The 57,671-nt window shown below is 45.3% G+C and carries 48 protein-coding genes and 5 pseudogenes (1 of these 53 running past the window's edge); 34 read left to right on the top strand and 19 right to left on the bottom strand.

The window, feature by feature from the left end; all coding sequences use genetic code 11:
* Positions 1 to 122 precede the first annotated feature (122 nt).
* From H5300_RS06440 to H5300_RS06450, 3 genes and pseudogenes are all read right to left on the bottom strand, one after another.
* Positions 123 to 266, bottom strand: a pseudogene (locus H5300_RS06440) (transcriptional regulator); the annotation flags it as partial.
* A 175-nt stretch (positions 267 to 441) separates the two neighbouring features.
* The gene (gene tnpA / locus H5300_RS27855; protein ID WP_259397604.1) at positions 442 to 726 is read right to left on the bottom strand and encodes an IS66 family insertion sequence element accessory protein TnpA; all 285 of its coding nucleotides are present in this window, start codon (positions 724 to 726) and stop codon (positions 442 to 444) included.
* 193 nt (positions 727 to 919) lie between these two features.
* Positions 920 to 2,127 (bottom strand): annotated as a pseudogene (locus H5300_RS06450) (ATP-binding protein).
* 396 nt (positions 2,128 to 2,523) lie between these two features.
* Between H5300_RS06450 and H5300_RS06455 the strand changes: the two are divergent.
* Together H5300_RS06455 and H5300_RS06460 are read left to right on the top strand one after the other, a co-directional pair.
* Positions 2,524 to 2,649, top strand: a pseudogene (locus H5300_RS06455) (L-threonine 3-dehydrogenase); the annotation flags it as partial.
* 116 nt (positions 2,650 to 2,765) lie between these two features.
* Positions 2,766 to 2,906: pseudogene (locus H5300_RS06460) on the top strand (L-threonine 3-dehydrogenase); the annotation flags it as partial.
* Between the two features lie 119 nt (positions 2,907 to 3,025).
* Here H5300_RS06460 and H5300_RS06465 read toward each other — a convergent pair.
* The 10 genes and pseudogenes from H5300_RS06465 to H5300_RS06510 form a co-directional block, all read right to left on the bottom strand.
* Positions 3,026 to 3,217 (bottom strand): annotated as a pseudogene (locus H5300_RS06465) (tyrosine-type recombinase/integrase); the annotation flags it as partial.
* Between the two features lie 880 nt (positions 3,218 to 4,097).
* Positions 4,098 to 5,039 carry a proline dehydrogenase family protein gene (locus H5300_RS06470; RefSeq protein WP_182795655.1) on the bottom strand — a complete coding sequence of 314 codons (942 nt, stop codon included), beginning with the start codon at positions 5,037 to 5,039 and terminating at the stop codon, positions 4,098 to 4,100.
* Between the two features lie 10 nt (positions 5,040 to 5,049).
* The gene (locus tag H5300_RS06475) at positions 5,050 to 8,262 is read right to left on the bottom strand and encodes an amino acid adenylation domain-containing protein (protein ID WP_182795656.1); all 3,213 of its coding nucleotides are present in this window, start codon (positions 8,260 to 8,262) and stop codon (positions 5,050 to 5,052) included.
* 1 nt (position 8,263) lies between these two features.
* Positions 8,264 to 9,229: an acyl-CoA/acyl-ACP dehydrogenase gene (locus H5300_RS06480; protein WP_182795657.1), complete on the bottom strand. Its 966-nt coding sequence runs from the start codon at positions 9,227 to 9,229 to the stop codon at positions 8,264 to 8,266.
* Entirely contained in the window at positions 9,226 to 10,359 is a 1,134-nt protein-coding gene (locus tag H5300_RS06485) for an acyl-CoA dehydrogenase family protein (protein ID WP_182795658.1), read from the bottom strand. Before H5300_RS06485 ends, H5300_RS06480 begins: the two co-directional genes overlap by 4 nt.
* Before the next feature lie 50 nt (positions 10,360 to 10,409).
* Positions 10,410 to 11,675 carry an ATP-grasp domain-containing protein gene (locus tag H5300_RS06490; protein WP_182795659.1) on the bottom strand — a complete coding sequence of 422 codons (1,266 nt, stop codon included), beginning with the start codon at positions 11,673 to 11,675 and terminating at the stop codon, positions 10,410 to 10,412.
* A gap of 12 nt (positions 11,676 to 11,687) precedes the next feature.
* Positions 11,688 to 12,887: an MFS transporter gene (locus tag H5300_RS06495; protein ID WP_182795660.1), complete on the bottom strand. Its 1,200-nt coding sequence runs from the start codon at positions 12,885 to 12,887 to the stop codon at positions 11,688 to 11,690.
* Positions 12,884 to 13,960, bottom strand: a complete 1,077-nt coding sequence (locus H5300_RS06500; RefSeq protein WP_182795661.1) for a low specificity L-threonine aldolase — start codon at positions 13,958 to 13,960, stop codon at positions 12,884 to 12,886. The genes H5300_RS06495 and H5300_RS06500 overlap by 4 nt, the downstream gene beginning before the upstream one ends.
* A 331-nt stretch (positions 13,961 to 14,291) precedes the next feature.
* Positions 14,292 to 15,176: a hypothetical protein gene (locus H5300_RS06505; protein WP_182795662.1), complete on the bottom strand. Its 885-nt coding sequence runs from the start codon at positions 15,174 to 15,176 to the stop codon at positions 14,292 to 14,294.
* A gap of 467 nt (positions 15,177 to 15,643) precedes the next feature.
* Positions 15,644 to 16,600, bottom strand: coding sequence for a hypothetical protein (locus tag H5300_RS06510; protein WP_182795663.1), 957 nt, complete (start codon positions 16,598 to 16,600; stop codon positions 15,644 to 15,646).
* Positions 16,601 to 17,385: 785 nt separating this feature from the next.
* Between H5300_RS06510 and H5300_RS06515 the strand changes: the two genes are divergently transcribed.
* The 30 genes from H5300_RS06515 to H5300_RS06660 all read left to right on the top strand — a co-directional run bounded on the left by H5300_RS06515 (position 17,386) and on the right by H5300_RS06660 (position 48,581).
* Positions 17,386 to 17,565, top strand: a complete 180-nt coding sequence (locus H5300_RS06515; protein WP_136984473.1) for a TraY domain-containing protein — start codon at positions 17,386 to 17,388, stop codon at positions 17,563 to 17,565.
* Between the two features lie 343 nt (positions 17,566 to 17,908).
* Positions 17,909 to 18,274, top strand: coding sequence for a hypothetical protein (locus H5300_RS06520; RefSeq protein WP_108167668.1), 366 nt, complete (start codon positions 17,909 to 17,911; stop codon positions 18,272 to 18,274).
* 78 nt (positions 18,275 to 18,352) lie between these two features.
* On the top strand, positions 18,353 to 18,640 hold the full coding sequence (traA, locus tag H5300_RS06525; protein WP_048661539.1) for a type IV conjugative transfer system pilin TraA: 288 nt from the start codon (positions 18,353 to 18,355) through the stop codon (positions 18,638 to 18,640).
* Positions 18,641 to 18,649: 9 nt separating this feature from the next.
* On the top strand, positions 18,650 to 18,952 hold the full coding sequence (gene traL / locus H5300_RS06530; RefSeq protein ID WP_048660447.1) for a type IV conjugative transfer system protein TraL: 303 nt from the start codon (positions 18,650 to 18,652) through the stop codon (positions 18,950 to 18,952).
* 14 nt (positions 18,953 to 18,966) lie between these two features.
* Positions 18,967 to 19,542 carry a type IV conjugative transfer system protein TraE gene (traE, locus tag H5300_RS06535; protein WP_182795664.1) on the top strand — a complete coding sequence of 192 codons (576 nt, stop codon included), beginning with the start codon at positions 18,967 to 18,969 and terminating at the stop codon, positions 19,540 to 19,542.
* A complete protein-coding gene (gene traK, locus H5300_RS06540) occupies positions 19,529 to 20,314 on the top strand; it encodes a type-F conjugative transfer system secretin TraK (RefSeq protein ID WP_182795665.1) in 786 nt (261 codons plus the stop codon). Before traE ends, traK begins: the two co-directional genes overlap by 14 nt.
* Positions 20,304 to 21,842, top strand: a complete 1,539-nt coding sequence (locus H5300_RS06545; protein WP_182795666.1) for a TraB/VirB10 family protein — start codon at positions 20,304 to 20,306, stop codon at positions 21,840 to 21,842. Before traK ends, H5300_RS06545 begins: the two co-directional genes overlap by 11 nt.
* Before the next feature lie 2 nt (positions 21,843 to 21,844).
* Positions 21,845 to 22,240 carry a type IV conjugative transfer system lipoprotein TraV gene (gene traV, locus H5300_RS06550; protein WP_182795667.1) on the top strand — a complete coding sequence of 132 codons (396 nt, stop codon included), beginning with the start codon at positions 21,845 to 21,847 and terminating at the stop codon, positions 22,238 to 22,240.
* A 150-nt stretch (positions 22,241 to 22,390) separates the two neighbouring features.
* Positions 22,391 to 24,940 carry a type IV secretion system protein TraC gene (gene traC / locus H5300_RS06555; protein ID WP_182795668.1) on the top strand — a complete coding sequence of 850 codons (2,550 nt, stop codon included), beginning with the start codon at positions 22,391 to 22,393 and terminating at the stop codon, positions 24,938 to 24,940.
* Complete coding sequence (traW, locus tag H5300_RS06560) at positions 24,891 to 25,622, top strand: type-F conjugative transfer system protein TraW (protein WP_080967333.1); 732 nt, start codon at positions 24,891 to 24,893, stop codon at positions 25,620 to 25,622. Before traC ends, traW begins: the two co-directional genes overlap by 50 nt.
* Before the next feature lie 159 nt (positions 25,623 to 25,781).
* The gene (gene traU, locus H5300_RS06565; protein WP_182795669.1) at positions 25,782 to 26,792 is read left to right on the top strand and encodes a conjugal transfer pilus assembly protein TraU; all 1,011 of its coding nucleotides are present in this window, start codon (positions 25,782 to 25,784) and stop codon (positions 26,790 to 26,792) included.
* A 253-nt stretch (positions 26,793 to 27,045) separates the two neighbouring features.
* Positions 27,046 to 27,759 carry a type-F conjugative transfer system pilin assembly protein TrbC gene (gene trbC, locus H5300_RS06570; protein ID WP_182795670.1) on the top strand — a complete coding sequence of 238 codons (714 nt, stop codon included), beginning with the start codon at positions 27,046 to 27,048 and terminating at the stop codon, positions 27,757 to 27,759.
* 36 nt (positions 27,760 to 27,795) lie between these two features.
* Positions 27,796 to 29,523: a type-F conjugative transfer system mating-pair stabilization protein TraN gene (gene traN / locus H5300_RS06575; protein WP_182795671.1), complete on the top strand. Its 1,728-nt coding sequence runs from the start codon at positions 27,796 to 27,798 to the stop codon at positions 29,521 to 29,523.
* Positions 29,524 to 29,588: 65 nt separating this feature from the next.
* Positions 29,589 to 29,771, top strand: a complete 183-nt coding sequence (locus H5300_RS27860; protein ID WP_259397605.1) for a hypothetical protein — start codon at positions 29,589 to 29,591, stop codon at positions 29,769 to 29,771.
* A 153-nt stretch (positions 29,772 to 29,924) separates the two neighbouring features.
* Complete coding sequence (gene traF / locus H5300_RS06585) at positions 29,925 to 30,710, top strand: type-F conjugative transfer system pilin assembly protein TraF (protein WP_182795672.1); 786 nt, start codon at positions 29,925 to 29,927, stop codon at positions 30,708 to 30,710.
* Between the two features lie 150 nt (positions 30,711 to 30,860).
* Positions 30,861 to 31,274 (top strand): type-F conjugative transfer system pilin assembly thiol-disulfide isomerase TrbB, encoded by a 414-nt coding sequence (trbB, locus tag H5300_RS06590; RefSeq protein ID WP_182795673.1) that lies wholly within the window; start codon positions 30,861 to 30,863, stop codon positions 31,272 to 31,274.
* A complete protein-coding gene (locus H5300_RS06595) occupies positions 31,271 to 32,677 on the top strand; it encodes a conjugal transfer protein TraH (protein WP_182795674.1) in 1,407 nt (468 codons plus the stop codon). The genes trbB and H5300_RS06595 overlap by 4 nt, the downstream gene beginning before the upstream one ends.
* 3 nt (positions 32,678 to 32,680) lie before the next feature.
* A complete protein-coding gene (traG, locus tag H5300_RS06600) occupies positions 32,681 to 35,488 on the top strand; it encodes a conjugal transfer mating-pair stabilization protein TraG (protein WP_182795675.1) in 2,808 nt (935 codons plus the stop codon).
* A gap of 83 nt (positions 35,489 to 35,571) precedes the next feature.
* On the top strand, positions 35,572 to 36,105 hold the full coding sequence (locus H5300_RS06605; RefSeq protein WP_182795676.1) for a hypothetical protein: 534 nt from the start codon (positions 35,572 to 35,574) through the stop codon (positions 36,103 to 36,105).
* A 446-nt stretch (positions 36,106 to 36,551) separates the two neighbouring features.
* Entirely contained in the window at positions 36,552 to 36,983 is a 432-nt protein-coding gene (locus H5300_RS06610) for a regulatory protein RecX (RefSeq protein ID WP_182795677.1), read from the top strand.
* A 210-nt stretch (positions 36,984 to 37,193) separates the two neighbouring features.
* Entirely contained in the window at positions 37,194 to 37,436 is a 243-nt protein-coding gene (locus H5300_RS06615) for a helix-turn-helix domain-containing protein (protein ID WP_182795678.1), read from the top strand.
* Positions 37,437 to 37,718: 282 nt separating this feature from the next.
* Positions 37,719 to 38,312, top strand: a complete 594-nt coding sequence (locus H5300_RS06620; RefSeq protein WP_102484247.1) for a tyrosine-type recombinase/integrase — start codon at positions 37,719 to 37,721, stop codon at positions 38,310 to 38,312.
* A gap of 187 nt (positions 38,313 to 38,499) precedes the next feature.
* A complete protein-coding gene (locus H5300_RS06625; RefSeq protein ID WP_182795679.1) occupies positions 38,500 to 38,904 on the top strand; it encodes a DUF6088 family protein in 405 nt (134 codons plus the stop codon).
* A gap of 1 nt (position 38,905) precedes the next feature.
* On the top strand, positions 38,906 to 39,859 hold the full coding sequence (locus H5300_RS06630; RefSeq protein ID WP_182795680.1) for a nucleotidyl transferase AbiEii/AbiGii toxin family protein: 954 nt from the start codon (positions 38,906 to 38,908) through the stop codon (positions 39,857 to 39,859).
* 18 nt (positions 39,860 to 39,877) lie between these two features.
* Positions 39,878 to 41,410, top strand: coding sequence for a type I restriction-modification system subunit M (locus H5300_RS06635; protein ID WP_182795681.1), 1,533 nt, complete (start codon positions 39,878 to 39,880; stop codon positions 41,408 to 41,410).
* Positions 41,400 to 42,611 carry a restriction endonuclease subunit S gene (locus tag H5300_RS06640; protein WP_182795682.1) on the top strand — a complete coding sequence of 404 codons (1,212 nt, stop codon included), beginning with the start codon at positions 41,400 to 41,402 and terminating at the stop codon, positions 42,609 to 42,611. Before H5300_RS06635 ends, H5300_RS06640 begins: the two co-directional genes overlap by 11 nt.
* Before the next feature lie 78 nt (positions 42,612 to 42,689).
* Positions 42,690 to 43,547, top strand: a complete 858-nt coding sequence (locus H5300_RS06645; RefSeq protein ID WP_182795683.1) for a DUF6933 domain-containing protein — start codon at positions 42,690 to 42,692, stop codon at positions 43,545 to 43,547.
* Positions 43,548 to 43,588: 41 nt separating this feature from the next.
* Positions 43,589 to 46,867, top strand: a complete 3,279-nt coding sequence (locus H5300_RS06650) for a type I restriction endonuclease subunit R (protein WP_182795684.1) — start codon at positions 43,589 to 43,591, stop codon at positions 46,865 to 46,867.
* Entirely contained in the window at positions 46,867 to 47,643 is a 777-nt protein-coding gene (locus tag H5300_RS06655) for a M48 family metallopeptidase (RefSeq protein WP_182795685.1), read from the top strand. Before H5300_RS06650 ends, H5300_RS06655 begins: the two co-directional genes overlap by 1 nt.
* A gap of 11 nt (positions 47,644 to 47,654) precedes the next feature.
* Positions 47,655 to 48,581, top strand: coding sequence for a COG2958 family protein (locus H5300_RS06660; protein WP_182795686.1), 927 nt, complete (start codon positions 47,655 to 47,657; stop codon positions 48,579 to 48,581).
* Between the two features lie 121 nt (positions 48,582 to 48,702).
* On the opposite strand, the gene H5300_RS06665 is transcribed toward H5300_RS06660, so the two are convergent.
* From H5300_RS06665 to H5300_RS06680, 4 genes are all read right to left on the bottom strand, one after another.
* The gene (locus tag H5300_RS06665; protein WP_182795687.1) at positions 48,703 to 49,230 is read right to left on the bottom strand and encodes a PIN domain-containing protein; all 528 of its coding nucleotides are present in this window, start codon (positions 49,228 to 49,230) and stop codon (positions 48,703 to 48,705) included.
* Complete coding sequence (locus H5300_RS06670) at positions 49,230 to 49,682, bottom strand: helix-turn-helix domain-containing protein (protein WP_048667525.1); 453 nt, start codon at positions 49,680 to 49,682, stop codon at positions 49,230 to 49,232. The genes H5300_RS06665 and H5300_RS06670 overlap by 1 nt, the downstream gene beginning before the upstream one ends.
* 466 nt (positions 49,683 to 50,148) lie before the next feature.
* The gene (locus tag H5300_RS06675) at positions 50,149 to 50,661 is read right to left on the bottom strand and encodes a hypothetical protein (RefSeq protein WP_259397606.1); all 513 of its coding nucleotides are present in this window, start codon (positions 50,659 to 50,661) and stop codon (positions 50,149 to 50,151) included.
* A gap of 426 nt (positions 50,662 to 51,087) precedes the next feature.
* Positions 51,088 to 51,345, bottom strand: coding sequence for a helix-turn-helix domain-containing protein (locus tag H5300_RS06680; protein WP_016800114.1), 258 nt, complete (start codon positions 51,343 to 51,345; stop codon positions 51,088 to 51,090).
* A gap of 560 nt (positions 51,346 to 51,905) precedes the next feature.
* Here H5300_RS06680 and traD point away from each other — a divergent pair.
* A complete protein-coding gene (traD, locus tag H5300_RS06685) occupies positions 51,906 to 54,005 on the top strand; it encodes a type IV conjugative transfer system coupling protein TraD (RefSeq protein ID WP_182795688.1) in 2,100 nt (699 codons plus the stop codon).
* Positions 54,006 to 54,183: 178 nt separating this feature from the next.
* Here the strand turns inward: traD and H5300_RS06690 are convergent, their stop codons facing one another.
* Complete coding sequence (locus tag H5300_RS06690; RefSeq protein WP_182795689.1) at positions 54,184 to 54,627, bottom strand: type II toxin-antitoxin system YafO family toxin; 444 nt, start codon at positions 54,625 to 54,627, stop codon at positions 54,184 to 54,186.
* Between the two features lie 18 nt (positions 54,628 to 54,645).
* A complete protein-coding gene (locus H5300_RS06695) occupies positions 54,646 to 55,167 on the bottom strand; it encodes a hypothetical protein (RefSeq protein ID WP_182795690.1) in 522 nt (173 codons plus the stop codon).
* 780 nt (positions 55,168 to 55,947) lie between these two features.
* Here H5300_RS06695 and traI point away from each other — a divergent pair.
* A protein-coding gene (traI, locus tag H5300_RS06700) for a conjugative transfer relaxase/helicase TraI (protein WP_182795691.1) crosses the window boundary here: on the top strand, positions 55,948 to 57,671 show its beginning. The gene runs 4,054 nt beyond the window's last position; the window shows 1,724 of its 5,778 coding nt (coding positions 1-1,724); its start codon is at positions 55,948 to 55,950; its stop codon lies beyond the right edge, outside the window.

A 57,671-nucleotide genomic window follows, 5' to 3' on the forward strand; every position in this document is an offset into this window, starting at 1 on the left:
TTGTTTCCGCACTGGAAATTTGGATCATCAAGAAGTTTTGCTTGATGGGAGCCGTATGAGCTGAGAGGTTCACGTACGGTTCTGCGAGAGGCTATCGGGGAGGTTCCGGTGGCCTACTCACCTAAATTGGCTTTTGAAGCAAGATCATCAATACGCCAGCCTCTATCGGTGCGCTTTGAGCGAATGGCGGCTCCCAGCGTTTCCTTACTGAACTCGGTATTCAAATCAGGCATAGGTTGTGCCTTTACCATCTTACCTTTTTTCATAAGTGCCTTTTAATGTACTTTTGTTACAATTGGGGTCGCCCCAAAATATAAGTTCATTATAAATCACTTTTGAAGTGTCTGTATAAGAAATTATTTAAAAGTGTAATTTAAGTAACTTATGTTTAGTTTGCCAGTTGTTGCTGTGAAGCCGTCTTACATACCCAAATTTAAAGATTTACTCAAAAGGCTCGCCAAACATTTGTTCGTAGTCAGTTCGAAAGTTTCTATTCGGAAGATCATCAGAGTAAGCCCAAAAATTAACGATACTTCTTACCTTCTCCATTGTTATGTGGTCACTTTCAACCATAACTTTCATTAGTTTTCTGAGCTGTTGGCGTTTTGCGTAGAAAGTTGAAGGGTTGAGAGCATTTTGCTTACAAAACGCTAGTGTTGATAGGGAACTGGATTCTGATTGCTCAATGAGTATTTGCCACTCTTGGTTAGTACGTCGTTTTGCCATTTCAACTCTCCTTTGGGTTGGAGAGTTGATCTTAGTATTTGGGCTAGGTGATTAGAATGTGGGGTTTATGATGCGCTTACTTTTGAGGACAGCTTTAGAACAACTCTTAAATCAAAAGCTTATTCAGATGATATGAGCCAAATATTGCTCATATCATGGATTCTTCGATCTTAATGAATATTTACTTACTCACTTAACTTTTATCTAGGTCTCTTAGGTGAGCAAGTAAGTATTCAGTGTAGTAAAGTGGCAGCACTATGTGCTCTTTCTCTGTTGCTGGAGAGCCTTGAGTACCTGTAAGTTTGATCGTCTTGTGGGGCTTGCACTTTTCGATGTAAGACTGCAATGATTTTGCACGGGTTCGTTTACCGCTCTTTACTTCTACAGGCACAATACGGCCTAGCTCATCAGCGATGATGAACTCTATCTCAGCTCTTGCGTCTCCCCAAGAGAAACTGGGTTCAATACCTAGCGCGGTGATTTCTTGTTGAACATAGTTTTCTGCGACATATCCCTTGTATTCATAGCCTTGCTGTTTGATTTCACGGTATCCCGTGCCGAGCATATGATTCAATAGCCCTACATCAAAGAGAAACAGTTTAACCGTATTTTCTTTCTGATAAGCAGCTAAAGGAGAACGAGGTTGTCCTTCAATAGGATGATTCTTTAATGCAAGTCGACATTTGTGAAGCCATGTGATCGCACTTTCATATTCAGCATAACGAGATTTGCGTTCGTGAACTCCCTTGAATTTGAACCGTTTAACGGAATCATCGAAGACTGAAGATAACTGGGCTGGGATGCTTCTAAATACAGATTCGATGAGTTGCGCATCCACTTTTCCAGAGTATTTTCCGAAATCACGCATGTAGCCCTCAATTAAGTTTCGATGGACTTCAGAGACGGCTTCAATTCGGTCAATGATACTGAGTTGAGAGCTTTCTCTCCAGATGCCCACAAAAACTCTCTGAAAGTCAGTGGCCTTAAGTTGTGCTGTTCAACTTTTCCAACAGGGAAGGAGGTGAGCAATCCAATATTGGAAGCACTTGCAGCAACATAAGCTTTGGGAGCTTTTTCTGCAAAGTATTTAAGAGCGGTAACCGCTCTAGGGCATTCACCAATTTCATCTAAAATAAGTAGATCTGTAGATGGCTCGAAGGTTTGCCCTGTTAAGAGTTCAATATTGGTGAGGATGTCATCAGGATTTAAAGATCCAGAAAAAGCTTCCATTAACTCAGGACTCTCTAAAAAATCGATCCTTAGGACATTTTCGAATGTACTTCCTAATAGCTCCTGTAATAAGAATGTTTTGCCAGTTTGTCTAGCTCCGTCAATCAGCAGAGGCTTCCTAGTTGGCTTGCCTTTCCAGGTAAGTAGGTTTTCAAGCAGTGTTCGTTTCATCTAGCCACCTTAGTGATAGCAATTTCATGCTCGATGTTTATTACATAAAAATGTACGATAAAATGCAATTTCAAGCATATTAACGCGCGTAAAAGTGTATTTTTAAGTGTGCGCATGATTATGTGGGGGAGCAAGTTGAGGTGATGAGTATATGGTGAGTGCTTGATACTCAGTATAGGCAAACGTCAATCTGGACAAGCTAGTACGCTTGCCTTGTTTGCTTTGCTTCCTGTTAGTTGTTTTGTAACGAGGTTTAGGCATGAGGTGACGACGATTAATGGATGTAGCTGATCAGATCGTAGCTTCTTGATTTAGTTCCAGGATTAAGCCTCTTTTTAACTCCCGGTTCAATGGAAAGTAACCGTTCTCAAATATTTGTTTAATTGATTAATACCTTTGATTCAGTCAGGTTTAGACCTAACGCCAATCATTACTCACCACTACAAAGTGGACGACTTCCAGAAAGGCTTCGACATGATGCGATCTGGTATGTCTGGTAAGGTAATTTTAGACTGGGAGTAGGTTACTACCGGTTTTGAATATCAGAAGGCAACAGGTAAACTGTTGCCTTTTTTATCGCCATTCATAATTGATAAATAATTTAAACTATTGATATTTAGTGGTTATTTTTGTTTTTGTATATAGTGGCAAGCTTGATTCAGTCAGGTTTAGATCTAACACCAATTATTACTCATCACTACAAAATTGATGATTTCCAAGCAGGCTTCGATGCTATGCGTAGTAGGCTTTCTGGCAAGGTTATTCTTGATTGGGAATAGATAAAATTAGGCTCTAAATAGCAAAAGGCGACAGTGAAAACTGCCGCCTTTCTTACGAATAAAACCGCTAAATAACGGTAGATTACAGTGTCTGTCGCCATTTTGTCGCCATTAATTCTTAATGGATTGAGGTGCACCGCTTGGATCAAATGTTCTGGTGAAAAATGGGAATACGCCATTGTCTGCTCAATTTTGGTGTGTCCAAGAATACGCTGTAACACCAAAATATCCCCTTTGTTCATCATAAAATGCGAAGCAAAAGTATGCCGTAAAACATGCGTCGCTTGTCCACTCGGAACGTGGCCAGGTAGGTACTTGGATACCCCTGGAACATACTTTGAACGAAGCTTTGCAAATCCGTGGGCCTCGATCCAACACTGCTACATTTTACTATGAAGCCTCAGAATTTATACTGAGGCTTCGTTCTATCCAGGGGTAGGGTATCTCGACTCGACCCATTCAACCCCACTGACTATAACTTGAGCTTTATCCGCGGAAAATTATGGCATTGCTGATATTAATCCCTTGAGTTTCAGAAGCAGTTGTGGTGAATCAAGCCTGTAGAACTATAAAGCTACATATTTACTACATGGAAATTTTTTAGGTTTTATTTCTTAATTAAGCGCTTGAAATTAAATTGTTATTTAAATTCACCCCTTAACAGGTCGGAGGTGAGAGTGCACGAGAGAGCTGCCTTTTTGAATTGACTCTTCAATATCTTCAAAGTTTACGTATAAAATGAGGTGACAAAATAGCCCTCCTCGGCACACCATTAATTTTTGCAACGTTGTAGAATGCGGAGTTATTCAACCCATCTTGGATTGAATCTACGCTCTGCGTATAAAGCATCAAATCATTGTTGAAAGAGAACTCCAATGAGTGATGCCGACCTGTTTAGCTTGTTGTTAACATCTGAAAAAAATAATCTGTTGTTTCAACCCATAAACCGTTGTATCTCCCTACTATTACGAGTGAGGGACAAATAGAAGTCGGCCGTTTTACCAAGCGAGTGATTACTCGATAGAGGTACATCAAACATACCTTGACTATGATGTAAATATCATCAATTTGCCATGATCGGCTACGTGTTCTAGTACCATCGCAATTGTTTCGCGATTTCAGACGCATTCTTTTACACCCGTAGATAAATCCTAGAATGGTCAACATTGACGCCACGTAACCTGTCAACTCTTAGTAGGGATGGACGACAGTTTGCTCGTTTTGTAAGTCTGTTATCGCTTGAATCACATTCTCAGGTTTTTCTGATAAGCGATTGAAAAAGTGTGTATACCACTCTTTTCCGTAGCACAGATAAATTCTCGTCTGATATCCCTGGTCTTTTATCTGTTTTAACAACTCAGGACGAACTCCATGTAACATTTCAAAGGTTATCGACGCCTTTGAGAGCTGTTCGTTGCCGAGGATGGCTTCGATCAACTCTTCGTCACAAGAGGCAACAAGAACGGGAACTTCTTGCTTGACAAGCTGAGTGAGATACTCAAGATACTTTTCTCGTATATGGGCTTTTTCCTGAATAGCGATACGCTCTGAAACTGAATAAACACCTTTCACCAGCCTAACTATACCCCGAGCAAATCGTGGATCAGATAGATCATCTTGTGTTCGATGTAAGTATGCTTGCAAGGTAATACCTAGGTTATCGTACTTCTCTGACACCGCGTAATAAACAAACAAAATATCATCGACTTTATGGAATTCTTCCATGCTAATGATTACGTTGCACTGGGTCTTTTGAGCAGCGCAACAGATTTTTTCTAGATTTTCTAGAGCGAAATCGCGGTCCAATACGAGTCCAATCGTCGAAAGATCGAGACACAGGTTTGTCCCTGGTGTCAGCCGCTCACAGCGGCTGGCCAAGTGAACAAATTGCAGTGTGTTTATCTCACAAAGTTCTCGTGTTTTACTGTCTTCTCCCCCCATGTACTCGAGTGACATCGCGTACCCTTTCTCCTCGTAACGCGACGCCAATTTTATCGCTTCACTCTCATGTTCAACGATGTATCGTTTTGCGGGTTTTAGAAGAGCCTCATAGGCCATTGGATCCTGATTGAATGTGCTGATCAGGTTTTCATTACGTGCAATGTGCTTTAACATGCGACTAAAGAAATTCACTTTCTAACTCCTAGTATGACTGTGCGTTGTTATTAAGTACGTGGCAAACGATTTGTACAAAGTGCTCGGTGCACTCATCGATGATGAAGTGACCACTTTCAAACAAGTATTGATGTACGGCTCCTTGCGTGTACTTAGCCCATTCGTCTAGATGTTGAGCGGTTGTAAATGTGTCATTTTTGCCAAACAACAGATGCAAGTTTGATGTCAGTGTGCCATTGGGTACCATTACGTAATGCTCTGAAGCGACAGCATCGGCTCTAAGACATTGGGTAAGTTCCGATAACTCAGCACTAGCCACCTTTTGCGTAGGCTGGCCAAAACTAAACAACTTATTAAGAAACTTATCGTCGTCTTTTTCATCGCTAATCTTGGTCTCAGGAACCACATTGGGGCTTCTTGAAGCGACTACTATCAAGTTATCTACAGCCACACCTTTAAGTTGAAGCTGTCGAGCGGTTTCATAGGCTAAGAGCCCGCCCATGCTATGCCCGACGAACGTGGTCGGTATGTCTCCAAAGTTGACGAGTTCTTGGGATAACGATTCGGCCATCTCGGCAATTGAGGACATTGGCGGCTCCGATTTCCGGTTCCCATGCGCTGGTAAGTGGACCGAAAACACTTCAACGTGCGATTCAATACGTCGTACCCACGACTTAACATCATAGGGCGATCCTCCCGCGCAATGGAAAAACACTAATCTTTGCTGTGGTGTTTTTACGGGTCGGCATTTGAGTAGCCACAACTCATCGAGAAATCGCGCTAGCTCATATTTAGCAGACTCTGTCGTAAGTTGGCCGTTTGTTTCAAGCAACGTGACTAAAGAAGATAGTGTGGTATTGGAGTAGACTTGGGGAGACGTCAGCTCAATCCCCGTCACCTTCTTGATCTCAGACACTATTTGGATAATGGCCAAAGAATCGCCACCACTGTTCAAGAAATCATCCTCTACACCCCCTTCAAAGGTAGGAATGGCTTGACGAACGATAGCCGCTACCGCGTTCATCGTGGTGCTATGTTCCTCGGAATCGCAGTCCTTTGTTATTAGCTCAATGTACTCTTTCAACTTAGCCTCATCGACTTTGCCACTCAGCGTCAACGGGATCTCGCGTTCATGAATGACTTTCGACGGCCACATGTAGTAAGGCAGCTCATCTTTGATTAACGAAAGAAGCGATTCCGGGACAATGTGCAGCTCTGGTTGCGTCGTATAGAAGAGGTAAAGTGTACCTTTATCATGGATAACAGAGCACTGCTCGACCAGATGAATGGAAGAAGCCGTATTTTCAATTTGTAGTAACTCGACTCGATGCCCATTGATATTGACCTGTCGGTCATTTCGCCCATAAATATCAAGGTTACCATCATTTCGAAATCGGCAGACATCACCCGTATTGTAAGCATTCACGCTTTCTCCCCATGGGAGATCAACATTAACAAAGCTTTGTTTCGTCACTTTATCCAGATTTAAGTACCCTTGAGCAACACTTGGTCCAGCAATAAACAACAGTCCTGGCATTCCTAGCGGAACAAGCATATGTTGCTCATCTAAAACAAACGCTCTCACATTGGGCAATGGCCTTCCGATCGAAGGATTGATTTCCCCATTGTCTTGGCATCGATAGGTGGTGACGGCCACCGTCGTTTCCGTCGGCCCGTAACCATTGATGACTTCAATACCTGCTCGAGTAAATGCTAAGGTGACGGTATTGCTGAACTTCTCCCCCCCCAATGACAACAAGCGGAGCGAGCTCAATTGCGAAAGGTGCTGTTTGAGATAATCTAACAGCACTGGCGGAATTTCCGCGACGGTTACCCCTTTCTGTGAGATAAACGTCGCTATCTTTTGCGGATCGGCCTTGTATTCATCGGGAAGGATCGCCAGTTTAGATCCATTAAACAAACTACAAAACATGTCGAAGACAGAGACATCAAACGCAAGAGAGGCAAACTGAAGTACGGTATCGTGCTCAGTAATCCGATAGTCTTTTGAGATCCCCGTAACAAAGTTGGCCAACGCGCCGTGCGATATTTTCACGCCTTTGGGATTCCCCGTCGTACCAGAAGTGTAGATGATGTAAGCCAGCTCACTCGGGCGATAAAGCAAGTCGGGGATGTTAAAGTTGCACCCTGAAACAGTTTCGACTTCTTGAACCAGCAATGACGGAGTCGACGGTCTGACCGTCCACTCGATGAGGTCAGTGATCAGAAGTTTGGCTTGGCTATCCCCAAGGATGTACACTAACTGACTCTCAGGGCTCTTGATGTCGACGGGGATATACGTAGCCCCTAAAGAGAGTATCGCAATGATGGCGGCGACCGCCTCAGGACTGCGTTGTAAATAGAGACAGACCCTGTCTCCTCGGCGGATCCCTAGCCTTTCAAGCTTTAGGTAGAACTGCTTTACTTTCTCGTGAAATACATCGTGCGACAGCGTCTCCTTGTGATTCATGATGCAAGTCCGCTCATGACCAGCCGCGATAATCGCCAGAATTTGAGGAAGAATAGACGGCATATTTATAGGTAAGCTTTCTCCAAAAGAGAAGGAATACAATGTGTTCAACTCTTCCCCAGTTGGCAGAAACACCGCCGCGTCATCCACATTTTCTCTACGAGTAAACGCGCGGGCACAAGCGTTCACTTTCCCCATCATGCCAGTAACCAGTCTCTCGTGGTAAACATTGGGATTATATCCAATGTTGACCTTAATCCGCTCTTTGCATTCAGCGATCTGCAACACCACGTCACAGTTGTCGATGTGTTCGTGTGAGTTATACGAGAAACCAAAATTAGAGGCCGCTTCATGGTCGTCCACTTCTCGGAGGCAGGACGGTTCGACGTACAAGGGAAGTCGTCCAGCTAAAGGGATGGCCTTATCGGTAAAAGCTTGCTCTTGGCTGAGGTTTTCTGGCAAGTTAACCGCAAGCGTTACCTGTGTGTCCAACAGCTGAGCACGCAAACCAAAACTGTCCGTAGCAGAATAGCGAGCTAACACCAACATGTATGACAACACGATCTGAGAGACCATACTCTCACTACGATCAAAGGTAAACTCTGACTTTGTCTCCAGCCACGCAAACGGCTTGTCTTCATAAAAGTCAGGCAGAACCAGCCAGTTTTTTACTTCAACTTGGGAGGAGGGTGTTTTCGCATCAATAAGATTGATGATTTTTTGGCGTTGAGTAAATGGCAGCTTGGTGACCCTGTCATAAATCTCATTCATTCTAGTTTCCATCCGAGACTACCTTGTTAATTCTCTCTGAAAGATCCGTGGTTTTTGCGAAGAATTCATAGACTGCCGACTCCGCAGTCAGGCCATGGCAACCGTGGATGTGTACCGTGGTTCTAAAAATCGCGAGCAGTAAGGATTTAATCGCATCAAGCCCTTGATTTGGATAGTTGGACCCATGATAACCCTGTTCAAAAACGGTGTACTGAGCCAACAGTGAGGCATAGTTAAGTCGTAAATATTGATGTTCATGCAGGTGTTTTCCAAACTGTTTTTTTTTGATTAACCTGCGTTTACATAGACTCAGTAAAGTATGGCAATAGCCTAAAGAAAACGACATCAAATCCATTCGGGCTTGGCGCATCAATTGGTGATAATCCGCTTCACTCAACTTGACTTGAGCAATACGTTGACTATCATCAAGGTGTAAGTCTTTGGCGCGCAGCAAATCGCCGACTAACCCTGTTGGGTTGGCCCCTTGATCCTTTATGAACACCTCATCCGCAAGGATCCGATAGAGATAGACGTTTTGCTCGTGGAAAAACACGATACAAAGTGATGGGCTCACCATTTGCGCTCGGCCAATGAGACCTTCTAATCGAAACCCGTTATTATCCTTCGTAATCGCTACATGAGAAGGAGAGTGATGATCCAAGATAATCGGTGTGACAGCATCTAAATCTAAATCGCGCTCTCGCGATGGACATAATGACAACACGTCAATGAGTCTGAACTTATCAAGCTCCTGTAAATATGGCGCTTTACGCGCGAACTGATTCACTAAAATTCGTCGATGCTTTTCACCCAAATCAAACCCACCAAGAGACCTTGGCTTATGGAAGATGAGGCTGTCCTCACTGAGTGAGGTGCCCATAAATGAATGCGCATCCGTCTGAAAAAAATCGTCGGCATAGAGTGTATTGAAGGAATCTTCTAACGTTGCCTCAAATACAATATTCATGTTACACCTTCTTCATAAATGGATTTCCTCGCAATGGTTTCAAGCATCATCTCAGAGCTGCCTGCAGACAGTAACAATCCTTGCGACTCGCGATAAGCAGCACTAATGTTGTTATAAAACTGTGGTTCGTTAACGAGCACGGCTGTTTGGTCAAGGTTATCGTGGACATAATTTATGATCTTTACCGCCAATTCACTTGAGATTAGCTTCGCAATTGACCCTTGATACTCGCTAACTTTTCCTTGCTCAAAAAAATCACTCAAGACCGCATCGACGTGCTTTCTCGCACAACGAAGCTCAAACTCTAACGTTTTGACATAATCTTCATCCCAAGCGCCATCATGAAAGTAGGCGCTTGATGCAAGTAAGAGATGAAAAAATCGCTCGGCTTTGATGTAGTAATCAAAACCGGTTCGTTCAAGGGAAATGGCTTCCGTGATAAGGGCCCAACCCTTATCTATTTCTCCAACAATATCCTCGGCAGAGACTATTAGATTGTCGAACCTTACCCGACAGAAATTTTCGTCACTGATCGAGTCCAACGGCTCAATACTGACGCAGTCATCATTAAGTGGGATTATGAACAACGTGAGGCCATTATGACCGCCACTGTTGGAGTCTGTTCGGATGGCGCACAAAGCGTGATCGGCTTGCTGTGATTTGAGCGAGTAAATTTTTTCCCCATTGATGACGAACGTGCCGTCATCGGATACAACCGCATGACTTTGCAGCGATGCAAGATCAGACCCAGACGTTGGTTCTGTATATAAAATGGAAAAAAACGTCCGCCCTGCTGCGATCTCTGGCAAAAATCTCTTCTTCTGAGATTCGCTACCCGCTATATTGAGTAGGCCACCGACAAAGTGCACGCTAAGTAAATATAATGTTTCAGATAAGCCTCGGCTTACCAGTTCCTCAAGAACAAATAAATTGGCTGGCTGGCCTAAGTCCAGCCCACCGAATCGTTGGCTCCACGCGGGAGCCAGCAATTGCTCTCGACCAAGCCTTTGATACAATTCTCTTAGATCGGGTTCCAACCTAGGATCCCGTAACTCATTGGTTTCTACATAATCATTGACTATGCGTTTAATTTTGGATTTAAAGTCAACATAATTCATGGCCTTGGACAATAACCTTTCCTAGAGTGAGTGGAGTAATGTTTTCGGATCTATCCATCCGCTTAAATCATAGAAAGATAGTAAGAGTCTTCTTGTTCTCTAAACTTGAGCCTCTCCGCTTTGATGTCGTTCTTGTCCTCACCAAGTAAAAACATTTGTCCTGGGGTATTGGTAAAATCGATTGTTTTTTCGATCGTGTTACCTGCGCCCCAGTAAAAACTATGGAAGTGAGTGTAATTCTCGACGAGCTCATCAGTAGGGAAGGGTTGGACAACAGTGCCTTCTCTATCAGAAATAAAGAAAACGCAACTGGAGTTGGTTTTGAGTTTGCGACGACCTTTCTTAACTCGTTCCTTGAACGTTTCCGGATCTAAGATCGACTCAAACAATACGGATAATTGGTTATGACCCATCGCTTTAGTGTAGGCGGATAAATCAATACGTCCCGGCATGCGAGCACCAGTTTCTAGTAACGTTGGACCTTCGCTCGTGATCATCACTTCACTGTGGCCTGCACCGTTTCGAATACCCAATGCGTCTAAGCACTCGTAGATGTAATCTGCCAATAAGTTAAACGTCTCGCTGTCCTCGATAGGACACAACAATTCGTTGTAGTCATGTACTGGACTGTTGTCGATACGCACTCGATACACTCGGATGATCTCACTGACAAAGTGCTGCCCATTGAGACTAACAGTGTTAACGCAGTATTCAATTTCATCAGAGTCGAGATAATACTGAGCTAGGACTTCCTTGTTGGTATTTCCGTAGACATTCTTGTTGAGGTAGATGTTGTCAAATGCGCAGTTAATCTCTTCTTGATTGTGACAAATTCGCACTCCATCTGATGAAGCACTTTCTAGCGGTTTAATGATATAAGGATAGTTGTTCTCGTCGTTGTCTATCCAAGAAAAGATGCCATCCACATTGTCGGATTTGAACTGAACTATCGAGCGAACACCAGCCTTTCGCAGAGCTTCTTGCATTTCAAACTTATTGCGTCTCGCTTTTGATAGACCAAAGATGTTTGAGTATGACAAGTTTAGCTGATGGGAAATGATGTCCGACAGTTCCACAGCATGGTCCTTACCCGGTAGCACACACAAGATATTTCGACCTTTGAGCTTCTCAAGAACCCTCTCAATATCACCACCCCAAGTAACATTACCTATGTAGTCACCTCCACAATAGGAGCTCAATACCCCTTCTGACGCCGAGAACGATTCCACATGCAGCGACTCAATCCCAAAACTGCTTAAGTACTTAGCGTAATGCGCTCCGGTCCCGTAACCATCAACGATAATGAAACAATCTTTCTTTTTATACATTTTATTTAACCTTTAAACTGAATTTAAATTCTTCTCGTTTTTGCCGACAAAGAAGAGTGCACCGACAACGCTGAGGGCTGACAGCGTTAGAAACATCGTATTGCTGCCATGGCTTTCAAGGATCAGTAAGCTGACCCATGGGCACAGGAAATAACCGAGTGTTTGTAAATTTTGCGCACCAAAATACGCGCCTTTCATCTCGTCCGGTGCAATTCTATCGATGACAACGGACTGATTAGGGATAATGAGAATTTCCCCAACCGTAAATACCACCATAGCGAGGGTGAGGTGTGTAATATCCCCAGAGAGGAAAAAGCCAATTTGACCTAATGCCAATAAAAAGCCTCCGAGAAAAATATTCACAGTCGGCGAAATCTTTTCTGTATAGCTAATGAGCAATGGTTGGACGAAAATAATACAAAGCGCGTTGGTCGTAACCATATAAGAAAGAAACTTCGTACTATTAACATGATCCGTCAGAATAAAGTATTGAGATAAATAGACCGTAAACTGGCTATAGACAGTGCTCAAAACGATTCCTCCGATAATAAATAATAATAAATATTTATCCTGAACTAGAACATTAATTATATTTATCATGCTTGGGGATTCTATTTTTTTCTCTTTCGGTTCTTCACTACTAACAAAAATTAAATAGTAAAGAAAAACTAAAAAGAAAATAAAAGATGCAGCCAAAAAGACAGATTTATGTTTTTCTCCTGTTAGCCAAACTCCCAACAAAGGCCCGACAGCCCAACCTACATTAATAAGGATGTAATTAATTGAGAATGCGCGAAATTTATTCTTTTGGTCCACTGTTTCTGAGATGATTGATTTTGATATTGGTGAAAATATTGAATAGCCTATATTAAAAAATAGGTTAGAAACATAAAGTAGTAACAACGAATCAAAAAAATACAGTCCAGATAATGAAATTGAACAGGATAATAATGAAACCAACAACATGACACGCTTGCCTAAAATGTCAGACAGCGTGCTTCCTATTGCGCCTATCGCGGTTGAAATAAATATCGCACTGCCTATAAATAATCCAACATCACTGGGTTTAAGACCCGCTTCTAAACTTAGGTATATTGCAAAAAAGGGAATACTCATTGCTCTTGCAACAGTCAATGCTAATGAGGAAAGCATGAGACTTTTTACAATTTTAGGTATCCCAATAAAGTCTTTCACCAAGCCTAAAAATTTCATAGTGAAGGCTCACATGTTAATGTCAGCTTTTCCTGATAGTGGGCAATGATGTCAAGCAAGGTCTGGCTGACCACTAAGGCGTCTTCTTCTTTCACATGAAAATGGGTTACCAACCTCACTTTATCGTCGTCCCATGCAATCATTTTTAGCCCTCTCTCCTCAGCCAGAGCAACGAAGTCTTGTGCCGTAGTACCAAGAGACTGCGCAGAGATGTACATCATGTTGGTCCCATGGTAAATCAAGTCCACACCATTTAACCCTCGGAGGCTCAGGTAGATAGCGTTCATCTTATCATTATCATCCCCCACCAATTCCCAGTGATGCTTCAAAGCGTAGTGTGCAGGGGCCGCAACAACACCAAACTGGTGCATGTCACCACCAATCCATTTCCGGTACTTCCTGGCGCTGTCAATGAACGACTTCTTCCCGACCATGATGGACCCTAATGGTGCACAGAGACCTTTGGAAAAACACATCGACATGCCATCAACGTACTGTAGGTATTCGCTCGGATGAACGTTGCTGTAGGCAGACGCATTGAGTATTCTTGCGCCATCAAGGTACAAAAATATGTCACGTTGTTTAGCGTAACGGCTAATCTCTTTTATTTTTTCTAATGAAAAAACCGAGCCACCTTTTGAGCCAACGGTATTCTCCAAGCAAATAACTTTAGGATGAGGGTAGTTATTGTTCCATCTTGCTTTTGTATTAATAGCCTTATCAAGATTATCAACGTTATATATTCCATCTTCCGTATTAATTAGGTTGAAACACACGCCGGCTAATCTTGAAGATGACCCGGATTCAAAAAAATTGATATGATAGCTAGCATCTAAAATAACTTCATCTCCTGCATTAGTTAGAGCAAGTAAAGCTATTTGGTTACTCATCGTTCCGCCACACGTCAGCAAAGCATCTTCAGTTCTGAAAAATTTCTTACAATATTCTTGCAGCTCATTTACAGCTCGATCGTCCCCAAAGCAGTCATCTCCAACTATAGCATTTCTCATGGCCTCTCTTATATTATCCGTAGGTTCTGTAATGGTATCACTTCGAAGATCTATATATTTCATACTATGCTCTTTGATTGAAATTTATTTTGGGTGAATTGGTTAAAAATCAAAATATTTGTAGAAGTCACATTCGATTAAGTATTGTTCACTGCTATATTCGAAAGAGGTGCGGATAATATATGTTGATTTTTTTAACATCAAGTTAATGTTTTATGTGCTTTTAAAGAGACGCATATTTATTACCTAATAATTTAATTTATTTAATAATTTATTATTATAAATTGTGATTTTCATCAAGGTTTTTATTAACATTATTTAAATAACTGATAGTAATAGGTATAAACGTGACAAACATCAAGAATTGAAGGTTATTAATTAATAAAAAACATAACTAGTTGTTTGACTTATCTATGTAATAAAAAATTGTACATGCAATAGGTTTTGATGTGATGGACGCACCTCCCTTCTGGCTTCTTTTCTTCATCAACTCCATCGTGTTATCGATCATTTCAATATACTTTTCCATTTTGGCTTGTGTCTGCTTCTTACTTGGCGCAGAGAATCGTCTCCAAACGTGCGATTTCAACCCTTGTTGATTAAAGATGTCATGGTGAGTTTGATCTAAATCTCGGAGTTTCATTTCGAGTAAATGGCCCATTTTGATTAGCGTCGCGTCATCAAGGAGGTGCTCAGAGTTGGGGACATAGTCTATCAACATTCGAACTAAGGTCATCACATCATGCTCTTGCTTGACCAGTGCCAGCGTTTGCATTAAACGATGTTTCTCTTCTTTTTTTGACGGATCAGGCTCTTTATCCGGATGGATAACACTGGCAATGCGTTTGTACATTTTGCTGAGTTGTGCGCCTTGAAACTTTTCTTTGATGTTCAGCGATTCGTAGGCTTCATTCTCAATATAATCGAATTCAAAATCGTTCCACTCGCCCTCAATTTGGTCCCGTGGTGGCAATGAGTTGTTATTACGGGCAGCATAAGAGTTCCATAAAGCACGGATCAAAGCGTCGATGGCAATTGGGTCTTCAGAAGCCAATATTGTGCGGATCTCTTTTTCGGGTAACTCAATGTCAGCGTCGAACGCGTCCTTCATGCCATTTTCAAGCTCTCGATAAGCGTCATTGAGCGCTTGCAGTTTTTCTTTCTTAAATACTTTGTCCTGATAGGCCTCATATTCTTCGCATACCGCTTCGACTTTGTCTATGTCATTCAAAAAAGGGCGATCAAGAGCGTCAAGTAACTCTTGTTCAATCGTTTTCATCAAGCGAGAGTGGAGATTGGTTTTGAGTTTTTTGAGGTCAAAAATGACATCAAGTGCTTGACCCAAACACACTGAACTTAATACTAATTTATGGTTCTTGAGGTTAAATTATCCTCTAACGCCGGCAAACCGAATGCCCATTCCTTTTGTAAAATCGTTTGTTTAAGTCGTAACTACAAACTGTGACCATTTTAATGAATGTAAGAAGGATACCCTCTCACAAGACGAGACTGCTCTTATGGCGCTGCAATATGAACTGTACAAAACCCTGGTCCTGCTAAGCCATACCATCTTGCTTGTTCTTAAATATTTATATTTTTATTCATATTGTTATTCATGTTCATACGTAGTGTTCATAAGTGCAGCGCCTTATTGAGCACGATTGTAGCGATTGTTTTTATCGAGCCTTTCTTGCACTACCTTTCTTATGAAAGACGGTGAATAGAAAACTCTGTCCCGAATAACGCTCAACGGACACGCGATCCACGAATAACGAGGTGGGTAAAACAAGAAAAATGAGAGATAAAACAGGGTAAGAAAGGTTCAGACGTGCGGATCCCTCCGCTTTCGCGGAGACAAAAATCGCCCTTTAACTTAGGGGCAAGGTCGGGTTGATACTCACTAAAAAAGGCGGAGGTTGTTTGAGCGTACGTGTTTAATGTTGACGCATTGAAGATCTCTTGTATTCCTGACGCGATTTTACGAAAAGACAGCCAATGAAAGTTCAGTCCCTTCTTTGTTTGGCGTTTTCGTGTCGCGAGGATCAATTCGCTGATGTTGGGGTAACGCACGACTTTTAAGTCATTAAAGAAACGAATGGTAAACTGTTTGTATGAAGGGGCACTGTGTATCGTCCCTTCGTCTTGGTCGACACACACATTGATCCGCTCACTGTGATAATAGCCAGCACGCTGCAAATACTTCATCACTTTCGCAAAGGATTTGGGCGAAATATACTCGCCAAAGCGCAACGCATACTCTTCTTGAAGCTGATCGTAGCTGATGGGCTTCAACCCCGCTTCGGTGGGCAAACCAACACGCCCGCCAATGAGGTCGGTGTTCGGCAACATGCACGCTAATGCTTTCGCAATTAAGGTGCGACTCTGCACATTATTTATCGCTTCACCGCCCCATGCATTGAGCGACGGGAAGCGATTGGGGTTAGTAATGAATTCTTCGAGCGCTTTGAAGATCCGCCCGTATTCTGGCGGTAGGATTTCTACCTTACCACTTCGAAGCAACCGGCGAGACTTGAGTCCTATCTCAAAAGGCGTCTTAGGGTTCCGCGCGTTCTCTTCTGCAACGACACGATGATGCAATTCGATCAACTCCCGTTTCCGATCCTTACGCTTGCGGCGATCCTCTGCATCGTAACTCGATTTATCGGAGGGGGTAGGGGAGGAGTCGTGTCCAGGCGTCTTCATAACATTCACCGTCCACGTTTAAAACACACAGCACTTCATCCCGAGGGATAAACAAGCGGTGTGATTGAGAATGTGTTGTTTGGGCTTTAGCCCATGCCATGATTGAGTCAAATGAGTCATATTTTGAGGTCCAACAGTTTTTAGAGCTGTTCGGATTAGTCGTCCAAACGGTGAAATTTCAACCTCTCTCAACCGAGAAAAGAAATCAAACGCTGGTTTTTTAGACACAAAAAAGCCGTCTACTGTTGGGGAGACGGCTTTTTTGCGAGTGCTATATAGTCAGAGTACCACCTCTAACACACTCTAAATCCTAGAAAAAACACACGACATTGGGCACTCAGGAGTAAGCAATGTCGTGTGTTTTAACCTTATAGACCTCAGGTAAGCATAGCGTTTCGTCGCCTGATATTTCAAACGCTAAGTGTGCCTTGGGATTTTTCCCTTAACATAATGTAAATAATACGCAGATGTGAAAAATCCATAAATAACAAAAAGATAACAAATAACCTTAGAAAAATTTATAGCACATTGAGGGAGGGAAATTAAAATAATTAATCTATTAATTATGCGTAATAAAAATAGCGCCAACAGTAAATGCAAATTTATTTTCTTTAAAATCAGCATCTTAATTTGGTGCGTATTATTTACATTATGTAAAATGCAAGAAATGAGAAGTAAATCACAAACCACTTAAAATTTAGGCTCTGTTGAACGATGAAATGGCTCATCGATGTTTCGACCTGAACGTGGTCATTTCGGTTTTGTCTATTTAGGAAGACTTTTGTATGAATTTTAAATCAAAATGTATGGTTGAGAACAAGGAAGTCGGTATCGCTTTTAATCTTTCATCAAAGGCGAATAAAACGTTAACGCTCTCGGCGAAAAGAGCAGAGCGGGCCAAAAAGCGCGAAGGGAAACTTCGATTAGAAGATCACCTCAAACGTTTTCCTAATTGGTCGCTGTAACGAATGAGATTGCCGTCTGGGATTATTACCTCAGATGGCCTCGAAGGTGGGCTGCCTTCACTATTGCAAAAAGCGCCGCAGAGGGGCGCAGGCCTGCGTAATATGCCTAACAAATTCAGGAGCCCTCTCTGGGGCGACGTCCAAGGCTGTTTTTCTACTCAATTAAGCACGCTGGTTGAGTGGTGAAATAGAGTTACTTGGGAATACCAGACACCACATCCTTTGGATGTGCGCCTTCTACTACAAGAATGCTCAAGCCAGTTTGTAGCACGGCTCTTGAAAGAGAGCCCATCGTTTTGTTTTTTAAAAGAACAAAACAATGTCCTAACAAGGAGTGTGAACGATGCAAATTATCTACGGATATTGTCGTGAAGATGAGGCCGCGAGTTTATTAGGCCACTTTGTTAAACAAGGTGATTTTGTCAGCGTCAAAGAACTGGGAACGGTTGGGCGTGAACACATGGCGTTTGCCGCTTTGTTGCCTTTTACTGGGCACCTTGCATTTCCTTTCTATTGGAAGGGCGTTCATTTGGTCGCGGTTCAAAAACAAGCTCAGTCAGTTAATCGTCTCACTCTCCCAACCTCAAATAATGCTTGTAAAAAACGTTATCGGAAGCTTAAGAACACCATCATTAGCGCTCAAAATTGGAAGCAACATGTGAGCCGTAATCGTGGTTTGAAGTACGCGAAATCTTCGATGTTTTCTTAAGGATGTGGTAGGGAGCCCCCTTTCCCTCCATCCTGACCATGTACTTGATAATTTTATCACTCAATAAGGATACTTATTATGAAAACACGCACCCAGCGCACCCTCCTTGTCGGGCTTGGCGTTGCTGTTTCGACACTTCTTATCACTCAGCCTGCTCTGGCTGCCGATATCTTCGCTTCAGGTAAACAAGCCATGAAAGACACGGCGGGCAAAGGCTCTGCGGTTGAAACCGCCATGCTAGGCACAGGCCTTGCGGGGGCGGTCGTCACTGGACTGATGAGCCGTAACTGGTTTGCAGCCGTTGGCGGATTTATTGGTGGCTCAGTCTTGTGGAATGTTGGAGCGCCACTCGTCGGTTTAGGCTAAGGAGTCACAATGGAAGACCCTCATCAGTTTTTCTCTATCCCAAAACACATGAACAAAGGTCGCCGCTGGCTCGGTTTCCCTGTTGATGAACTCATTCCTGCCCTCTGCATTTTTGGCCTCTCATTCTGGCTTAAACACGAAATGATAGGGCTGACATTATCGCTGGCTTGGTTTGGGGGATTGCGTTACATCAAAGCGCAATACGGTGACAACATCGTGACCCTGTCACTCTATTGGTGGGGGGCTTCTTTTGTCAGTCCCACCCTCTTTAAGCGTACCCCCTCAGCCTGTCGTCGTTACTGGATTTTCTAAGGAGACTCTTCATCATGGATCCGTTTGTTAAACGGGATAAGCTGGCCGTCAAAAGCCTCCTCAATCTTTTTTTGAGTGCAGGCTTTCTTTTCATGCTTATCACTAACCTGGTGTTGGGTTACACCAGTTATCGAGCCCTTACCCATCAGAGCCGCACCCTAATCCCACCGTCCCTCTCTCAAGCCTTTACGGTGTCGGATGGCACAGTCGATGAGCCTTATCTTGAGCAAATGGCGGATTATCTTCTCTACTTGAAACTCAACATTACGCCAACCAGCGTTGGACGTCAGTTTGGCCAGTTACTTGAATATTTAGACGAGACAAGCTGGCACATCGTTCAACCTAAGCTGCTTCGAGAAGCCACGGTAATTAAAAAAGACAACATCAGCAGCCAATTTTCTGTCGAGTCTGTCCGTATTTCTCTCAACACGCTCCAAGTGCAACTCTATGGGAAACTCCAAAAGCACGTAGGCCAACGCGCCCTAGAGCCGGAGATGAAGTGGTATCAAGTCAACTTTAGCTATGACCAAGGCGTCATAGGTTTACTCTCCATTGAAGAAGTCGAGGTCGACACCGATGAATCTTTATGAGCAATCATTCACCCCATCGCCGCAATGGCACCCTTATTTTTTGTCCATCGCGCTTTGGGTGGTATTTTTCATCCCCTCTTTTGCTCTGGCTGAAAATGCCGCCATGGTGAGCTATGAGTTTGACGAAGGTGACACGATCCCCTTGTCACTCTCTTCCATTAACGTGAACCGTTTGCTGGTCAAAAATGACCGTATTATTTCGATCGTCTGCCCGAAAGGATTTTGCACCTCAACGGGCAACCAAAAAGACGCTTCCGGCTCTATCACCTTAAAAATTAACCTTCCCTTACCGTTTACCGCGCACCTGACGACAGAAAAAGGGCGATTGTTTGCGCTGTTTATTACCCCCAAAGCCACCCCGTCTTTGGTCACGGAGTTTGTTTGGTCGCAAAACTATAAAGAGCAGCAAAGCCCTACTGAGCAGGCCGCGGATTACCCCGCCGCCATGACAGCGCTCACCAAAGCCATGATGCGTTTTGTTCATGATGGCGCCCCCATCGCCGGCTTTAAACGTCACGACGTTGACCCCAAAACCTTACCCAAAGATGCAGCGTCACTGGCCATCATCCCTCAAACGGTCTTCGTTGGTCGTGATTACTCTGGGGTGGTTTATCAACTAAAAAATCAAAGCCGCAGTGACATGACACTGACCACCGCACAGTTCTACAGCTATTCCGCACGCTCAGCCGCGCTCGATACCTATCAGTTAAAACCTGGGCAAACCACCACGCTCTATCTCATTACCGGAGGAGGCGCCACCCATGATCGATAAACCCAAAGACGCCTTTGACCGCTTTAAAAAACGCGTCTTCAAAGATACCGACGGTGACTTTGAAGACGGTGGCACGGTCAATGCCGTAACAAGAAAGCGCAATCGCACCATTACGTTCACGGTATTGCTGGTGCTTGCCGCCCTGGCTTTTGCTGTTTGGCGGTTAACATTGCCTCCCCAAGAGCAAAGCAAGGACATTCAAGACGTCGGATTTGGTGCTGTCGTCACCGATGATTTTACCGACAAAGACAACCAGTCCGCCCTGACGTTTCAACAAGATAAAATCAACCAAATCGAGCAAAGCTTAGCGCGGTTCGAAGGCACCTTAAGTCGCTTTGGACAAAGCTTAACCTCTGAGTTGGAGAATATTAAAAAAGCCAATGAGCGTGATAAAGCATCGCAATTGACGGAGCTTGAGCAGCAGATGCAACAAAAGCTCGATGAAGTTGACGCGCTCAAGGTCCAACTTGAGACGCAATTAGCCTCAGCCCTCAATGCAGGCGATCCTTCGAATCAACATAGCGTAGAGATCCATCAGGGAAGCACCTTTGGCCAATACAAACTGCCCCCAAGACCGGCCATTAATAGCAACATAGATACCGCCAAGGTGAATGAGTTCCAGTACCAAGAGCAAGATGATGTGGCCTTTAGCGGGGATGCCTTTGATAGTTTTGAATTTCACTGGCAAGCGAGTGTAGAGGAGAGCCAATCCCGTCGCACGACCGATAACTACGTGCCAACAGGCACCTTTGTGACCGCCGTGGTTACCGGAGGCGCAGATGCTAATGGGGGCGTCTCTGGACAAGGGGATACCTCACCGGTTGTTTTTCAGACCGTCAATCAGGGTATTTTACCCAACGGTGAGCAATCCAAATTAAAGAATTGCACGATCACCGGTGCCGTTTACGGCGAAATCTCATCCAGTCGCGGCGTCGCTCGCACCAATAGAATGAGCTGCATCCACCCTAATGGCGATATTCTCGATATCCCCGTCAATGCGACCGTGTTTAACTTTGGGCGCAATGGTATTCGCGGTACCACCATCATGAAAAACGGTAAAATCGTTCAAATGGCCGGCATTGCGGGGATCTTGCAAGGTGTCGGTGATGCGGGTAAAGCCCTGGCACAAACCACGACACCGACGGCGCTCGGACCAAGTCAAAGCATCAACAGCGATAAAATTGGGTTGAATCTGCTTGGCGGCGCCACGGAAAGCGTTGGCAGCAAATTGGCGGACTACTACATCAAACTGGCCGAGCTCTATCATCCGATAGTGGAAGTCAATCCTGGTGCCATCGTCAATATTGTCTTTTTGGAAGGCTTTCCATTAGATCCCCTATTGGCCGATGAATACGAAACACGCATGAATGAGCAGCGTGAGCAAGTCTCCCACAGCAACCAGCTCTTGGATGTCATCACCAACGCTCCCTCTCTTCCACAAACCACTCAAACTGCCCCCATCAATCCATTAGCGCAAAAAATAACCCAACAAGGGTTAAGCGACGTGGGCTTTGGGCGTGAGGAATAACCATGAATAGGCATTCTTTGTTCTCACTATCGATCCTCTTAGGTCTGACCGGTTGCAGCGCGGGCTTTGAGAGTGAATACAGTTGCGATAAGGTCGGCGGCGTTTCAGGTTGCGTCACCATGAACGAGGTTCGAAACAACCTATACGGTTATACCGGAGACAGTGGCAACGCCACCGTCTCTCCTCAATCTCGTCTCGCCCCACCTTCTGTCTTTACCTTACTGCCAAGGCGTAGCCGAGATGGGGAGCCTGAGCGAAGCCAAGAAAACGTTAAAAAACTCACCGTCTTCCCTTTCATAGACAAAGACAATCACTACATCGATACGATGGATGTCTACTTTGTCTTAGACGATAGCCGTTGGTCTGGGCGCCTTGCGCGCGCGATTTGGAAAGATTGATTAGGAAAAAAAGAAACGAAGATTAAACATCATTTTTATCATGGGCGCGCGACATTCAGTCTCAGCCTTCTCTCAATTAGGGGGTAATCCATCAAGCGTTCCAAGATTGTGTCACGCCCCCTAACATTAAAATAGAAAAAGGGATCCCCCATGTTTTCCTCCTCACGCAGTGGCTTATCCGCCTTATTTCAAGAGGCCAAGCAAGCCCAAAACCACCTTCACCATGAACTGCCGTATCGAGACTACGATCCCATTGAGCAGGTGTTCGACAATACTCACTCTCGCGGTTTTGGTTTTAAAATCAGTATCCTTGGGGGCGCTAACGACGATTTAATTCAGTCGTTAAGCCACCTTATGGGGGATTTACCCGCAGGGGATAAATGGGATTATCAAGTGCAGCTTTTTGGTCACAACCGAGTGGCGCACTATCTCGAAGGGAACCAAGCCCTTCTCAGTCAGCGGGGCGGTATCTGTCAGAAAATGGCCAACGATGACGCCATTTACGCCCAGTACGCGGCGCAACACGGGTTTCTACATAGGCAAAAAAACAATCGCTTTGATTTGCGCGACTACGACGCATTCTTTTTTGTCTCCACCACGGAAAAAGACCCACAAGAGCTGCTTGATGCGAGAATGACGCTAGAAACGGGGCTGGCGCAGCTTGGTTTTGATTTACTGCCCGTCACGCCTGAGGGACTGTTGACCAGCGTCGGTGATACCTTAAACTTTGATAAACGCCAAGACAGACCCAATGAAAAAAGCTACAACCCATTAGAACCTTTGAACCTGCAAGCGTTATCTCCCGATACCGAAGCGTTAACCCATCGTGGTCATATCGCCACCCGTCATACCAATGACCAAGGAGAAGAGGTACGCACACGCCTTGTTCATTTAGGGCTTTCTCGATTGCCTGGTGATTATCGCTTGTACGCCTTACCAGAAGCCTTTTCTTCAATCCGTAATGTGTCGCGTAACATCACTTGCCCTCATCGCGTTACCTTGAGTTTTCGCAATGAGCCAACCGGTAAGCAAAATGCGGATAACGATAACAAGATAAAAGACTTAACCAAGACGGTGAACAGCCAAATGGCGATACTCGCGCCCATGGCTGAAGATGAACTCAAAGAGCGCAAAGCCTTGCAAAAAGGGTTGTTGTCTAAAGAGTTCACCATTGCATCTATGGTGCTCACGGTCTCGCTGATGACCGATAAAACCCACCAGAAAAAAGACACCCAAGCGGCGAAGGAGTCATTTAGCCATGCTGGCCTTGACATCATTCCACTGAAAATGAATCAGCCACAAGCGCTGCTCTCCACGTTGCCTTTTATGATGAGTGAAGGATTATGGGGCGATTGTAAAAAAGCGGGGCGCGTTCGTACCTTAAAGAGCTCTAACCTGGTGAATTTCTTTCCGCTCATCATGGACTTTAGCCAGCTCAAAGGTGGCGTATTGCTGCCCACTATGCGCCAACAAATTTCGTTCTTTAACCCTTTCACCTGCGGCAGTGATAACCAAAATATCGCCCTGACGGGAGGCTCAGGCGCCGGGAAAAGCTTCCTAGTCCAAGAAATCGCTGAAACGGTTTACGCCATGGGCGGTAAAGTGTGGATCCTCGATAAAGGAGCCAGCTATAAAAAGCTGACCCTGAGCCTTGGGGGGACCTACATGACCCACGCCAACATCTTCTTAAACCCGTTCACGCATTTAGGCGCCATGCAAAGTGCTGAGTTTGAGTTTGTGGATGATGACGGCAGACCTGTCGATCCCATGATGGAAGCGCTCGATAATATCACGGCGTTGTTTGCCACCATCGCGTCACCCTACGTACCCCTGACGGCGTTTCAACAAAGCGTCTTAGGCGATGCGATAGTGACGGCATGGGAGCGTAAAGGTCATCAAGTCTTGGTGGATGATGTCAGAGATGCCTTGATTGAGATTGCTGGAGAAGAAAGTGACCGACGCATTAAAGACATAGCGGTGCAACTGAAAAAGTTCTGCACAGATGGCATGTACAAAGACGTGTTCAACAAGCCATCCATGCTCGACCCCAATGTGGAAATCACCACGCTTGAACTCGATGGGTTCCCGCCTGCTGTGCTCAGACCCGTGATTTTTGCTCTCATGGTGTCGATTAACCAGCAGATGTACCTGGCTGGATCTCGCTCTACCCCAAAGCTGTGCATCATTGAAGAGGCCTGGAGCCTCCTCTCTGGGGCAAACGAGCAAGCGAGGGAGTTCATCAACACCGGTTATCGCACCGCCCGTAAGTTCGGCGGCGCTTTTTGTACGGTGACTCAAGGGATTGAAGACTTCTTTAGCAACGAGGAAGCCAAAGCCTGCTACAACAACTCAGACATTCACATCATTCTTCGTCAAGGGGAAGGGTTTGATAAGTATCTGCTCCAAAACCCGGATGCCTTCTCACCGTTTGAGCAGCGCATCATTAAAAGCTTCGCCCCGTCTGTTGAAGCAGGATACAGCAGCGCGCGCATCAAAGCGGGTGGCCATGTCACCTATCACCGCTTTTTCGCCTCTCCGCTGAAACGCGCCATGTTCTCAACCGAGCCTAAGGAGTTTGAGTATTGTGAAAATCTTTATAAACAAGGCCAATCACTGGAGCGCGCCATTGAGCAAACCTCCAGGCACTTTTATGGCAAAGACATTGACGCCTTTAATCAAGCCATTGGGGCAAGCACTTAGTTTGCTGCCTTTTATCCTCGCAGCAGGCATGGCCACTTTTAACGCTCACGGGAAAGCGCTGGGGCAAGTCGCCCCGGTCTTCCCTATCGGTGAAATCGACATGCTGGAATGGATACACCAAAGACTGAAAGGGTTTGAGGCCAGTGGTCAATTGGCGGACATGCAAAACGAGTTCACTGAGCGCGCCCTGCAAAGCATTGAAAACCCGCCGCCGGTTGCAGGCTTAACCACCACAACCGATCCCCGCACCTTTTACGTAGATCCAAGCATCACTCTCCCTAAAGACATCATCGCCCCCACCACGGGGGCCGTGATTGCCAAAGCGGGCACCAGAGTGAACCCCTTTGATAGCCGCACTTGGCCAAAGGTAGACGGTCAAGACGTTCTGCCTCTATTTGAGCTCAGTAAGGTACTGGTCTTTTTTGATGCCAGAGACGCGCAGCAACGAAGGTTCGCCAGCGAGTATCAAAACGCCAAGCCAATCAAGTGGGTGCTGACGGGAGGCAGCCCGAATAAAATGGCGACCTTACTTGATGCAAGAATGTATTTTGCGCAGCAAGGCCACTTAACCCAATCGCTTAACATCACTCACGTCCCGGCCATTGCCTATCAAGATGGCACGCGCTGGCGCATCGATGAAGTGAACGTATCGGGTTTGCAGCCCTTGGAAGTAGAGCAATGATAATAAAATGGCCTTAGAAGTGCGCGCCTCCCCTTGATCATGCTTCCAATATCACTTCTTTTTCTATTAACCAAGCTCGCTTTTGGCTGCGATAATGTGGCGAAGCCTGTTGTCGAGACAAAAGGAGTCCCACGCTCTGCGTGGAAAAAGGACCTCACCATGACTCAACGACACTTGCGTTTACTGTTGTGCTGCCTATTGGTTTTTATTGCCCCATCAACCCTAGCAGCCAGTGCGGCGTGTAAAAGCCGTTTTATTAACCCCATTACCGATATTTGTTGGGATTGTTTGTTCCCGATGACCATAGGCTCATCCACGGTCATGCCGTCCAAATATCCAGACACCAATAACCCCACAATGCCTATCTCTTATTGCCCGAAACCGCCGCCTATCTTTGTGCAAATCGGCATCAACATTGGCTATTGGGAGCCTTATGCCTTAACCGATATCACGCGCGTCCCTTATTGTATGGTGAACATGGGCGTGCAAATGTCAGGCGCCAACACTCAGCGTATCGGTGGTCGCGTGACCGCTCGTGACAGTGACAGCAGTGACGGAGGTTTTTATCACGCCCATTGGTATAAGTACCCCATCATTTATTGGCTGCAACTGATGCAATCCACCGCCTGCATGGCCACAGATGTGTTTGATGTTGCCTACATGACGGAGATTGACCCACTTTGGGACGACGATGAGTTATCCCTCGTTCTCAACCCCGAAGCGTTACTGTTTGGTAACCTGGTAGCACAGCTTGCTTGCGTGCCCGAAGCTCTGTTGACCTCCACTAACGCAGCCTTACCTATTGATGCGTTATTTTGGTGTTTAGGCTCACAGGGCAGTGCCTATCCGCTTACTGGCACCACCAACTATCGAGACACGCCCATCCAGGCGGCGACACTCTTGATGCAAAAGCTTAACTATAAACTGCATCGACAAGGGATCATCTGGGAGACGCGCGGCGAAGATGGTGCGATTTGTTATCAATATCCCGATCCTATTTTGCCAAAATCTCGTTATCGGTATCAAATGTCGGGGCCTATTCCCGATGCCGCCTGGTGTCACCCGTATACCACCACGACCACGCTCTGGGAAGCCGGCCATGACAATCCGGTCACAGGGGATAACTTTGGTTTTGTACAATGGCGAAAGCGCAACTGTGTCTTTTTATAAGGTGACGCGATGATGCCCATTCCTATCCACAAAAATGAGACTGACCTATTCATTACCAGTCACCCTGACTCCCTTACCGATTTTTTAAAAACAGACCTCGCCAACAACAAGCACATTTACTGCTGTTTCCCGCTCTCGCAGTTTTGCTTCTCGTTTTGTCGCGCTCTCAATGCTCGTCAGGGGCAGTCAATCAGCTGCCAAAACGCTCACACCCTCTACCCACCCTTTCAGCGGCCATAATGAAGAGGTTACTATGACCATTCCATCTTTTGAGAGCACCTTTAGGCACTCTCTTGTTTTTCTGTGTTTTTTTATTGCGTTACCCACCCAGTCTTACACGGAGCAAGAGCTCAAAGCTTTTGCCAAGCTTGAGCAAAAAATGACTCAACAACCGGAGGCGGCGAAGGCGGGGGCCACTGACGACATACAAAATAAAGCCCAGGCTTATCGAGAAGAAGCGCTGACTCTCAGCCGCAATGTTCAAGATTTGATAAAAGAAGAGACTCTTTCCCCCTTACTGGGAAGACCAAAGCCCACGCGCCACCCTGATCAAGCTCCCAAAGGGGTAATGGTGTTTGTGTCACTCACCATGCCCAAGACCGCGCTAAAACAGCTTCTGATGCAAAGTGAACACTTAGGCGTGCCACTGGTGATACGCGGTGTCTTACCCGAAGGTTTTCCGGCCACGGTCAAGCGGATCGAGGCCTTGATACGCTCACCCAATAAGGCGCCCATTCAAAGCGGCTTTTCCATCAGCCCCGATTGGTTTAAGCAATTTGATATTCACCACGTACCGGCCTTTGTTTCGGTCAAACAAAACCGCTGCTTGCCTAAGCAGCCTTGCAAAGCCAGTGACTACGACATCCTTTACGGCAACATTTCACTTTACCAAGCTCTGGATTACCTCGCTGCCGGGGATGCGCAGCAAAACATTCACCCGCTGCTGCGCACGCTCTATTCCCAATAACCCTCTCTCGCCCCAATTTTTGATGAGGTGCTCTATATGCGCATTGACCTTTGGACTGCGCTCACGCTCAGTCTTTTATCCAATATCTCGCTTGCCAGCGAACAACACACCTTTACTGAGAGCGCTCATTGGGCGAAACAAACGGCAAGCCAAGCTCTCACGCCTCATGCCCTCCCGCTCAATGTCGATGACTATTGCAAAGACGCCACGTGTCGAAAAGAGATCCGCAGTCCAAAAGAATCCACACTGTCAGACAGTGAGATCAATGCACAAAAAGGGACAGAGTTTGTGACCAATGAACTGGCTCAAGACATCAACGCGAACTTCAATAAAGGTCGACCCGATGTTAAAGACGACCCGGCGATGCGCTTTGCCTTACTTGGCCAAGAGAATGCTTTTGAAATCACTCATGGCATCTCAAATGCCTATGTGGATTGTGATAGCGGCTCCCAGTGCCTTATCGAACACATTCCTAAACAGTGTCATCGTCCAACGAATAACAATGTGCCTTGTACAAAAGTCCCCGTTGCCTCCGTGAGCACCGGTGAGGTGAGCTACCGCTGTCCATCCGGTTGGACACAACAAGGGAGGGATTGCCAACGCCCCCTCCCACAATGCCGATACAATAATGACAATTACGTGAGGCAATCAGGGACTAGAAGAGGTTTTTCGGGAGCAGAAACCACGTATTTTTGGGATGGAAAGATAGTCTCTCCCAACCAAGGCTACACGCTTGGCGAGTTAATACATACCATCAACTTAAACTGGCAATGGAGCGCATACTGGCATAAACGCTACGAGATTTGTCGACCCACCACACAAACGAAAAAAGCCACGCTAAGCTGCTCAAACGGGTTCACCTTATCCGGCGGGAACTGCATCAAGAACACCATGACCTGGCGAACACAATGCAGCCTGATGAACTCGTGCAATGTCACTCATCAGCAATGCATTGAAGGTCGAGCCACCCGCACCATTAATGGTATTCCGACCACGCTCGATTGCTGGAAATATCGGGTCAACCATCAGTGTGACCGACCGGATACCTGCGCAGCTCTTCCGAAAGACTGTACGACTCAAACTCGACATTGCCGCCTTAAGCAAAATGGGGTGTGCATTGAGCAAGAGGTCACAAAGAGCTGTGCTGAGAAGACATGCCGAGCCACTGACCTGCAATGTGGTGAGCACTCCTTCTGTCTTGACGGAGAGTGCTACGTGGAGGCGCCCAAACTGAACAGCCATTTTGATAAGTCCGTTGCGGCCTTAGCAGGGCTTGCCGAAGCCGTGAAAGACATCGGAGACCCACCCAAAATATTCACGGGTAAACCGATGAAGTGCAATAAGAAACTCGCGGGCTTTAACGATTGTTGCAAAGACTCAGGATGGGGGCAAGGATTGGGAGCAAAATGCAGCGAAGCGGAAGAAGCGCTGGGGAAAGCCAAGGAGAAAGGCTTAACCCTGTACGTGGGGCAATACTGCGCCAAGAAAGTGCTGGGTGTCTGCACACGTAAAAAGCGCAGTTACTGCGTTTACGACAACAAGCTGGCCAAAATCATTCAAGAGCAAGGCTCTATTCAGCAACTGGGTAAAAGGTTGGGCAGTGCAAAAAATCCCACCTGCGCCGCCATTACGCCCGAAGAACTGGGTCAAATCAACTTTGAACACATTGATTTTAAAGAATTCTACCCGGAAATGCATGCCAACACCAAGCTCCCCAACTTTGATGAAATCAAGCAACGACTTCAAAGTGCCACGGGCGGATAACAGGCGGCTCTATACCAATGGCACACCATGACATACACACCTCAATGATCAAGAAGGACATCGTTATGCTTATCAAACCCCTTCAAAATTTTTTACTCAACACCTTGACGCTCTTACGCCTCATTCCAAGTGATGTGATACACACCAAACAGCTAGACCACTATCCCGACATCACGAAAAGGCTGGATGAATATCGAGAGCTGATAGAAAACATTGAGAAACAGACTCACTACTTTAGTAGTGAGTAAGGTATGTGGTCGAAACACCACGCTTTGCTGCACGATAAATACCTTCAGTACTTACTCACGCTGCGCAATCCATCACCACAGCAGATGCGCCACTTACGCGAAAGACCCAAGTGTGTAACCTCTTAATCGCTTTGCCGCACTTAACCAAGGCCTATGATGATGAAAAAAACATTGCTTTACGTCATTACCCTAATGCTGCTTGCTCACCTCCATCCCGCTCTTGCTCAGGAACCTCCTCCAGGGTGGCGATGGTACAACGAACCAAAAGCAAGGCCCGACAAACCCAAACCTAAGCCGCTACCAAGCAACACGCAAACCACCGTCTCAAGTGCTAAAACGTTATCGGCGACCGAACAAATGGCTTGGTTTCACTCTGTGCATATCGAAGCGCAAAACGATGCCGTCCTTCATCCCAAAGATAAAGACAAGCTCGCGAAGTTTTTAGCGTTGAATCATTTTATCACGGACCAAACCGACCAATTAGGCATGACCTTCAAAGCCCTGCTGCTCGAAAGACCTGAGTTTTCTTACACCAAAGACCATCCGACCGAGCAAGCGGCAAGACAGGTGTATTTAGCACTAGAGGATAAGAAGAAAACCGAAGCGGTTGAAAAGATGAAGCAAGACGGATGGGGCTTTTTCTTTATCTATGAAGGAAAAGATGCGCTCAGCCAGCAACTCGCCCCATCCATTCAAGCGTTTGCTGACCAATACCATTTTGAATTATTGGGCATCAGTAATGATGACACCTTCATCACTAACCTCAAAGCAAACCGCCACAACCAAGGCAAAGTCTCGGTGCCTTTCACCCCCGCCTTGATTTTGGTGCATCCCGGCACTGGAGAGATGAAGCCATTGGCGTACGGCTGGATAAGCCAAAATGATTTAATTGGACGCTTTTACAACGTCGCCACCGACTTTGAGCAATCGGATTTTTAAAGCGAATCAATCCGTATAAAACTACCAAACGCCATAAACAGAGCCAGTATGGCAAGTCTGCAACGTTTGATACAACACACCCAACTTCGTCCAGACCGTTCTCTTAAATGATGTTCACTATTCTTTTACCCTAAAACGTCAGGAGGCGCTATGCCATTTCTTCGTACCCTTATGCTGGCTTTTTTGCTTCATGCCGCCAGCGCCCACGCGGCCATGCAAAACCAATATGCCCTGGTGTTCTTTTTTGAAAGCACCTGCCCGTACTGCCATAAGACCGCGCCTAAAATCACTCGCCTTGGCGAGCGATTTCAATTACCGGTTTACGCCTTCTCGGTCGATGGACCGGGTATTTCAGGGTTTGAGGTCCCTATTCCTGTCACACCAGAGATAGGCAAAACCTTTTTCCCAGATCAGAGGAAAACAGTCATGCCTGCGACCTTCTTAATGAACGTGAACAGCCGTAAGTTCTCACGTTTGAGCATTGGAGACGTACCAGAAAGCACGCTGGCTCAAAGCATCCAACAAGCCTTAAGCGATCCGCGAGTGCAGGAGGCGCTGCAATGAAACGTTTACTTTTCCACCACTTATCCACCATTTCGGTGCATAAGCGAGTTATCCCTCTATTTCTCATCAGCTTAACAAGCGCTAGCCACGCTGATACCAATCACTCACTGGCGCGTTTTTTTGATAACTCAGGGTATAACGCCAACGTCTCAAACCCGACGGCTTACCAAGGGCAATCGGCCAACTATTACACCGGGGGCAGTTTGTTTGTGCGTAATCAAATCGTCGAGGCACAGTTGGTCAGCGTCACGGTTCCCTCCATCAGTACGGGGTGCTCTGGCATTGATATGTTTATGGGGGGATTTTCCCACATCAGCTCAGACCAACTGGTGAAACTGGGCAAAGCTGTAATTCATAATGCCCCTCCTTTCATTGTCAATTTGGCCCTGCAAACCTGGGCGCCGCAGCTCAAGCAAAACCTGGACAATCTCCAAGCCAGGCTCGACAAATATCTCAATCAATCGGTGAACTCTTGTGAAGCCGCGCAAGCGTCCATCGGTGGACTGGCCGCCTTTGCCGCTCCTGCCACCAAAAAGCACGTCTGCGCGACGCTCGGTACACAAAACAACGCCTTCTCGGATTGGGTACAAGGTCAACATGAATGTGGCGCAGGGGGCAAAGCTGCGGATCAGCTAAAGGACGCCAAAAAGGACCCAGCCCTGAAAGACATGACCCAAACCCATCACAACGTGGTCTGGTCCGCGATCATGAATAACGCTTTTTTGTCCTCTGACAAAAATTTAGCGCAATTTATGATGAGCTTGTCAGGCACTTACGTGTACGACAAAAACGGCAACCCGCGTTACTACCCGAGCCTTTTGACCGACAACAACAATCTGGTCAATGTCTTGCTCGAAGGGGGCAAGTCTGACGTTTATCAGTGTCGCAAAACAGCCCCTGATGCGTGCATTACCATTACCAAGCGCAATAACCTCTCCATCACTCAAGCCAACGGGATTCAAAACCAGATACGCAAACAACTGGACTCGATACTGCAAAAGATAGCCACCGACCAAAGACTCACGCGTCAACAAGAGGGCTTTCTGGAGCTGATTCAAACGCCGGTACTCAAGTTCTTTATTGACGACTTATCCGCCAAGCCCCCCCCCGATACCAGCAACTACTCGCGAATGATAGCGGTGGAGCTGCTTAATCAGTACCTCGTGAGCATGTTAAATGTTGCCAGCCAATCCTTAGCCAACACCAACAACAGCCAGGATGACATCGCCCTCATCACTCGTGATATCGATAACGCCAAACGCTTTACCGCGGGGCTGGCCGATAAAGCCATTGAAGCGCTCAACAAACGCAATCAACTGATTGACTCGCAGAGAAAAACCGCGCTGCAAAGCACAAATGAAATCAGCACGACCACCAAACCTGCGCAAGCTTATGGGAACTGACCTATGATACTCGAATATTACACTTACACTTCCGGCGAAGTGGTCAACAAAGCCTTTAATGCGCTGGCCACTTTTTTTAGAACCAATACCTTTGGGGATTACTTACAGATGTGCATGATGCTGGGGCTTGTTACCAGTTTGTTTATCTTCATGCTGTCACGGAACCCCAAAGACCTCATCAAATGGATGGTGGTGTTCTTTGCTGTGCCCCTGTTTCTAATCAATATGAAAGCCGACATGCTTATCATCGATAAGACCCAACCGGGTAAGGCTTACAAGGTGGATAATGTCCCTTACCTCGTGGCCGTGCCTACTTACTTTTTCTCTTCTATCATGGTGGGGATGGCCGAAGGCGTGGAAGGCATTTTCACCACCTCCGACGATGAGCGTTATGGTCGGACTGGGATGTTGTTTGGCTCTGAGCTGTACCAGCTGTCAAGACAATCCAGGATCAATGAGCTGGCGCTACAAAAGCTCTGGCGAGACTACTTTCATAACTGCATGATTGGGGATGTGAGAATCAACGGGAAATACACCTGGGATGAACTCTTTGCCGCGCCTGATATTTTTGCCTTTCTAGACGGCGTTAGGCAAAGCCCACTGCGCGCCCTTTTTCTTGATGAAGGGGGCGGTCAAAGCACCTACAAGCGGTGCGAAGAAGCCTACCCAATCATCAAGCAGCGCTTTAATGATGCCGCAGATAAAAACATGAGTTTGTTAGCGCATCAATTGCTCGGCAAAGACGCGGACCGTTATAAACCCCAAGTGGTGCAATCGTTGCAGCGCAGCTACAACAAATTTTTTGCCATCAGTACCAGCGCGTCCAACACCATCAAACAAAATATGCTGATGAACGAGCTGCGCTATAACCTTGATAGCCTAGACCCAACGCAAGCCGCGCTCAATTACGCCTATACCACCAACAAACTGCAAACCACCTCGATGTGGGCGTCATTGGGCTTAATGGCGAGAGAATACTTGCCGATGCTCCATACGATGATGTTTATGTTGTTCGCGTGTTTGGGCTTCTTTGTTGCCGGGGCGGCAGTCATTCCTGGCTTAACCATGATGGTGCTCAAAAACTATTTTGGCACGTTTGCCTTTTTGGCCACTTGGCCAGCCTTGTTTGCCATCATCAACGGCTTTCAGCTTTGGGGATTAGAATCGCTGTCTACGGATGTCTCGGGTAAGTTCGGAGGGCTGGTGCTCTCCAACGCGAATACCGCGGATGAGTTGCACAGCCGCTTCGCCTGGATGACGGGGATTTTAATGATAGCCGTCCCTATGATAGCCAAAGGGATTTTAAAAGGCGGTCAAGAAGTCCTGTCGAGTATGAACTACCAGCTCTCAAGCATGATTAACTCGACCAATGCCAGAGCCAGTGCCGCGGCGTCCTCGGGTAATCTGGACTTTGGCAGTATGCAGATTGATAACCACAGCATGAACAACACGCATGCCAATAAGTTTGATACCAACACCCTCGCCAACCAAGGTCATACTTACACCCAAAACCCAGACGGCTCGGTGACCACACAACATGGCGATGGACGCACCACCTACGACAGCTCACACACCACCAGTCGCGGCAACATCAGCGCCAACACACAAAGTATGCTGCAAGAGAGTGTGGCAAATGCCCGCAGCCAAACGCAGCAAAACCTTGAACAAACCAGTACCCAACTGAGTCAAACCCTCCAAGGGGGTGCCGCGCTGAGCGACCGCTGGCATGATAGTGTGAGTAAAAACCTGGCTTACGGTGAAGGCAATACCAGTGGTTTTAATACTCAAGTCAACCAAGGTATGAATGACATGCAAACGGCGGTTGACAGCGTGATTCAACAAACGGGTTGGACGATAGACCAATCAAAAGCTTACCTGCAAAGTGTCTATGGCGGCTTCGAGGGTGGCCTAGGAACAGGCAAAGGGGCATCGCCATTCAATTTCGGCGCCAGTGGCGGCGTGAAATGGTCTGATGATGAACGTACGGCTTACAGCAATATGAATGCCGAGCAAAAGCAACAGCTTGAGCAAGCCACGAAACAATACACCGAAGGGGCCAATGCCGTGACCAGTGCCGGCAGGCAGGTGGATAATAAAGACACCCGAACTTCGGTTGAGCAGTTTGCGCATGACTTTGCGATTAACGCCAGCAACACCAAATCTCTTGGTGTAAGTGCCATGCAAAGCCAATCGGATTTAGATGCCCTATCGAATACTCAAACGCGCCTAGACTCTGGCAGTGCCAGCTTTACGGCCAACGCTATTCAAGGCTTCCAGAATTACTTGGAACAATACGCAAGGCCAGAAGACGTCCAACGCCTGATGACCGCCCATCAACCGGAAGATATTGCCGAGGCGAAAGAACGCTGGCAAAAGTTCACTCGCACTGAAGCGTTTGCCACCATGGCAGGGCTCGATGGTGACGCGGCAAAAATTGTGGGCAAAATGAACCAAGCGCACCAAGCCAGCACACCAACCCAACAACCAGAACTGACACCCGAGCAAAACAACACGATGGAGAAAGGATGGGCTAGTACCGTCGATACCGTGGCTGCTGCCCGCACGGCTATGCTGCACAACAATGAAACGGGCGGACTCTTTAATCAAGAGCGCTTTGATGGGGTTACCGATGATGTCAAACTTCAGCAAGAGGAAGCGCAGAAGCCCATCATCAAACCTGAGCCGATGATTGAAATGACAATCAAGTCGCAGGTAGAAAAGGAGGTCACTAGACCCGAAAGGACGGAATACGTCACCTCCGACCAAGCCTATCCAGCAGCGCCAAGATACACACAAAACCCGAAAACATAATATTGATCTCGGTGCATAAAATAGAACTTTATGCACCGCCTAATCACTGGTATTATGAACAGGTATCTAAAGGGAGAGCGACCATGAAAACAGTCTTACCATTACTGCTACTTACCTGCGCGAGCGTGCAAGCTCAACCCCACTCTCCTGAGCTCACTCAACTGCTGAGCGAGATACATGAGCAGTACAATAGCCCCACGCTGATGAAGATAGATAAGAAAGATATGGCGGACATCACCAAACTGCCCTACTTTTTGCAGCACATTGACGAGACGGATACCGTCGAAGCCATACGCTTAAACGCCTACCTACAAGGTTTGCAATCCGCGTATTTTGGCAGTGCTACTCATCAAAAACGCCTAGGGGGTGGCAGCTGGTTCTGTATGCGTGACACCATGGCGCTTGACCCAAGGCGCCACCCTGAGTTCCTTGAAGATATGATCTGGATGGTGCTTGAGAAAACCGCTAAATACGATCCTCAAAAGTTTAGAAGAGATAATTACGCAGGTGCATTCATGGTTTCGACAGAATATATTTTCGAATACGGCTTACAAACCGAATACCCTTGCTACAGCCCTATCCCTAAGTCATTGCGACTGAACGGTTGGAAATATTAATCTCAGCACAGGATATCCATCGAGATTGAATGTAATTTCAGGAACAAAGCCAGTACGAGAGAATAGAAACGGGTTAAATGTCTTTATTCTAGATTAGGTATTCGTTGGCCGCTGCTTGGGCGCGAAAACGTTCCTTTAACCCTATAAAGTATTACGTTCCTGTTTCCATGAGTAGCAAGCAATAAAGTATCCTCTTAAAATGGCAGCGAGCGCATCAGTACGCTACTACTCTAATGAATCATTAGAGTAGTAGCTCTAGCTCATTTCTGCCCCTTTATCATTTTCGCACGCTTCATCTTCACTGTTTTGTTGCTATCTTTTTAGCCCAACCTGTCCTTGCGAGTATGAATATTTATTCAACCATACACAAAGAGCAATCGGGATTGCATTTACGCTCGATTTAATTAAGTTCATAATGGATTTTTTCTGTACACCAAGGAGGCTGTATGACAGAGCAAGAGCTTTACGAGTATGCGGTTACTTTACTATCAAAACGTGATTACTCATCTGGAGATTTGAAATACCAGCTATCGCGCTTATCCGATGATCATCAGGTTGATGCGGTTATGGAAAGGTTGCTTTCTCACCACTATGTAGATGACACACGACTTATCGAGCGAGAGATTCAAAAGCAGCTCACAAAGCTCCATGGCGAAACGCGAATTAAGCACGAATTAAGAAAAAAAGGGCTTGATGCGTTGTTAGTCGCACAATCCCTTGAAGATCTCGATGTTGATTGGTTTGAGCTTTGTCTAACAGCTAAAGTAAAAAAGTTTGGCTCGAATAAGCCGAAAGATGAAAAAGAAAAAGCTCAGGTGATCCGTTACTTGCAGTATAGGGGCCATCATATGGGAGCAATCTTAGAATCGCTAAGTTAGTCCAATACAAACAGCTTTTTATGACCTTCAATGAATACTTCGAAAAAATACAACGACAAATAAGTAGAGCAAGCTCACTAGAAGACCTTTTAGTTTGGCGTAAAAGAATCAATATTGGTATCGCAGGCTTACCTTACAAAGCAATCAAAGGGTGCTTAGTCGCTCGTTGCTATACATCGAACAAAGAAGAATCTAAGAGGAACAATCAATATGACAATCTTGATCACACGTGATGAGGTGATTCAATGTGTTAAACAAGAGCTTGAATTGACAGGGGTTGTAGATCAAAAGCACGCAGCGCCCGATCTCAGCCAATTACTACCAGAGCTGAAGTACATCATTGTAGAAGCGCTCTTACTACATACTCGTGGCAATCAAGCGCTGGCCGCACGAATGCTTGGGATTAATCGTGGTACATTACGGAAAATTTATAAACAAGGCTTTAAGGATTGAAGCTAGCTATCCATTAGCAAGAAGCGGCTTTTGTAACGCCTATTAATTGCTGCATAAGAATGGAACAAAAGCCGCCAAAGAATAAAAACGTTTTCTATTCTTCCTTCAAGATGCCTCATCGAAAGTCTTGGACGGATATTAAAAGAGCAATCAAGAAGGAAAGCGAGACTAAAGTAGTCACAACCAACCGTCAAGCATCTTCCATTAACCACTGTCATTTCTTCTTTACACCATCCACTAACCTTACTAAGGCCACTTCTAAAGTTAGACTGGAGGTCAATTATGTGGACAAAGAAAGGTCACCTCACTGGGCAGAAAAAGCCCTTCAAGCTCGAAGATATCTGGCGGATTCGCACTAGACTAGAAATCGAAGGCAACATCATGGAATTGGCTCTGCTCAATCTCGCTATCGACTGCAAATTGCGTTCATGTGATTTGCTCAGAATGAAAGTGAGGGATATCTCTTCTGGTGGTGTAATTCAAGAACGAGTACTTTACAGTCAGAGTAAAACTGGCAGAGAAGTACAATTTGAGATTACTTCTCGTACTGCACAATCATTAGCTCAATGGCTAATGCACCGCCAGCTGACGGCATCAGACTATATATTCCCTAGCCCTAGGAGGCAGGGGAAATCGATGAGTTATAGCAACTATGCCACTATCATTCGACGCTGGGTAACCGAACTCGGCTACGATCCCTACCTCTATGGTACACACTCGATGCGCCGTACCAAGGCGACCTTAATTTATGCGAGAACTAAAAACATTCGCGCTGTGCAATTATTGCTTGGCCATGTGAAGTTAGATAATACAATTCGCTATTTAGGTGTAGAAATAGAGGATGCTCTAAACATATCTGAGGGGATAGAATCATAGTGAGGTTAGGATGTAACTCAAAGATAGGTCATGTTTTACTTGGTTAATATAATCATTATAAATCATAATCTTAATATCTTTATTTATCATTCAATGCCGTATGTCTTCTTTTGAATGTGCCGTATTTCTTTCTGTCATCATAAGGTTGCGTTATACTACCGACACGTATGAAAGCTAGGAGGTTCAAATGACAGCAGTTGAACGCGTTTATCAAAAGATAAAGCGCTCGAGACGTTATGTTTTTGAGCGCAAAGACTTTGATGGTTTTGCTAGCTACGACCAAATCGGTCGAGCGTTAAGGCAGCTAGTTAAGCAAGGTGAGTTAATCAAACTTGGCTATGGTCTATACACAAAAGCAAGAATGAATAGTCTAACCGGCAAACCTATGCCCACAAACCCTGGTGGAAGCGATGCCTTGATGCGTGAAATTTTAAAGATGAAAGGTGTCGACTTTGAGATGGACAAACTGTCTTTACAAAGCCTATCTGGTAAAAGCACCCAAATCCCATCCTCCATTCAATACTCATGGAACCCTAAACAGTTTAATCGCAAGTTAGCTGTCGGTAACCGAGTATTAAACTCACCGAGTTAATATGGAAAAACTAAAACAACAATTCCTTGAGGTTTCCGATGCGCTTGAGCTCGGAAACCCAGCCATTATTGAAAAAGATTACTGGGTCGTCGCCTTACTTGCCGAATTAGCGAAGGTGTCGCCTGTGCATCATCAAATGGTTTTTTCTGGGGGGACTGCGCTAGCCAAGTCAAACGTTAAAATCCTGAGAATGTCAGAAGATGTGGATATAAAGCTGATTCCCCATCAAGAATTTGGTGAGCTGAGTCGCGGCCAAAAGAAAGCCGCCCGTAAGACATGCATTCACGAGATTGAAATGGCGATCACTCAAACAGAGCGATTTACCGTTGAGTCGCGTCTCGTTCGTGATGAATATCGCTATGTTGAGTTTGAACTCAGATACCCGCAGCAGTTTAGCCAAGCGCCATGTCTTCGCCCCATCATTAAACTTGAGTTAATAGAGACGATCCCCCTACTGGATGTAGAACCACGGCCGATCGAATCATTGGTAGCGGGACTGTATCGACAGCCACAAGAAGTAAAAGCGTTTGATTGCGTTTCTATTCAAGCGACCTTGGTGGAGAAAGTGATTTCAATGTTGCGCCGTACCATGTCAGTAAAGCGCGATGCGCAACGTAAGGACGATGCCACGCTTGTACGCCATATCTATGATGTTTACTGCATTTTAAAGACCGAAGCACAATTAGAAAACTTCGACCTCACAGAAATGACAGCGTTGTTTAACACGGTATTAAAGGAAGATATCGATCGCTTTGGTAATCAACACGCTGAGTTTGTTGCTAACCCTAAACAAGAGCTACAGCTCGGGCTAAAAGAACTTGAAGATAACCCAGTTTTTCGCCAGCGCTTTCAGGACTTTGTTACCCCTATGGTGTTTAACACCGAGCCTCATGATTTTGATACCTGCTTTGCCTCGTTTAAACGCATTGCGCAGTCGTTAATTAAAACAATCTAACCGATTTGAGAACCACTCATGCCACACACTAAAATCAATCAAGATCCGCTATACCAAGAACAAGTCAATAAAGCCGTATGGGCGGCCTGTGATACCTTCCGAGGCACGGTAGACCCTTCTATCTACAAAGACTTCATATTAACCATGCTGTTCTTGAAATACATCTCAGATGTTCACCAAGACAAATACGATGAACTGAAAGCTGAGTACGGTGATGAACCAGAGCTGATCGCAGAGATGATGGGGACTCAATCATTCCAAATCCCAACCGGTGCAACGTTCTGGGACTTATATGAGGCTCGCCACGAAGCAGGGAACGGCTCACGTATCGACCAAGTACTACATGCGATTGAAGAAGCGAACGGCACAAAGCTAAAGAACGTATTCCAAGACATCAGCTTTAACACTGACAAGCTGGGTGATGAAAAGCAAAAGAACGACATCCTGCGTCACCTACTAGAAGACTTCGGTAAAGACACACTAAACCTGCGCCCAAGCCGTGTTGGTTCACTGGATGTGATCGGTAACGCTTACGAATACTTGATTAAACACTTCGCGGCAGGTAGCGGTAAATCGGCAGGTGAATTCTATACCCCGCCAGAGGTGTCGGATCTGCTTTCTATCATTCTAGAGCCACAACAAGGCGACAGCATTTGTGACCCTGCCTGTGGTTCAGGCTCACTACTGATGAAGTGTGGTAAGCAAGTTCAAAACAACTTTGCTGGTTCTAAGCAGTACGCTCTATTTGGACAAGAAGCGATTGGTTCAACGTGGTCACTGGCGAAGATGAACATGTTCCTACACGGTGAAGACAACCACCGTATTGAATGGGGCGATACAATTCGCAATCCCAAACTACAAGACAAAGAAGGCGGCCTGCTGCACTTTGACGTAGTAACAGCCAACCCTCCATTCTCGTTAGATAAATGGGGCTTTGAAGATGCTGGTAACGATCACTTTGGTCGCTTCCGCCGTGGTATTCCACCAAAGACCAAAGGTGATTACGCGTTCATCTCACACATGATTGAAACTTTGAAGCCACAAACAGGCCGTATGGGTGTGGTTGTGCCTCATGGCGTGCTATTCCGTGCATCAAGTGAAGGTAAAATCCGTCAGCAGCTTATTGATGATAACCTGCTAGATACCGTGATTGGCCTTCCCGAAAAACTGTTCTTTGGGACAGGTATTCCAGCGGCAATTCTGCTGTTCAAAAAGCAGAAAGATGATAACAAGGTGCTGTTTATTGATGCCTCTCGTGAGTTCAAATCTGGTAAGAACCAGAACCAACTTACACCTGAAAATATCCAAAAGGTTGTTGATACCTACAAGGCGCGTGAAACTACAGACAAATACTCATACCTAGCCTCGCTCGAAGAGATTGCCGAGAACGACTACAACCTCAATATTCCTCGCTATGTGGATACATTTGAGGAAGAAGAGGAAATCGACCTAGTTGCTGTTCGTACTGAACGTTTAGCTCTGCAAAATGAACTAGCTGAGCTAGAAGCAGAAATGGCAGATTACCTAGAGGAGTTGGGTTATGGTGCCTAATGGTTGGGAGTCAACTCGGTTAAACAAAATTGCAGAAACGGTCACGAGTGGATCACGTGACTGGGCACAATACTATTCTGAGTCGGGCAGCAAATTCATCAGAATGACTAACTTACCTAGAGGTGGTATCTACCTAAAATTAGATGATTTGAAGTATGTAAATGTACATAGCAATTCATCAGATGGTAAGCGCACGTCACTTAAAGAGGGTGACCTATTAATATCAATAACAGCAGAGCTTGGTAAGATAGGATGGGTGCCTCCAGAGCTAGGAGAAGCTTACATTAACCAGCATACTGCTCTTGTTAGAATTAAGAAAGAAAGTGCAGATTCAAAGTACATCGCTTATCTGCTTTCATCTCATGCGATGAATCATAAGATTAATCGCCTAAATGACTCTGGAGCAAAAGCTGGTTTAAACCTGCCCACAATTCGTTCAATTCCAATGGTGCTCCCCCCACTCCCAGAGCAACGCAAAATCGCCAAAATCCTCTCAACATGGGACAAAGCGATTAGCACCACAGAAAAGCTGATTGAAACCAGCAAGCAGCAGAAAAAATCCCTGATGCAGCAGCTTTTGACGGGTAAGAAGCGTTTAGTTAACCCGGAAACGGGTGAGGCGTTTGACGGTGAGTGGGAGGAGGTTAAGTTGGATGAAGTAGCTCAATGCCTCGACAACAAAAGAGTGCCATTGAATGGCGAACAGCGCTCAGATATGCAAGGCCAATACCCATATTGGGGTGCTAACGGCATTGTTGACTACATCAACGAATACATATTTGACGAGCCAATTGTCTTGCTAGCAGAAGATGGTGGTTACTTTGATGAGTATGCAAGTAGGCCTATTGCTAACATATCCTACGGAAAATGCTGGGTTAATAACCATGCTCATATTATTAAGGCGCTCGACAAAGTGACGAATGAGTGGCTCTACTTTTCTCTCGTGCACAAAAATATCATGGCATTCATCAATGGCGGTACGAGAGCAAAACTTAATAAGAAAGATATGCTATTGATTAAAATTCAATTGCCTAGTCTTTTGGAGCAACAAAAAATCGTCTCTGTCCTCACTGCTGCCGATAAAGAAATCGCAGTACTGGAAGCCAAGCTTGCTCACTTTAAGCAAGAGAAAAAGGCATTGATGCAGCAGTTATTGACGGGTAAGCGCCGCGTCAAAGTGGATGAAGAAGTTGCAGCGTAAAGCATATCTTAACTCTCAACTAATGTGTGACGCAATGCGTCACACATTATCGCCACAACCAAAACTTGGTAATACTCAATGTTAGTTTTCAACTGTACTAAAGCCGCTGCGGACTTTTTCACCGTAAAGCGCAATGGCAAAAAAATCTCTCCATTGGAAGCACCACCGACGGATTCTATCAGTGGTTCTGAAGCTGTGAATGTGTCGAATACCCCGACACCACCGATGAGTGCTTGGCTGGTTCATGCGGTAAACGTTCAACGCAAGAAAGTACTGATTGCTATGCACGTTGAAACTCGCTATTCCATGGTGTTTGTTGGCATTCAAAAAGGGGATTGGCTCGAGTTCACTAATCAGCTACTTGAAAGACTGTTTAACAACATGCAGTTTTTTGGTGAAGAGTTCGAGATGTGCGATGAAGAGAGCTTTGAAGAGATGTTTAATGAGTACATCAACCTTCATCCTAAGCCTTTCTTTTGTCAACGCGGCGACCGTAGTGTGCAAAGCCACATTAATGATGTTGCGTGGCAATTTGAAGACCGAGTTTACCAAGTTGGCTCTCTACCTGATGGGCATGAAGAGTCGGCGAGTTTTGACGAGTGGATCAATGGCTTGATTCGCTCGACTAAACAGAAGAAAGAGCACTTTCACCCTGATGAAGAGATGTTTATTGATTGGATGCAGACTTATAGCGAGTTAGGCGACAGTGAGGATAAGCTGATACGTCAGTTATTTGGGTCTCTGCGCCGACAGACGATGCACGCAGAAATGGTTAAGCGCGGTATTCCAGATGACGGCTACTTTGACGAAATGAATGCTGAACTGAACCAAGCGATCAACAAGTACAACGAAGAGATTGCCCCTGACACGTTCAATGAAGTGTTACCAAATAACGTCATCGACTTCAATCAAGCTAAGAAACGCAAACAACATTAAAATCATAAAAACAAAAACGAAACGATAAATAAAGGACAACAATGTCAGGCAACTTACCCAACTTCCGTGAAGAGCAAAGCGCGAAAATCCCAGCGCTAACCTTGCTGACCAACCTTGGTTATCAATTCATTCCACCGAACGAATGCGTTGTTAAGCGTGGCAATCTCTCCACGGTGATTTTACCTGACGTTTTACGTGATGTTCTGAAACACAAAACCTACTCATTCATGGGGAAATATCACCCGTTATCAGAAGCGGCTATCGACAAGATTGTCCACGAGTTAGCGAACCCAGCCATAAATGAAGGGCTGAAAGCGGCTAATGAAAAACTCTATAACGCACTGACCTACGGCATTGGTGTGACCGAGTTTGTTGATGGTAAGAAAGCCAACCCAACCATTAATGTAATTGACTGGCAAACGCCTAACAATAACCAGTTTCACTTCACCGAAGAGCTTGTCGTTGAAAATACTCATGGTACTGCTAACCGAATTCCAGACATTGTTTGCTTTGTAAATGGCTTACCTTGGGTAGTGATTGAAGCTAAACGTCCTGATTCGTCCCACGGAGGTAAGCCGACCGTAGCCGAGGGTATTTCTCAAAACATTCGTAATCAAAAGGTGGATGAGATTCCACATTTGTTTGCTTATAGCCAACTATTACTGTCGGTAAATAGTCACGAGGGCTTATACGGAACGTGCGGTACGCCAAGTAAGTTCTGGGCAAAGTGGAAAGAAGAAGAGATCACCGAAGCCACTTTTGAGCGCTTAAAAAACAAACCTCTTGAGCAAAACAGCCTAGATAGAATCTTTGGTCATCGCCCAGCTAAAGTACGTAATGAATATTTATCGCTGATTGCTGGCAGTGAGTTAGCAGTAACAGACCAAGACCGCTTATTGGTTTCACTACTGCGTCATGACCGACTACTGGAAATGACTCAGCTCTTCACCTTGTTTGATAAGAAAGCAGGCAAGATTGTTGCCCGTTATCAGCAAGTATTCGGCATCAAAGCCTTGATTGAACGAGTCACCTCTTTTGATGAGAAAGGCGCACGTAATGGCGGTGTGATATGGCATACCACAGGTTCAGGTAAGTCATTTACCATGGTGTTCTTATCCAAAGCACTCATATGGATTAAAGAGCTGGCTAAATGTCGAGTAGTGGTCGTAACCGACCGTGTTGATTTAGAAGACCAACTAGCGAGTACCTTTGCCTCTGGTGGTGCGCTATCAGAAAAAGATCGTAAAGCCTCGATGGCAACAACAGGGCGACGTCTTGCCGAGCAAATCGGTAAAGGTAATGAGCGCATTATCTTCTCCATTATCAATAAATTTGGTACAGCGATTGAGTTGGAAGAATGTTACAACGATAGCCCAGATATGATTGTTCTAGTCGATGAAGGCCACCGCAGCCAAAACGGTGAGAACAATATTCGTATGCAGCAAGCTCTACCGAAAGCCGCATATATCGGATTTACAGGTACACCGCTGTTACAAGACGACAAGACTGAAAGTAAATTTGGCAAGATTATCCACTCATACACGATGCAGCAAGCTGTGGAAGACAAAACAGTCACTCCGTTGTTGTATGAAGAGCGCGTACCAGATCTGAGCACCAACGATAAAGCGTTAGATGCGTGGTTTGATCGAATCACCGATAAGCTCACCGAAAAGCAGCGCACCGACTTGAAGAGGAAGTTCGCTCAGAAAGGTCAGATCTATCAAACCGAGGGGAGAATCGAGCTTATTGCTCATGATATTTCGGATCATTTCCAAAACTTTAAGCGTCAGGGCTTAAAAGGTCAGCTTGCTTGTGACTCTAAAGCATCTGCAATCCAATATAAGAAGCTTCTCGATAAAATAGGTAAGGTAACCTCGGTTGTTGCTATGTCTTCGCCTGATACGCGTGAGGGGCACGATACAGTTGATGGGGAAAGCACGGATATCGTTCAGAATTGGTGGAAAGAGAATGTCCTCAGCTCTGATTTTGGTCAAGATGAGAAAGCTTATACCAAACATATTATAGAAGAGTTCGGTAAGGAAGACGGTCCAGACATCATGATCGTGGTTGATAAGCTATTGACAGGCTTTGATGAGCCAAAGAACACCGTGCTTTATATCGACAAGCCACTTAAGCAACACAACCTGATCCAAGCCATTGCTCGAGTAAACCGTTTGCATCAGAAGAAAGAGTTCGGTTACCTCATCGACTACCGTGGCATTTTGAAAGAGCTGGATGCCACCATTGCCGACTATCAAGATCTTGCAGAGCGTACCCAAGGTGGTTTTGATATTGAAGACTTAAAAGGTCTTTATAATCGTATGGATACGGAATACAAAAAACTACCCGGTTTATACAGTGAGCTGTGGGCGATTTTTGCCGAAGTACCCAACAAACAAGATGGCCCAGCACTACGCCAAGTGCTCGCTCCGAAAATTGATACCATTGATGGGCAACTTACCGATACCAACCAGAAAAAACGTGATGACTTCTACTCTACGCTCACTGCTTTTTCAAATTGTTTAAAAGTGGCACTGCAATCCGCCACTTACTTCGAAGATAAGAGTTTTGATGACAAGCGCGAACTTTACAAGAAGACACTCAAGTCCATGGCTGAATTGCGTAAGCAAGTTCGTGAAGATGCCGAAGAGACTATTGATTACGATGAGTACGCTGAAAATATCCGTACCATGTTGGATAAGCATATTGCAGGTGTTGAAATTGAAGAGTCGAAAGGTGCTTATCTAGTTGGGAATATGGGTAAGGATGTTAAGCCTGACCAACTCACCGACGATGAAGCTCGCAACCAAAAAGATAAGATCACTGGTCGTGTCACTAAAATGATCGAACAAGACCTTGCCGATGACCCTTATGCGCAAGAATACTTCTCGAAACTGCTTAAGCAAGCGATTCAGCAGGCAAAGGAGATGTTCGATGCGCCTGTAAAGCAATACCTGCTATTTGCTGATTTTGAAGAACAAGTAAAAGAACGCGATGTGAAAGGCATGCCGACGGATCGCTTCTCAGAACTCGATCCTAAGATTAAGCGCCATGTACAAGCTTACTTTGGTCTATTTCTAAAGCATTTGGATGAAGGCAATAGCTTGAGTGAAGATGAACGATTTGACTATGCGATGCAAATCGATGAAGTCGTCACGGCTTCCGTTGCCGAGTTCTCAATTAACCCACAAGAAATTGAAAACCAAATTCGTCGTAAACTATTACCTGTTCTCTTTAAAGCCATCGGAATGGATACAGCTAAGGTCGTAATTGCTGACATTATTCAGATCACTCGCCTCGGTGTAGCAGGTCATCATTAATGGCATCGGTAAGCTCGAAAGAAGGTTATAAAGAGGAGTACAGCTTCATCTATGGAGATGAAGCTGTGAGCTATGAAGTAGTTCGCAAAATAGTAGTCGAAGGCAAAAAACGGAAAATCACGATTAAGGTTCACCCTGATTGTGAGGTCATCGTTACGTCTCCAGAAGACGCTGAACGAGCAGACATCCACCAAGCCGTAATGAAGCGTGCCTCGTGGGTTTACGATGCGCTGAAAGAATTTCGGGGCCATCTCGAGTACGTTCAACCTAAACACTACGTCAGCGGTGAAATGCAGTTCTACCTTGGTCGTCGTTATGTATTGAAAGTTGTTGAAGATGCAGATGCACTGCCAACAGTTAAAATGACTCGCGGTAAGCTACTTGTTACCTTGACCCAATTTAACGATGACAAATTGGCCATGGTCAAAGCCTTGGTTCGTAACTGGTACAAAGTTCGTGCGGAACGCATTTTTCATGAACGCTTGTCTGAGTTACTACCACAGGCAACATGGGTTGATGGTATCCCAAGCTTTCGTGTACTGCCCATGACAAAACAATGGGGAAGTTGCTCGGCCAAAGGTAGCTTGATGCTGAACCCTCATCTCATCAAAGCACCTAAAGAGTGTATTGATTACGTGATTCTGCATGAGCTTTGCCACATCGCAGAGCATAACCACAGTGAGAAGTTCTGGCGCTTGCTGACCAGTGTTATGCCGCATTGGAAAGAAGTTAAAAGTAAGCTCGATGGCATGGCGGAGTTGTATTTGAATGAATAAGAAGAACAATAATGAGTAAATTATCGCAATCAAAGAAGATAGCACTCTTCCTGCAAGATAACCCAAATCTACGATATACCGCAAAAGCAATTGCTGAAGCGATCACTACGCGTTATCCAGAAGATTATGCGGAGAAAAGAGCTAACCCTCGGTTTGAGACAGAGCAAGATTTCATTTCGCAAGTTGTCGCTGAAATCGGCGCTCAGAAACAAGGTATTCTAAATCAATCAGATAAAATTAAGTGGCAAGACAAACCACGTCCTAGAGTTTACTGGTTTGATGATGGCACGTTGTTGGCGAATGATGAACCTCTACCCGAAGAAGAATCATCAGACGAAGCGCCGATAAACAATACGTTGAGTGAGCATGATTTATATCCGATCTTAATGGATTACCTAAAGTCAGAGCATCAACTTTACTGCCTACGAATCGATGAAAAGCGGTCAAAGAATAATTTAGGCAGCGGTGGCAATCAGTGGTTGCATCCCGATATTGTCGCGATGGAACCCGTTGCTCAAAAATGGCATCAATACGTTAAAAGTTGTGTACTTCAAGGTGGTGGTCAAAGCGTTCGCCTATGGTCATTTGAAGTTAAGAAAACCCTAACGATGGGCAACGTGCGTAAGTGTTTCTTCCAAGCGGTCAGCAACTCGTCATGGGCTAGCGAGGGCTACTTAGTGGCAACGTCGATTGCTGATAGTCGTGTTGAGCAAGAACTCCGTATGCTAAGCGCTCTGCATGGCATAGGTGTCATTCTACTTTCTGTAAACAATCCGTCTGAAAGTGAATTACTGCTGCCAGCTAAAAAACGCCCTGAGATTGACTGGCAATCTGTTAACCGAATTGTTGAAGAGAACGCAGACTTTAAAGACTTTATTGATCTGGTTTCGAATTACTATCAAACGGGCCGAGTGCGCAGCAAGGATTGGAACCATTAAATTAATAGATTGTATAAGTTAACTACCACCTAGGCTGACTAAATATTCGATGAGGTTGGGTTTTTATTCATCTGACGTGTGATCGCTACATGATAGCAGCGAAATAATTAGAGCATTTGATCTAACGAATAATTTGTCCAAAAACCTTCACAGGCTGAATTTGGCTCATTGGTGGCCTTTTTAATGAAGCTCTTTGTTGCTGAGCAGCCTTAACGCATGCGCTACTGTCCAATTCGAACATATCGCACAGGAACTCGTCTGGATGTATTGCTGTTAGACCTAAAGGCTCGAGTTCGCAAGAAGGAAAGTCTTTTAGGTTGAACGTAATGATAGACTCAGCCTGACCTTTAATGGCGGCAGCTACAACATGTCTATCATCAACATCGGGTAAAGTAAGGCCATCAATTAAAGACTCATACCCTTCAATCAAGCAGTCTGGAACATTTGCGTTCATTAACTGTCGAGTTCTTTGCAGTTGTTCTGCATTTAGCTCTGGCCTATTTTTCAGTAGATTTCGAGTCCATTCATCATGTATCTGTTCTGTCCATCGCGCTCTAAACAGGCCAGTATTGGCCAAGTACATTAGGTAGCTTCGGAGTGGAGCTGGGTACATTACACATGCGTCTAGAATTACCGTATATGACGCCATTAATATCCCATATCCATTTCTTGGTCTAATGCAGATAGTTCAGCAAGAGCAGCTAGTCTGTTCTCTTCTAGGCAGTTCTTGTACTCCATAAGATCAGTATAAGCTACCTTTCTACGGTTGCCAGTACGGCTAAACGGAATATCACCTGAATCAAGAAGCTTAATGAAAGTAGGACGAGACATGTTTAGCATATCAGCACCTTCTTGCGTTGTGAGTTCCGCATGAATAGGTGTGATGCTAACAGAGTTGCCTTGACCTAATTGAGTAAGCATCTCGATCATCATATTTAATGCGCTTGCTGGAATAGTTACTTCGTGAGTCTTACCAGACTTATCGACAACGTTAATCCTTTGAGCTTCACCATTAATTTCTATAACGGCTGACAACTCTTGGCTACCAAGCTTAGCCAGTGCCATTTCTTCAGCGCTTGGCAATTTTGTAGCAGTATTCATCGTGTTTCTCTCTAGTTTTGAGTTTCTGATGTCATGGTATACAAATCTTCTCACCATGACATTATCCGAAATATTCGAAAAAAGTCAACATTCGAAATATTCGAAATATTCGAAAGAAAGAGAGTGTCACATTATCGTTGGACTTAGTGCTCGTAGGCGGCCTAGTTCAAGGTCTATCAACGCATGCTTAACTATCTTTAATCATAGTACTTCAATATGTAGTGTATGAGAGAAATTGGTCAGCCAGATGTAGGCTAGCTGAATGATTATAATATTAGAAGTAATTCGAAAGGTCAGAGTGTTCTATGATTCATAACTCGGAATTGTCCGAAGATTAGTTTCAGTTATATCTGTCATGTTAAAGCATGCGGCAATCGTTTACGCCTCGTTATTCATTCGTAACTTGCCATCTTTCTTGTTGTGCCTGTGAAGTTGTCTGATACTTCGATACGTTTCATTTCGATGTTCATGGTGGGTTCGATTTTTTAAGACGTGCTATATCACTGGCGATTCGTTTACAGCCTAAAAACAAGATGCCATCGAGTGGTGTTATGACATCTCCAGCCTTGAGGCAATCAACGAGGGAGGTGGCAGAGAGTGGTGTTTTTGTCCCAGCAACGTAGCGGGTTGCCACAAACTCATTCGTATAGTGGATTTCTCTTGGTAACATTTGTTCGCTTTTGGCGTAAATCATTCCGCTTTGTTTACCATTAATAACTCGATGCTCTTTATACACTCGTGTTTCCTCGCCTATGGTGGCCATAGCTTGTGGTGCGCGTGTGATGAATAAGCGAAAAGGTAGATCTTCACTTGTGATGTAATCGACAAGGTTAAACGCTAATCTTGCTCTCGCGATCTCTCCGATTGGTTTGTCACGACAGATTTGTAGAACCTGATCCCATTGGCTGGTCAGTCGAGTGCTTTCTTTATCGCTTCTAACTTTAACCTTGAGAATATCGTAGTGAATTATCTTTTCCATGGTTAATTTGGCCTTCCGTTTTGCTTGCTTCGTTAAATTCCAACCTAACATTATTTTTTTATAACAAATTAAAGCAGTTATCCACAAAGTTGGGGCGTAACCTGTCTAAAACCTTCGTCGGTTGAGTTTATGCTCATGGTACCAAATAGATCGAGATCACCTAAAAATGCCGATAATTGTTTTCAAATTGAAGTAAAAAGCGCCAATTATAAAACTTATCGCGACACTAAGAGGCGGGTATATTCGTTGACTTCTAAAAGAGCCCAATGATGGTTACTTTGCAATTGGAGTAGATTACCGCCAGTGCTCCTTGAAGCGAAAATTAGAGCAACTGCCATTGATTTCTTGAGAGGTCATGGGGGTTGGTTAATCTCTGCACCCTCGTTAGGGTACCAATAGGCGGATACCTACTTATAAGCTCTCATCCTATCCAAATTCACGAGTTGTGATCTGATTTAACTTTTTGGTGAAATTACCTCTGTTAATCCCTAAAACCCTAGCAGCCTTAGACTGATTACCGCGCGTATGAGTTATCAACTCAGTAAACAATATTTCAAACACAGCAGGAGTCACCCAAGACATATCAGGGCTAACTGATTGTTTATCAAACCATGTCGGTTCCAGTTCTGCTCGGATAAGTTTTTTTAAATGGTCTTTGTTGATTGGGGTTAGTTGGTCATTCATAGAAGTTGAAGGTCATTAAGGAACGTTATCATTCTGACAAATTTACCATGAAATCGCCTTGAAATCAGCCGACGCGGGAAAATACGAATACGATGGATAACTGTCCAGCGCAATAAGCAACGAGGACATTTTTAATCATAAGCTCAAAGCCATTCGTTTCTAAAAACACTCGACCAATCCCTGTCCGGTGATGCCCATCATCAACATAAAGCTCACCATCTCTATTACACAGAGACCAATTTCGCTTTTCTTCTTAAAAAGAGTAATCAGGATTGCTTTGAAGGTTTCGAGCATAACGCTGACCACGTTCGAGACCGTGAGGATTATCAGCGCAAGGAAATAAACCACCCAAGTTTTGCCAGCATGTCGGGGCTCTAGCCCCCCACCCCGTCGGAGAGGTGAACATCCGTGACTTACCTTCGGCATGCGTAAATTTTTTTCATATCAGAGCCCTACACCGCAATACCATTAGCCAACAACCGTTCAATTGTTGGCCAGCTCATCTGCATACGCAGGTAATTATCTAAAAAAGTACTCCATTTCACTCTCAAGGAACCATGATGCCTAGACCTAAACGCGCGTCCGGCAACCACTTTACCCGTGGCGGACAAATTACTTTTCACTCCATTCGGATGTTCTTTCAAGTCAACAATACCTTAGTCTACGCCGCCATTTGGTCGGTGATAGCGCTCACTGGCGTTCTTACCTGGCTACGCGCGCCCGATAACGCCTTTTGGTCTGTGTTCTACTACTGGCGCAATCATATCTATGCCAGCTTTGGGCACAATCTTAACAGCGAAGTCACGACGTTCTGGAGCGGGAAACGCTACGTTGATACGCTCGCCTCCCAACTGGAAAACACCCAACTCATCGACCTCTACGATAACGTGATACACCAAATACAAATCAACTTCTTAATTGCCATCGGTATTGCCTTCGCTATTTTGATGCTCGCCATGAGTTTCTTTAAACGACAAGGCGAAAAGCAAAGTGAAGATTTCCACGTTCGAGGCTTTCAATACGCCGAACCCAAAGTGCTCACAAATGATTTGAAAAAACGGGCAAAGAAACTCAAGAAACAGGGTGTAGGCAACGGACGAATTTCTGATTTCAAAGTGGATGGGCTGGCCTTATTTAAACGTGAGTTTGAAGTGCAGCACATGCTGATTGACGGCACCACAGGGGCCGGTAAATCCGTCATGCTGCGGAAACTGCTGCGCTGGATACGCAAACGTGGGGATAAAGCAATTATTTATGATAAAGGCTGCACCTTTACCAGTAAGTTCTTTGACCCTAGCCAAGACACCTTACTCAACCCCTTCGATGAACGCTGCGCCAATTGGGATGTGTGGTGCGATGCAAAAGAAGCCCCTGACTTTGAAAATATCGCCAGCGCCCTTATCCCGCAGCATGGCGAAGGTGACCCATTCTGGGTCGATTCCGCCCGGACTATCTTTTCAAGTGCGGCGTATCGCATGAGCCAAGATGACAAGCCCTGCTCGACCGCAAGGCTGCTTAGCCTGATTTTAACCTCAGAGCTCGAAGCGTTGGGTAATTTCCTACAAGGTACGGAGTCGGCATCCTTAGTCTCCAAGGACATCAAAAAGACCGCCATCTCGATTAAGTCCGTGTTGGCCACTTACATTAAGAGCCTACGCTTTTTAGATGGACTGGATGAAAAAGGCGATAAAGGCCAACCCAAACGCAAGCCGTTTTCCATCACCGATTGGGTACAAGATGATAAACAAAAAGGCTTTTTATTCTTATCCAGTAACGCGCAGCAACACGCCTCTCTGCGTCCTTTGATTTCGACTTGGCTTGCCATTGCCTCTAACGCTATCTTGGGACTCAAAGCCGATGAAGACCGCCGTATCTGGGTGATTATGGATGAGATGCCGAGTCTACATAAATTACCTGAGCTTGATAACATCATTTCAGAAGTGCGTAAGTTTGGGGGCTGTTATGTGATTGGTCTCCAATCATATGCGCAGCTCGTGAAAACCTACGGCAAAAATACCGCGGACGTCATTTTTGATTTACTCAACTCTCGCTTTTACTTTCGCGCACCATCAGCGCAGATGGCACAAATCTCATCCAAAGATTTGGGTGAGCAAGAGGTGGACGTCTCAAGAGAGCACATTTCTTACGGTGCAAATGCACTGCGTGATGGGGTATCGATTGGCCACCAGACGGTGACAAGACCGGTTATCTCTAGCAGTGAAATCCAAGCCATGGATGATTTGCAATGTTACCTTCGCGTACCAGGAAGCAGCTTCATCACTCAACTGGATTTGCACTTTGATAAGATGCGAGATGTGACACCGGCCTTTATAAAACGTGCTTACACCCCATCGCCCGCCATGACCAAAGCGTATCAAAAAGCGATTTACTTTGAGTGTGTCGCCCCGGGTATGCTCCTCAATGAAGAAGAGCGTAACGCACTCACAGAAATCCAAGCCAAGCAATTTGAAACGCCAGAAGAGATGAAGCTGGAAACCGACCAAATCCAACAAGCACAACGAAGTGAGACAGTCAAAGCATTAGCCAGCAAGGAGTCAGAAAAGCTCAAATCAGACAATGATCATCAAGAGCGCACGCATCAAGAGCTCGACGAGTCGGCGATATCTCAAGATATAGAGATGGACGAGATATCTAAATGATAAAAGGGGAAATACCAGAAATGAGTGACAAAGACAGTCTCGTGCGTGAACACCAAGCAACCTTGACGCTATAAGCAATAGATCACAGCTTTCAGTCCTTATAAATAAATGGCTGACAACACACATTGGACTTTTTGCTGAAATAGCCCCAACAAGGAGTTAGAGCGGCAAGTTTTTTTTATTGAATCCCGTTAAACTTGTTGGCCTCATCAACCAATGGGCCAAACCAACTCATGCCAGACTTTCTAACGTCACATTTTGTATGTGCAGGGGAAATCATCCCAACAAAATAGCAGTGGTGCTCATTAAAATAGTCTTTCGTGTATACAAGGTAAGTGTCGCTCGTTCTTCCACGTAGATTGGTAGCTCTTTTCCAAGAGTCTTGATCAGCTTTCGTGAAATTTGTGCAGGTTGGGTCGAATACATGAATCTTTGAAAGATCGGCATCAACAACTGCTTGAGGGAAGTGAAATGAGTCCGTTTTACCTAAGTATGGTACTGGCATTTCACCAGTACCGATAGCATCGAGGTGTAGTTCGAGATGGACTTTAACAACATCGAGGCTGTGGCCTAGGGATTCAACTTCTTTTTCAAACCTTGGAGAAAAGCTGATTTGATGCATTAACCCCTATTCCTTTCCTTAGTGATAGTATGTGTTGCTCGTAGCTGTTTTAAGCGCAGTTAAAAACTCATTTGAGACTTTTGCTTCGTCTGTAGACTTAGCTGGTCGTAGCTGGGCTTCAATGCTAAGTACGTTACCAATCGCCATTCTCAGCTTAGCTACAGTCACTCGTAGTCTTCTGAGCCCTGCGATAATATCATCAGGTAACTGAGTTGCGTTGTCAGCAAACAAATCTGTAACTTGTATGCGTAACATCTCTTCAGACGCTCGAACGAATGTATCGGCATCTAACAACTTCGCTGTATTTACGTCATCAAAATACAACTCTGGAGATGAGGACTCATCGATTTCTCGATACGTCTCACGCCAAGTCATAATCTCTTTGTTGATTTGAGAAATGGTTGCTTCAACAGAATTTAAAAAAATTGAGGTAGCCGCATGCGAACTCACACACTGCGTGCGTAAAGAGATTGTAGATTGAGCTGCTTCTAGCAGCGATGCGCTGGCATTATTGCTGAGCGCTAACATTACTGCACTCATAACCATAACCTTACTCATGTTGAACCTTTGTTATTATTCTAGTCGCTTTTTACGGATAGCGATCAAAGATGACCGAAGATTATCCACGTTCAAAACCAGATTACAACCAAAATCATCCAAACCACAAGTCGAATTGCTGACGTTATTCAATGGTCAGTTTTAGCAAAACGAAGCCGAATGCATCCTGTTAAAAGATACCTAAGAACCGACCATAAGATGTACATCTGATGCGCATAGCTGCGTACAGTAGCTCTGGGGTATAATTTTCGATGGTTTAAAGTTACTTTCAATCTATTTGCGGATGTTTTTTTAAGAAAAATGTGAATTGAATCGTGAGTTGTGGCCTTTAGGCTTTGTTGACCAGTACCGTCGATACAACAAAATTAGGCCCTGCACCAAAAGGGGGGTGAACAACACATTAAACTGCGTAAGAAACGCGGAGAGTTTTACCCCGTTATCGCCCCCTCCTCTTCAACCACATAGAGTCACCTGCGCACAAAAAGTTATCGAAACTATACCATTAAAATTGGCAGTAAGAACGACCGACTCTATCATTGGTTATTTCCTCGTTTGAATTTGCAGGGATCTGAGTTGGCATGCGCTTGGAGTGGTTAGAATCCGTTCTTGTTTGGTGTCAAACGGCAAAAACCAATAGGAAGACTGCCACCCAAAAGTAAACACCACTTAGCCTCACCTACCCCACCGTTAAACGCGATGAATCACTTAAATGCCGCTCAGGTTTCCTGTAAGCGGCAGTTTACGTTACATGAGGAAAAATCCATGCTTTCTATCAGTCCACTTAAATCCGCCTCTGGCGCAGCCAAATACTACCTTAATGAAGAAACCCCCAAAGACCTACCAGACGTCTCTTTAGAAAAAAACGCGGGCGATAACTATTACCTCAAGGAAAAAGACCAGGGAGAAAACACCTTCTGGCATGGCAAGCTGGCCATCGAAGCGGGACTGGCGGGTAAACCCGTAGAGCAAGCCACCCTAGAATCGGTGCTCTCTGGCAACCTTGGGGATGAAACCATTAAAGGGAAACGGGAAAAACACAAATCTGGCTTCGACCTGACGTTTTCTGCGCCTAAATCCCTCAGCGTTCTTGCACTTATTGGCGGAGATAACCGCCTCATTGAAGCGCACAATAACGCCGTGAAGTTCGCCTTAACAGAGCTTGAGAAAGACGTAGCACAAGTCAAAGTCACCCATGAAAAATGCGTTCAAGAATACGAAAATACGGATTCGATGCTATTTGCGGTCGTGCGCCACAAGACCAGCCGTGAAAACGACGTGCAAGTGCACTCGCACGCTCTAGCCGCTAACATGACGCGCGATAAAGAAGGGGACTTACGCGCTTTATCAACCAGCCTAAAACAAAAAGGGGGCGTGATTAACGGTACAGGCGAGCGCATTTACAACTTCCAAAAATACTACGGTATCTTGTACCAGAGTCAATTGGCTAAAGATGCACAAACACTGGGTTACTCTACGCGAGGCGTCGGTAACGGTCAGTTCGAAATCAGCGGGGTCCCTCAACCCATTCTTGATGCGTCATCCACTCGCAAACAACAAATTGATCAACGTACACTCGATTTAGGCTTTGATTCCCGCGCGGCAAAAGACGTGGCGAACCTCGATACTCGTAAAAGCAAAACCTACCAGACCAGTGACAGCCTCAACAAACAGTGGCAAAGCACCGTAAAAGAACAAGGGTATGAGCCGGCTCAACTTGTCACCATGGCACAACAAGTGAAGGAAGCGCAAAATACCCCGCCACTCGGTGAAACCAAAGCCGCCATCAGCAGAGCCATTGACCATCTAGGGCAATACAGCACCGCGTTACACCTAGAAAAAATCATTGAACTCACCGCCTCAGAGTTCACCAAAAGCGGCGTGCAACTCAACGCCCTTGATATCAAAAAAGTCGCGGATGAAATGATTAAACAGGGCGACTTGATAGGGCTCAGTAAAAAAGGGCAATACACCACCAAAGGCTTGATTGATAACGAACAAGCGCTTATCGACAGCACCCAAGGTCGGGCGCATCACATGCGCACCCACGTTGAATCTAACACGCTCAACAAGCTCGCTATCCCTGAAAACCAGCAGCGCCTATTGACCGAGCTTTATCACTCCACTAAACAGTTCCATGTGGTCAATGTACACGGCTCATCACAAGGTATTGCGCAACAGCTACTTAATGTAGGCAATCACAGTGGTAAACGCGTCCAATTGGTCTCTCAAAGCGTGAAAGCCAAGACAGAAGGCATGGAGAGCGTACAGCGCAAGAGTCAAACACTCAGCGCATGGATAGCCCATACCTTTTCACCAGAGCAGCGCCACACCACCCATAGCTTACTGCAAAGTGATACACCGCTGACCAATAAAGACATCTTGCTCATCGATGACGCCAACAAGATGAGCACCAAGGAACTGTTAGATCTTACCGCCAAGGCGAAGCAATCCAACGCCAAAATGGTGATGTTAAACCGCGTATCAAG

Origin of the sequence: Vibrio sp. SG41-7 (assembly GCF_014164465.1) — a bacterium.
Lineage (GTDB): Bacteria > Pseudomonadota > Gammaproteobacteria > Enterobacterales > Vibrionaceae > Vibrio > Vibrio splendidus.

Coding starts and splice junctions, on each gene's coding strand:
- H5300_RS06695 (WP_182795690.1), bottom strand. CDS start 55,167: ATGAGTGCAGTAATGTTAGCGCTCAGCAATAATGCCAGCGCATCGCTG.
- H5300_RS06655 (WP_182795685.1), top strand. CDS start 46,867: ATGGCATCGGTAAGCTCGAAAGAAGGTTATAAAGAGGAGTACAGCTTC.
- H5300_RS06640 (WP_182795682.1), top strand. CDS start 41,400: ATGGTGCCTAATGGTTGGGAGTCAACTCGGTTAAACAAAATTGCAGAA.
- H5300_RS27860 (WP_259397605.1), top strand. CDS start 29,589: ATGCTTATCAAACCCCTTCAAAATTTTTTACTCAACACCTTGACGCTC.
- traU (WP_182795669.1), top strand. CDS start 25,782: ATGACTCAACGACACTTGCGTTTACTGTTGTGCTGCCTATTGGTTTTT.
- traV (WP_182795667.1), top strand. CDS start 21,845: ATGAATAGGCATTCTTTGTTCTCACTATCGATCCTCTTAGGTCTGACC.
- H5300_RS06615 (WP_182795678.1), top strand. CDS start 37,194: ATGACAATCTTGATCACACGTGATGAGGTGATTCAATGTGTTAAACAA.
- H5300_RS06630 (WP_182795680.1), top strand. CDS start 38,906: ATGGAAAAACTAAAACAACAATTCCTTGAGGTTTCCGATGCGCTTGAG.
- H5300_RS06635 (WP_182795681.1), top strand. CDS start 39,878: ATGCCACACACTAAAATCAATCAAGATCCGCTATACCAAGAACAAGTC.
- H5300_RS06680 (WP_016800114.1), bottom strand. CDS start 51,345: ATGAATGACCAACTAACCCCAATCAACAAAGACCATTTAAAAAAACTT.
- traD (WP_182795688.1), top strand. CDS start 51,906: ATGCCTAGACCTAAACGCGCGTCCGGCAACCACTTTACCCGTGGCGGA.
- H5300_RS06625 (WP_182795679.1), top strand. CDS start 38,500: ATGACAGCAGTTGAACGCGTTTATCAAAAGATAAAGCGCTCGAGACGT.
- H5300_RS06675 (WP_259397606.1), bottom strand. CDS start 50,661: ATGGAAAAGATAATTCACTACGATATTCTCAAGGTTAAAGTTAGAAGC.
- tnpA (WP_259397604.1), bottom strand. CDS start 726: ATGGCAAAACGACGTACTAACCAAGAGTGGCAAATACTCATTGAGCAA.
- H5300_RS06660 (WP_182795686.1), top strand. CDS start 47,655: ATGAGTAAATTATCGCAATCAAAGAAGATAGCACTCTTCCTGCAAGAT.
- traE (WP_182795664.1), top strand. CDS start 18,967: ATGGATCCGTTTGTTAAACGGGATAAGCTGGCCGTCAAAAGCCTCCTC.
- H5300_RS06495 (WP_182795660.1), bottom strand. CDS start 12,887: ATGAAATTTTTAGGCTTGGTGAAAGACTTTATTGGGATACCTAAAATT.
- H5300_RS06480 (WP_182795657.1), bottom strand. CDS start 9,229: ATGAATATTGTATTTGAGGCAACGTTAGAAGATTCCTTCAATACACTC.
- traA (WP_048661539.1), top strand. CDS start 18,353: ATGAAAACACGCACCCAGCGCACCCTCCTTGTCGGGCTTGGCGTTGCT.
- H5300_RS06505 (WP_182795662.1), bottom strand. CDS start 15,176: ATGAAAACGATTGAACAAGAGTTACTTGACGCTCTTGATCGCCCTTTT.
- H5300_RS06620 (WP_102484247.1), top strand. CDS start 37,719: ATGTGGACAAAGAAAGGTCACCTCACTGGGCAGAAAAAGCCCTTCAAG.
- H5300_RS06490 (WP_182795659.1), bottom strand. CDS start 11,675: ATGTATAAAAAGAAAGATTGTTTCATTATCGTTGATGGTTACGGGACC.
- H5300_RS06650 (WP_182795684.1), top strand. CDS start 43,589: ATGTCAGGCAACTTACCCAACTTCCGTGAAGAGCAAAGCGCGAAAATC.
- H5300_RS06500 (WP_182795661.1), bottom strand. CDS start 13,960: ATGAAATATATAGATCTTCGAAGTGATACCATTACAGAACCTACGGAT.
- H5300_RS06645 (WP_182795683.1), top strand. CDS start 42,690: ATGTTAGTTTTCAACTGTACTAAAGCCGCTGCGGACTTTTTCACCGTA.
- trbC (WP_182795670.1), top strand. CDS start 27,046: ATGACCATTCCATCTTTTGAGAGCACCTTTAGGCACTCTCTTGTTTTT.
- H5300_RS06520 (WP_108167668.1), top strand. CDS start 17,909: ATGCAAATTATCTACGGATATTGTCGTGAAGATGAGGCCGCGAGTTTA.
- traF (WP_182795672.1), top strand. CDS start 29,925: ATGATGATGAAAAAAACATTGCTTTACGTCATTACCCTAATGCTGCTT.
- traC (WP_182795668.1), top strand. CDS start 22,391: ATGTTTTCCTCCTCACGCAGTGGCTTATCCGCCTTATTTCAAGAGGCC.
- H5300_RS06510 (WP_182795663.1), bottom strand. CDS start 16,600: ATGAAGACGCCTGGACACGACTCCTCCCCTACCCCCTCCGATAAATCG.
- H5300_RS06690 (WP_182795689.1), bottom strand. CDS start 54,627: ATGCATCAAATCAGCTTTTCTCCAAGGTTTGAAAAAGAAGTTGAATCC.
- H5300_RS06665 (WP_182795687.1), bottom strand. CDS start 49,230: ATGGCGTCATATACGGTAATTCTAGACGCATGTGTAATGTACCCAGCT.
- H5300_RS06545 (WP_182795666.1), top strand. CDS start 20,304: ATGATCGATAAACCCAAAGACGCCTTTGACCGCTTTAAAAAACGCGTC.
- traN (WP_182795671.1), top strand. CDS start 27,796: ATGCGCATTGACCTTTGGACTGCGCTCACGCTCAGTCTTTTATCCAAT.
- traW (WP_080967333.1), top strand. CDS start 24,891: ATGGCAAAGACATTGACGCCTTTAATCAAGCCATTGGGGCAAGCACTT.
- H5300_RS06605 (WP_182795676.1), top strand. CDS start 35,572: ATGAAAACAGTCTTACCATTACTGCTACTTACCTGCGCGAGCGTGCAA.
- H5300_RS06670 (WP_048667525.1), bottom strand. CDS start 49,682: ATGAATACTGCTACAAAATTGCCAAGCGCTGAAGAAATGGCACTGGCT.
- H5300_RS06515 (WP_136984473.1), top strand. CDS start 17,386: ATGAATTTTAAATCAAAATGTATGGTTGAGAACAAGGAAGTCGGTATC.
- H5300_RS06610 (WP_182795677.1), top strand. CDS start 36,552: ATGACAGAGCAAGAGCTTTACGAGTATGCGGTTACTTTACTATCAAAA.
- H5300_RS06475 (WP_182795656.1), bottom strand. CDS start 8,262: ATGAATGAGATTTATGACAGGGTCACCAAGCTGCCATTTACTCAACGC.
- traL (WP_048660447.1), top strand. CDS start 18,650: ATGGAAGACCCTCATCAGTTTTTCTCTATCCCAAAACACATGAACAAA.
- H5300_RS06595 (WP_182795674.1), top strand. CDS start 31,271: ATGAAACGTTTACTTTTCCACCACTTATCCACCATTTCGGTGCATAAG.
- trbB (WP_182795673.1), top strand. CDS start 30,861: ATGCCATTTCTTCGTACCCTTATGCTGGCTTTTTTGCTTCATGCCGCC.
- traG (WP_182795675.1), top strand. CDS start 32,681: ATGATACTCGAATATTACACTTACACTTCCGGCGAAGTGGTCAACAAA.
- traK (WP_182795665.1), top strand. CDS start 19,529: ATGAATCTTTATGAGCAATCATTCACCCCATCGCCGCAATGGCACCCT.